General features: G+C 71.7%; 57 protein-coding genes and 1 tRNA gene (2 of these 58 running past the window's edge). 25 read left to right on the plus strand and 33 right to left on the minus strand.

The window, feature by feature from the left end:
• The 3 genes from malF to KAF39_RS01200 all read right to left on the minus strand — a co-directional run.
• Positions 1–744, minus strand: partial view of a maltose ABC transporter permease MalF gene (malF, locus tag KAF39_RS01190; RefSeq protein ID WP_210675582.1) — the 5' portion only. It extends 861 nt beyond the left edge of the window; only the first 744 of its 1,605 coding nucleotides appear in the window; it begins with the start codon at positions 742–744; its stop codon lies off the left edge, out of view.
• Positions 745–816: 72 nt separating this feature from the next.
• Positions 817–2,028, minus strand: a complete 1,212-nt coding sequence (locus tag KAF39_RS01195) for a maltose ABC transporter substrate-binding protein (RefSeq protein WP_210675583.1) — start codon at positions 2,026–2,028, stop codon at positions 817–819.
• Positions 2,029–2,366: 338 nt separating this feature from the next.
• On the minus strand, positions 2,367–2,621 hold the full coding sequence (locus KAF39_RS01200) for a hypothetical protein (protein ID WP_210675584.1): 255 nt from the start codon (positions 2,619–2,621) through the stop codon (positions 2,367–2,369).
• A gap of 70 nt (positions 2,622–2,691) precedes the next feature.
• On the opposite strand from KAF39_RS01200, the gene KAF39_RS01205 reads away from it, so the two are divergent.
• Positions 2,692–3,180, plus strand: a complete 489-nt coding sequence (locus KAF39_RS01205; RefSeq protein WP_149083467.1) for a YajQ family cyclic di-GMP-binding protein — start codon at positions 2,692–2,694, stop codon at positions 3,178–3,180.
• An 80-nt stretch (positions 3,181–3,260) separates the two neighbouring features.
• Here the strand turns inward: KAF39_RS01205 and KAF39_RS01210 are convergent, their stop codons facing one another.
• Together KAF39_RS01210 and KAF39_RS01215 are read right to left on the minus strand one after the other, a co-directional pair.
• The gene (locus KAF39_RS01210; protein ID WP_210675585.1) at positions 3,261–3,686 is read right to left on the minus strand and encodes a hypothetical protein; all 426 of its coding nucleotides are present in this window, start codon (positions 3,684–3,686) and stop codon (positions 3,261–3,263) included.
• A gap of 333 nt (positions 3,687–4,019) precedes the next feature.
• On the minus strand, positions 4,020–4,712 hold the full coding sequence (locus KAF39_RS01215) for a hypothetical protein (RefSeq protein WP_210675586.1): 693 nt from the start codon (positions 4,710–4,712) through the stop codon (positions 4,020–4,022).
• 452 nt (positions 4,713–5,164) lie between these two features.
• Between KAF39_RS01215 and KAF39_RS01220 the strand changes: the two genes are divergently transcribed.
• Positions 5,165–5,797 carry a GntR family transcriptional regulator gene (locus tag KAF39_RS01220; RefSeq protein WP_210675587.1) on the plus strand — a complete coding sequence of 211 codons (633 nt, stop codon included), beginning with the start codon at positions 5,165–5,167 and terminating at the stop codon, positions 5,795–5,797.
• On the opposite strand, the gene KAF39_RS01225 is transcribed toward KAF39_RS01220, so the two are convergent.
• The 6 genes from KAF39_RS01225 to KAF39_RS01250 form a co-directional block, all read right to left on the minus strand.
• Entirely contained in the window at positions 5,788–6,798 is a 1,011-nt protein-coding gene (locus tag KAF39_RS01225) for an alpha/beta hydrolase (RefSeq protein ID WP_210675588.1), read from the minus strand. The two genes, KAF39_RS01220 and KAF39_RS01225, sit on opposite strands and share 10 nt — an antisense overlap.
• 37 nt (positions 6,799–6,835) lie before the next feature.
• Positions 6,836–7,873, minus strand: a complete 1,038-nt coding sequence (locus KAF39_RS01230; RefSeq protein ID WP_210675589.1) for a hypothetical protein — start codon at positions 7,871–7,873, stop codon at positions 6,836–6,838.
• A gap of 62 nt (positions 7,874–7,935) precedes the next feature.
• Complete coding sequence (locus tag KAF39_RS01235) at positions 7,936–9,309, minus strand: FAD-dependent oxidoreductase (RefSeq protein ID WP_210675590.1); 1,374 nt, start codon at positions 9,307–9,309, stop codon at positions 7,936–7,938.
• A 58-nt stretch (positions 9,310–9,367) separates the two neighbouring features.
• Positions 9,368–10,429 carry a polyprenyl synthetase family protein gene (locus tag KAF39_RS01240; protein ID WP_210675591.1) on the minus strand — a complete coding sequence of 354 codons (1,062 nt, stop codon included), beginning with the start codon at positions 10,427–10,429 and terminating at the stop codon, positions 9,368–9,370.
• A gap of 43 nt (positions 10,430–10,472) precedes the next feature.
• Positions 10,473–11,132: a ubiquinone/menaquinone biosynthesis methyltransferase gene (locus tag KAF39_RS01245; protein WP_246878355.1), complete on the minus strand. Its 660-nt coding sequence runs from the start codon at positions 11,130–11,132 to the stop codon at positions 10,473–10,475.
• Positions 11,133–11,188: 56 nt separating this feature from the next.
• The gene (locus KAF39_RS01250) at positions 11,189–11,752 is read right to left on the minus strand and encodes a DUF402 domain-containing protein (RefSeq protein WP_210675593.1); all 564 of its coding nucleotides are present in this window, start codon (positions 11,750–11,752) and stop codon (positions 11,189–11,191) included.
• 55 nt (positions 11,753–11,807) lie between these two features.
• Here KAF39_RS01250 and KAF39_RS01255 point away from each other — a divergent pair, with 55 nt between their 5' ends.
• A complete protein-coding gene (locus tag KAF39_RS01255) occupies positions 11,808–13,061 on the plus strand; it encodes an isochorismate synthase MenF (RefSeq protein ID WP_210675594.1) in 1,254 nt (417 codons plus the stop codon).
• Positions 13,062–13,067: 6 nt separating this feature from the next.
• Here the strand turns inward: KAF39_RS01255 and KAF39_RS01260 are convergent, their stop codons facing one another.
• The 3 genes from KAF39_RS01260 to KAF39_RS01270 are packed head-to-tail and all read right to left on the minus strand — an operon-like array spanning position 13,068 to position 15,937.
• The gene (locus KAF39_RS01260; RefSeq protein WP_210675595.1) at positions 13,068–13,910 is read right to left on the minus strand and encodes a polyphosphate kinase 2 family protein; all 843 of its coding nucleotides are present in this window, start codon (positions 13,908–13,910) and stop codon (positions 13,068–13,070) included.
• Between the two features lie 12 nt (positions 13,911–13,922).
• Positions 13,923–15,572: a 2-succinyl-5-enolpyruvyl-6-hydroxy-3-cyclohexene-1-carboxylic-acid synthase gene (gene menD / locus KAF39_RS01265; RefSeq protein ID WP_210677898.1), complete on the minus strand. Its 1,650-nt coding sequence runs from the start codon at positions 15,570–15,572 to the stop codon at positions 13,923–13,925.
• Positions 15,573–15,586: 14 nt separating this feature from the next.
• Positions 15,587–15,937, minus strand: coding sequence for a PLD nuclease N-terminal domain-containing protein (locus tag KAF39_RS01270; RefSeq protein ID WP_210675596.1), 351 nt, complete (start codon positions 15,935–15,937; stop codon positions 15,587–15,589).
• A gap of 73 nt (positions 15,938–16,010) precedes the next feature.
• Here KAF39_RS01270 and KAF39_RS01275 point away from each other — a divergent pair, with 73 nt between their 5' ends.
• From KAF39_RS01275 to KAF39_RS01285, 3 genes are read left to right on the plus strand one after another with little or no spacing between them, the layout of a single operon-like run.
• Positions 16,011–16,436, plus strand: coding sequence for a hypothetical protein (locus KAF39_RS01275; RefSeq protein ID WP_210675597.1), 426 nt, complete (start codon positions 16,011–16,013; stop codon positions 16,434–16,436).
• 60 nt (positions 16,437–16,496) lie between these two features.
• The gene (locus KAF39_RS01280) at positions 16,497–17,150 is read left to right on the plus strand and encodes a thioredoxin domain-containing protein (protein WP_210675598.1); all 654 of its coding nucleotides are present in this window, start codon (positions 16,497–16,499) and stop codon (positions 17,148–17,150) included.
• 42 nt (positions 17,151–17,192) lie between these two features.
• The gene (locus KAF39_RS01285) at positions 17,193–19,265 is read left to right on the plus strand and encodes a bifunctional lysylphosphatidylglycerol flippase/synthetase MprF (protein ID WP_210675599.1); all 2,073 of its coding nucleotides are present in this window, start codon (positions 17,193–17,195) and stop codon (positions 19,263–19,265) included.
• A gap of 22 nt (positions 19,266–19,287) precedes the next feature.
• Here the strand turns inward: KAF39_RS01285 and KAF39_RS01290 are convergent, their stop codons facing one another.
• On the minus strand, positions 19,288–20,571 hold the full coding sequence (locus KAF39_RS01290; RefSeq protein ID WP_246878199.1) for an MFS transporter: 1,284 nt from the start codon (positions 20,569–20,571) through the stop codon (positions 19,288–19,290).
• A 70-nt stretch (positions 20,572–20,641) separates the two neighbouring features.
• Here KAF39_RS01290 and KAF39_RS01295 point away from each other — a divergent pair, with 70 nt between their 5' ends.
• Positions 20,642–21,307 (plus strand): TetR/AcrR family transcriptional regulator, encoded by a 666-nt coding sequence (locus KAF39_RS01295; RefSeq protein ID WP_210675600.1) that lies wholly within the window; start codon positions 20,642–20,644, stop codon positions 21,305–21,307.
• On the opposite strand, the gene arfB is transcribed toward KAF39_RS01295, so the two are convergent.
• Together arfB and KAF39_RS01305 are read right to left on the minus strand one after the other, a co-directional pair.
• Entirely contained in the window at positions 21,273–21,713 is a 441-nt protein-coding gene (arfB, locus tag KAF39_RS01300; protein WP_210675601.1) for an alternative ribosome rescue aminoacyl-tRNA hydrolase ArfB, read from the minus strand. The genes KAF39_RS01295 and arfB overlap by 35 nt on opposite strands.
• 38 nt (positions 21,714–21,751) lie before the next feature.
• A tRNA-Met gene (locus KAF39_RS01305) sits at positions 21,752–21,827 on the minus strand.
• Between the two features lie 221 nt (positions 21,828–22,048).
• On the opposite strand from KAF39_RS01305, the gene KAF39_RS01310 reads away from it, so the two are divergent.
• The 3 genes from KAF39_RS01310 (at position 22,049) to KAF39_RS01320 (ending at position 24,448) form a co-directional block, all read left to right on the plus strand.
• Positions 22,049–22,876 carry an SDR family oxidoreductase gene (locus KAF39_RS01310; protein WP_210677900.1) on the plus strand — a complete coding sequence of 276 codons (828 nt, stop codon included), beginning with the start codon at positions 22,049–22,051 and terminating at the stop codon, positions 22,874–22,876.
• 375 nt (positions 22,877–23,251) lie between these two features.
• Positions 23,252–24,148, plus strand: coding sequence for a hypothetical protein (locus KAF39_RS01315; RefSeq protein ID WP_210675602.1), 897 nt, complete (start codon positions 23,252–23,254; stop codon positions 24,146–24,148).
• A 9-nt stretch (positions 24,149–24,157) separates the two neighbouring features.
• Positions 24,158–24,448: a DUF4229 domain-containing protein gene (locus tag KAF39_RS01320; RefSeq protein WP_210675603.1), complete on the plus strand. Its 291-nt coding sequence runs from the start codon at positions 24,158–24,160 to the stop codon at positions 24,446–24,448.
• 214 nt (positions 24,449–24,662) lie between these two features.
• Here KAF39_RS01320 and KAF39_RS01325 read toward each other — a convergent pair whose 3' ends face one another.
• From KAF39_RS01325 to KAF39_RS01335, 3 genes are all read right to left on the minus strand, one after another.
• On the minus strand, positions 24,663–25,631 hold the full coding sequence (locus tag KAF39_RS01325; protein WP_210675604.1) for a 1,4-dihydroxy-2-naphthoate polyprenyltransferase: 969 nt from the start codon (positions 25,629–25,631) through the stop codon (positions 24,663–24,665).
• Positions 25,632–25,667: 36 nt separating this feature from the next.
• On the minus strand, positions 25,668–25,958 hold the full coding sequence (locus KAF39_RS01330; protein WP_210675605.1) for a DUF4287 domain-containing protein: 291 nt from the start codon (positions 25,956–25,958) through the stop codon (positions 25,668–25,670).
• A gap of 61 nt (positions 25,959–26,019) precedes the next feature.
• Positions 26,020–26,478, minus strand: a complete 459-nt coding sequence (locus KAF39_RS01335; protein WP_210675606.1) for an Lrp/AsnC family transcriptional regulator — start codon at positions 26,476–26,478, stop codon at positions 26,020–26,022.
• A 72-nt stretch (positions 26,479–26,550) separates the two neighbouring features.
• Between KAF39_RS01335 and KAF39_RS01340 the strand changes: the two genes are divergently transcribed.
• The gene (locus KAF39_RS01340) at positions 26,551–28,002 is read left to right on the plus strand and encodes a DUF6421 family protein (RefSeq protein WP_210675607.1); all 1,452 of its coding nucleotides are present in this window, start codon (positions 26,551–26,553) and stop codon (positions 28,000–28,002) included.
• Positions 28,003–28,104: 102 nt separating this feature from the next.
• Positions 28,105–28,764: an SDR family NAD(P)-dependent oxidoreductase gene (locus KAF39_RS01345; RefSeq protein WP_210675608.1), complete on the plus strand. Its 660-nt coding sequence runs from the start codon at positions 28,105–28,107 to the stop codon at positions 28,762–28,764.
• Positions 28,765–28,783: 19 nt separating this feature from the next.
• On the opposite strand, the gene KAF39_RS01350 is transcribed toward KAF39_RS01345, so the two are convergent.
• Positions 28,784–30,223, minus strand: coding sequence for an MFS transporter (locus tag KAF39_RS01350; protein ID WP_210675609.1), 1,440 nt, complete (start codon positions 30,221–30,223; stop codon positions 28,784–28,786).
• Positions 30,224–30,282: 59 nt separating this feature from the next.
• Here KAF39_RS01350 and KAF39_RS01355 point away from each other — a divergent pair, with 59 nt between their 5' ends.
• On the plus strand, positions 30,283–31,350 hold the full coding sequence (locus KAF39_RS01355) for a low specificity L-threonine aldolase (RefSeq protein ID WP_210675610.1): 1,068 nt from the start codon (positions 30,283–30,285) through the stop codon (positions 31,348–31,350).
• A gap of 10 nt (positions 31,351–31,360) precedes the next feature.
• On the opposite strand, the gene KAF39_RS01360 is transcribed toward KAF39_RS01355, so the two are convergent.
• The 7 genes from KAF39_RS01360 to KAF39_RS01390 form a co-directional block, all read right to left on the minus strand.
• The gene (locus KAF39_RS01360; RefSeq protein WP_210675611.1) at positions 31,361–32,083 is read right to left on the minus strand and encodes a FadR/GntR family transcriptional regulator; all 723 of its coding nucleotides are present in this window, start codon (positions 32,081–32,083) and stop codon (positions 31,361–31,363) included.
• 14 nt (positions 32,084–32,097) lie between these two features.
• Positions 32,098–33,540 carry an aldehyde dehydrogenase gene (locus KAF39_RS01365; protein ID WP_210675612.1) on the minus strand — a complete coding sequence of 481 codons (1,443 nt, stop codon included), beginning with the start codon at positions 33,538–33,540 and terminating at the stop codon, positions 32,098–32,100.
• Between the two features lies 1 nt (position 33,541).
• The gene (locus KAF39_RS01370) at positions 33,542–34,927 is read right to left on the minus strand and encodes a glutamine synthetase family protein (RefSeq protein WP_210675613.1); all 1,386 of its coding nucleotides are present in this window, start codon (positions 34,925–34,927) and stop codon (positions 33,542–33,544) included.
• Positions 34,912–35,676 carry an SDR family NAD(P)-dependent oxidoreductase gene (locus tag KAF39_RS01375; protein ID WP_210675614.1) on the minus strand — a complete coding sequence of 255 codons (765 nt, stop codon included), beginning with the start codon at positions 35,674–35,676 and terminating at the stop codon, positions 34,912–34,914. The genes KAF39_RS01370 and KAF39_RS01375 overlap by 16 nt, the downstream gene beginning before the upstream one ends.
• A 35-nt stretch (positions 35,677–35,711) precedes the next feature.
• Positions 35,712–36,494: a gamma-glutamyl-gamma-aminobutyrate hydrolase family protein gene (locus tag KAF39_RS01380; RefSeq protein WP_210675615.1), complete on the minus strand. Its 783-nt coding sequence runs from the start codon at positions 36,492–36,494 to the stop codon at positions 35,712–35,714.
• A 14-nt stretch (positions 36,495–36,508) separates the two neighbouring features.
• Positions 36,509–37,993: an APC family permease gene (locus KAF39_RS01385; protein ID WP_210675616.1), complete on the minus strand. Its 1,485-nt coding sequence runs from the start codon at positions 37,991–37,993 to the stop codon at positions 36,509–36,511.
• Positions 37,994–38,169: 176 nt separating this feature from the next.
• Entirely contained in the window at positions 38,170–38,775 is a 606-nt protein-coding gene (locus KAF39_RS01390; protein ID WP_210675617.1) for a DUF4916 domain-containing protein, read from the minus strand.
• Between the two features lie 66 nt (positions 38,776–38,841).
• Between KAF39_RS01390 and KAF39_RS01395 the strand changes: the two genes are divergently transcribed.
• Positions 38,842–39,522 carry an alpha/beta fold hydrolase gene (locus tag KAF39_RS01395; RefSeq protein ID WP_307805003.1) on the plus strand — a complete coding sequence of 227 codons (681 nt, stop codon included), beginning with the start codon at positions 38,842–38,844 and terminating at the stop codon, positions 39,520–39,522.
• Here KAF39_RS01395 and KAF39_RS01400 read toward each other — a convergent pair.
• Entirely contained in the window at positions 39,495–39,770 is a 276-nt protein-coding gene (locus KAF39_RS01400; protein ID WP_210675618.1) for a hypothetical protein, read from the minus strand. The two genes, KAF39_RS01395 and KAF39_RS01400, sit on opposite strands and share 28 nt — an antisense overlap.
• Positions 39,771–40,053: 283 nt before the next feature.
• Here KAF39_RS01400 and KAF39_RS01405 point away from each other — a divergent pair, with 283 nt between their 5' ends.
• The 5 genes from KAF39_RS01405 to KAF39_RS01425 all read left to right on the plus strand — a co-directional run bounded on the left by KAF39_RS01405 (position 40,054) and on the right by KAF39_RS01425 (position 48,566).
• On the plus strand, positions 40,054–41,736 hold the full coding sequence (locus KAF39_RS01405) for an ABC-F family ATP-binding cassette domain-containing protein (RefSeq protein ID WP_210675619.1): 1,683 nt from the start codon (positions 40,054–40,056) through the stop codon (positions 41,734–41,736).
• Positions 41,737–41,884: 148 nt separating this feature from the next.
• Positions 41,885–46,468: an ATP-dependent helicase gene (locus KAF39_RS01410; protein WP_210675620.1), complete on the plus strand. Its 4,584-nt coding sequence runs from the start codon at positions 41,885–41,887 to the stop codon at positions 46,466–46,468.
• Positions 46,469–46,515: 47 nt separating this feature from the next.
• On the plus strand, positions 46,516–47,304 hold the full coding sequence (locus KAF39_RS01415; protein ID WP_210675621.1) for an EI24 domain-containing protein: 789 nt from the start codon (positions 46,516–46,518) through the stop codon (positions 47,302–47,304).
• Positions 47,304–48,077: an Fpg/Nei family DNA glycosylase gene (locus tag KAF39_RS01420; RefSeq protein ID WP_210675622.1), complete on the plus strand. Its 774-nt coding sequence runs from the start codon at positions 47,304–47,306 to the stop codon at positions 48,075–48,077. The genes KAF39_RS01415 and KAF39_RS01420 overlap by 1 nt, the downstream gene beginning before the upstream one ends.
• 81 nt (positions 48,078–48,158) lie before the next feature.
• Positions 48,159–48,566, plus strand: a complete 408-nt coding sequence (locus tag KAF39_RS01425) for a DapH/DapD/GlmU-related protein (RefSeq protein ID WP_210675623.1) — start codon at positions 48,159–48,161, stop codon at positions 48,564–48,566.
• Between the two features lie 10 nt (positions 48,567–48,576).
• Here the strand turns inward: KAF39_RS01425 and KAF39_RS01430 are convergent, their stop codons facing one another.
• Together KAF39_RS01430 and KAF39_RS01435 are read right to left on the minus strand one after the other, a co-directional pair.
• Positions 48,577–49,236, minus strand: coding sequence for a response regulator transcription factor (locus KAF39_RS01430; RefSeq protein ID WP_210675624.1), 660 nt, complete (start codon positions 49,234–49,236; stop codon positions 48,577–48,579).
• Positions 49,229–50,458, minus strand: a complete 1,230-nt coding sequence (locus KAF39_RS01435) for an ATP-binding protein (protein ID WP_210675625.1) — start codon at positions 50,456–50,458, stop codon at positions 49,229–49,231. The genes KAF39_RS01430 and KAF39_RS01435 overlap by 8 nt, the downstream gene beginning before the upstream one ends.
• 114 nt (positions 50,459–50,572) lie before the next feature.
• Between KAF39_RS01435 and KAF39_RS01440 the strand changes: the two genes are divergently transcribed.
• The 6 genes from KAF39_RS01440 (at position 50,573) to KAF39_RS01465 (ending at position 54,510) form a co-directional block, all read left to right on the plus strand.
• A complete protein-coding gene (locus KAF39_RS01440) occupies positions 50,573–52,150 on the plus strand; it encodes a PspC domain-containing protein (protein WP_210675626.1) in 1,578 nt (525 codons plus the stop codon).
• Entirely contained in the window at positions 52,147–52,455 is a 309-nt protein-coding gene (locus tag KAF39_RS01445; protein WP_210675627.1) for a hypothetical protein, read from the plus strand. The genes KAF39_RS01440 and KAF39_RS01445 overlap by 4 nt, the downstream gene beginning before the upstream one ends.
• Before the next feature lie 10 nt (positions 52,456–52,465).
• A complete protein-coding gene (locus KAF39_RS01450) occupies positions 52,466–53,215 on the plus strand; it encodes a LysR substrate-binding domain-containing protein (RefSeq protein WP_210675628.1) in 750 nt (249 codons plus the stop codon).
• Positions 53,216–53,255: 40 nt separating this feature from the next.
• Positions 53,256–53,972 (plus strand): GMP synthase, encoded by a 717-nt coding sequence (locus KAF39_RS01455; protein ID WP_210675629.1) that lies wholly within the window; start codon positions 53,256–53,258, stop codon positions 53,970–53,972.
• An 80-nt stretch (positions 53,973–54,052) separates the two neighbouring features.
• Positions 54,053–54,277 (plus strand): hypothetical protein, encoded by a 225-nt coding sequence (locus tag KAF39_RS01460; RefSeq protein WP_210675630.1) that lies wholly within the window; start codon positions 54,053–54,055, stop codon positions 54,275–54,277.
• Entirely contained in the window at positions 54,274–54,510 is a 237-nt protein-coding gene (locus tag KAF39_RS01465) for a hypothetical protein (protein WP_210675631.1), read from the plus strand. Before KAF39_RS01460 ends, KAF39_RS01465 begins: the two co-directional genes overlap by 4 nt.
• 61 nt (positions 54,511–54,571) lie before the next feature.
• Here the strand turns inward: KAF39_RS01465 and KAF39_RS01470 are convergent, their stop codons facing one another.
• Both KAF39_RS01470 and KAF39_RS01475 read right to left on the minus strand, forming a co-directional pair.
• Entirely contained in the window at positions 54,572–55,042 is a 471-nt protein-coding gene (locus tag KAF39_RS01470) for a glutaminase (RefSeq protein WP_210675632.1), read from the minus strand.
• Positions 55,039–55,118 carry the final stretch of a cation:proton antiporter gene (locus KAF39_RS01475; protein WP_210675633.1) on the minus strand. The gene runs 1,135 nt beyond the window's last position, so only the last 80 of its 1,215 coding nucleotides appear in the window; its start codon lies beyond the right edge, outside the window; it ends in the stop codon at positions 55,039–55,041. Before KAF39_RS01475 ends, KAF39_RS01470 begins: the two co-directional genes overlap by 4 nt.

Consider the following 55,118-nt stretch of genomic DNA (forward strand, 5'->3'; position numbering starts at 1 on the left):
CGTGATCGTGTCGGCATCCGCGTCGTACGCCAGCGTCGAGACGTAGAGGTAGCCGTTCTGCCCGTCGGGTGCACGGAGGCTGCCGTCGTTGGGGTCATCGCTGAACGGGACGGAGAGCTGCTCCAGCTCCTCCGAGAGCGTGAAGACGGTGGCGAGCGGAAGCGTGGTCCACCCGTCCACGGCGACGGCCTTGCCGCCCTCGAACTCGGCATCGACCTCGGCGAGGGGCTGATCGGCGGTGCCGAGGAGCGCATCGCCGTCCTCCGGATCCGTGACGAGGAGGCCGTACGTGCCGAACTGCTCGACCACCGTGACCGGATACGTCGGGGAGTCCTCGACCCGCTCCTGCGCGGAGGCGAGCAGCGACGAGATCGCCTGCTCCTTGCTGCCGTTGTGACCGGTGCCGTAGTTCGTGAAGCCGATGTAGCCCGTGTAGAGCAGCGTGAAGACCTGGAAGAGGACGAGGAAGATGATCCCGGGCGTCAGGTACTTCGCGGCGATCCGCTTGCGGGAGAAGTAGATGTAGTTGACGACGACGGTCACGGCGACGACGAGGCCGAGGACCAGCCCCTCGTGCTGCACGAGCAGCACGAACACGGCGTAGACGGCGATCGCGTCCACGATCGCCAACAACAGGATCTTGAGCAGCATCCACCCGATCGGTCGGGAGGCCGCCTCGGCGATCTTCGCCGCCTGGCGCTGCCGAGGCGTGGGGGGCGCGGTGCGCTCTTCGGTGTCGGTCATGTCGTCCTCGTCATGGTCCTGCCGGGGCGGGTCGGTCGGCCCGCCCCGGCAGGGTCGTCATCTTGTCGGCCGTTACTTGATCGCGGCGGTCACGTCGTCGACGAGCTTCTGCCACGTCGCCTGCGGGTCCTCGCCGTTGATGATCGCGGCCTCGGCCACGCCCCAGTACTGCCAGACGGCACCCATCGCCGGGATGGCCGGCATGGGGACGGCGTCGGCGCCGACGGCCTGGAAGCCGGCGATGATCGGGTCGGACGCCGCGGTGTCGGCGGCCGCCGTCAGGGCCGGGAGGACGTTGCCGGCCTTGAACAGCTCCAGCTGGACGTCCTCCGTGCCGAGGTAGTTGACGAGGAAGTCGTTCGCGGCGACCTTGTTCTTCGACTCGGCGCTCACGAAGAAGCCCTTGACGCCGGCGAACGGCGAGGCCGTCTCGCCCGTCGGGCTCGGGATCGGGTCGATCTCGACGTTGATGCCCGCATCGGTGGCCGCGCCCACGTTCCACGGACCGGTCAGCCAGAAGGCGGCGGTGCCGTCGAGGAACTGCTGCTTGGCGATCTCGCCGTCGATGTCGGTGTTGAGCGTGCCCGCCGCGCCCTGCGCACCCAGCCAGTCGGCGAAGGCGAAGCCGCCCTCGCTGCCGAGCTGCAGGTCGGTCGGGTCGTAGCTGCCGCTGTCGTCGGTGCCGAAGACGGGAGCACCGAAGGCGGTCTGGAACGGGTACAGGTGGTAGGGGTTGCCCTCGGCGCCCTGCTCCACGACGAAGGTGCCCTTCGAGACCATGTCGTCGAAGCTCGTCGCGGGCTCCGGGACGAGGTCGGCGTTGCGCAAGACGGCGATGTTCTCGACCGCGTACGGGAGCATGTAGACGGTGCCCTCGTAGGTCGCCGCCTGGAGCGCGACGGGGAGGTAGTCCTCGGAGCTGTCGCCCAGCTCGATCGGCGCGACGACGCCGTTGGTCGACAGCTCGCCGAGCCAGTCGTGGGCGCCCATGACCACGTCGGGGCCCTTACCGGTCGGGACCTGCTGGATGAAGTCGTCCTTCATGTCGTCGACGGACTTCCCCACCAGCTTTACCGTGACGCCGGTCTTCTCCTGGTAGGCGTCCGCCGCGCCCTGCAGCGCGTCGACCCGCTCGGCGTCGACCCAGACGGTCAGCGTGCCGCCGCTGTCGCCACCGGAGGAAGAGTCGTCGCCGCCGGATCCGGTCGAGCAGCCGGCGAGTGTCAGGGCCGAAACGATGGCGATGGCGCCCGCGGCGACCATGCCCCTCTTGTTCACCTTCATTGGTGTGTGCCTCTCTCAGTGCTGAGCGCCTGCAAGACTGCAAGCGCTTACAGTATGCATCGTTTCGAGAAGCGATCACAATCCGCGAGCGCGGCGATATCAACCCGTGATCGGCCAGACGAGAGGCCCGCGACATGAAAACGCTTCCAAACTCGCCGTAATCCGGCACGTCCGAGGTAGCGGCGGGAACGCGGCACACTCCTCGGTCGGGTGTCGCCGGCACGTTCACCGTCGTCGCCCGGGGGCATCTGTTCCGGACGAGACGAGCCCGATCTCTGACGCCGTGGACGCGGCGAGCGACGGCCGACGGCGCCGCAGCCCGGGTGGTGGCGGAAGCGTCAGCGGGCGGCGTCCCCGCCGGCACGATGCGGCGCATCGCGGATGACGCGGTCGATCCAATCACGCCGCGGCACGGCGGCGATCGCCTCTCGGGAGAACCAGCCCAGTTCGAGGATCTCGTCCATGTCCGGTGCCGGGTCGCTGAGCAGCTCGCACTCGGAGGCGACCGTGACGTAGCCGACCTGGTCGCCGTTCGGGTAGGTCACCGCCATCGGGTCGCCACCGTACGCGCCGATCAGTCCCGTGATCCGCACACGCGCACCTGTCTCTTCGAGGAGGCGAAGCCCGCGGGACTTTCCGCACACCCCCGGATACAGTTGAGACATGGCTGACAGTTCCTTTGACATCGTCTCGAAAGTGGATCGCCAGGAGGCCGAGAACGCCCTGAACCAGGCACGCAAAGAGGTGGAGCAGCGCTACGACTTCAAGGGGACCGGCGCTTCGATCGCCTGGAGCGGCGAGCAGATCCTCATCACCGCGAACACCGAGGAGCGCGCCAACGCCGTCCTCGACGTGTTCCAGTCCAAGCTCATCAAGCGCGGCATCTCGCTGAAGAGCCTCGACTCCGGTGAGCCCTTCGCCAGCGGCAAGGAGTTCCGCATCGTCTCGAGCCTCAAGGACGGGATCTCCTCCGAGAACGCCAAGAAGATCGGCAAGATCATCCGCGACGAGGGCCCCAAGGGCGTGAAGAGCCAGATCCAGGGCGACGAGCTGCGCGTGCAGTCCAAGAGCCGCGACGACCTTCAGGCCGTGATCGCGCTCCTCAAGGGAAGCGACCTCGACATCGATCTGCAGTTCATCAACTACCGCTAGGACTGCGTCCCGACGGGCGCGCCGTCGAGACGCGGCAGAGCGGCTGACGTGTCGGTCCCGCCCGTTCTGTGCGCGGGTTTCTATCCGATTGCACCACTGATGAGTGCGACGTTCATCTGGCCACCTTCACGATCCTGGGGGTCAAGGTTCGTCCAGCTCGTGTGCGCGGGACCACTGATCTGGGAAGTGAGCGCACGAATCCGACGCCGGTCGTTCCTGCTCGTTCCGTCGTAGTCGAGGGCCGAGGCGTCGGTGACGCAGGCGAACAGGACTGCGGCGTCGTCGAGGTGGCGACCACGGTCCCGCTGATCGACGGTGAACGCCGCCCCCTTGGCGACGATGGCGCCGAGCTCGTCCGGGACGCCGAGGGTCACCGAAGCTCCGCCGTTGAACGTCAGTACGTACGTGTCGCGGCGACCGATGGCCTGCTGCCCAGCGGGGGCGGCGAAGGCGTCCCGCTGCTGGAGCCGGGGCCGCATCCCGGAGGGCAGGTGGTCCGCCACCATGATGTCCACCTTGCGGCTATCGGCGTGGATGAACCTGTACGCGGGCTCCCTCTCTCTCCGGCGGACAACTCGAAGCCCAGTCCTCGCAGGGCAAATGCCGCATCCGTCAGACTGCTTCGGTTGGCGCGGAAGTCAACGAGTACGTCCACATCGTCTGTCGAACGCCGCATGACGACACCGGCTCTGCGCCCGTGTACGGCGACCATGAGTCCCCCGAAGAGGGTGAGGTCCGTCACCGCCCCCGCGCGGCCGACGTCGATGACGGTCTGCCATGCGGGAAGAAGGTCATCGTCGTCCATGTGAACGGTGTGCTCTGCGCCAGCCATGGTTTCCTCAGGTCGCGCCGCGAGTGTCGACAGTGAGCCACCTCGCCCGCAGCTCCTCGAGCGCGCGCAGGCCGGCGGAGCGCTCGCGCGTATCGGTCGAGACCGAGAGATCTGCAGCGATGACGGCGAGCGGCATGGTGTCGCCGCTGTACGGGACGGGCAGCGTGTTGTCGTAGACGACGTGCTGGCCGGTGGCGCTTTCGACCATGAATCGGCTCTTCGCGTACTCGGCCGCGGTCCTGGTCGCGTATCCCACCGCGGCGCGTCGATCGTCCATGAGCCCGACACCGAGCTGGCCGGCGGCCGCCCGGCCGGTAGCGATGAGCCCTTCTGCGGCCTTGGCGGCATTGGCTGCCTGGTAGCGATGGGTGGTCGTCCGGGAGGAGACGGCGCGTGCGATCTCCTCGGGAGTCGCGCGACGGATGCGTCCGCGGAGTCTGCTGAGGGTGCTTGAGGGGATCCAGGTGGGAGTGAGGCCGGACAGTATCCACAGCAGCGCCCATGCGTTGCCCGGTTCGAGCCTGCGGCCGCTCCCCCGCCGTGAGGCGGCCTCGTACCGCGCGACGGAATCGCTATCGGCGAGCCAGGCTCCGGACGGGAGTTGACGGCCCGTGATGGCCCCGCACGCCAGGAGGTCGATGGCATAGCGGCGCGTGATCCCGAGGCGCTCTGCCAGCTCGGGTGCGGTCAGCTCCACCATTTCAGAAAACCTCCAATATTGGAACTATTCTGATACAACAAGCCCAAGGCAGCAACCGTGCAGTCGGGACGGGTGCCGAACCTCACATCTTTTCCCCGGTCAACGCATACCGAGATATCGGTGTTCTTCGCGGAGACTGGAACCGGTCGCGCTTCGGCGCGACTCCGACGCCATCCCCGGACGACACCCGATCGTCGCGGCGGATGCGCCTCGAGGACACCGCGCCGGCTCTGGGGAGGGAACGGCACCGGCCCTCGGGGCTCGCGTCGGCCCGGGCCCGCCGTCGGCACACGACGACCGGTCCCGGAAGCAGGACAAGCCTCCCCGTCCGCTCGCGCCCCCACGCGGATCGGCCCCCACGGAGGAGGCATGACGACGATGCGACCGTCGCCCTTCCTCACCCGCGAAGGAGGCGACGTCGCGGACCAAGAGAGACGACCGGGGGCTGGGCCATGGGGCAGATCGAGACGAAGAGCATCGGAGAGAGCAAGCAGCTGCTGGCGGAGGAGGTGTTCCACCACATCGCGCGGCTCATCACGGAGGGCGAGTTCGCCGAAGGCGACCGCATCCGCGACGTGGACGTGGCGGATGAACTCCACGTGTCACGGACACCCGTCAGGGAAGCACTGCAGCGGCTGGAGCGGCTGGGGCTGGTGACGATGTACCCGAGCCGATACACGGAGGTGACCGTCGTCACGCCGCAGGTGGTGTCCGAGTCCCTGGAGTTCGCCGGCTACCAGGGCGGGGTCACGGCCCGGATGGCGGTGCCGCGACTCGGCACCGCCCAGCGGAAGCACGTGCTGGACCTCATCGCCCGCCTGCAGGACGCGCTCGCCGACGGAGCCTCCACGGCCCGCGCCCGGTGGGCCGTCTTCGCGTACCTCGCCGACCACAGCGGCAACCGTCAGCACCGGATGCTGATCGACGACGTCGCCGTCGCCGTCACCCGGAACCTGCGCGGCTGGACGGTCCGTCCCGGCGACCGGGAGCGGATGCGGCAGCTGTATGCCGACTTCGCAGAGGCGGTGCGCGTCGGCGACGGCGACGAGGCCGAACGTCTCGTCCGCGCGATGTACTACGTCTGAGCGGCGCGCCAGCCGACCACCCAGCGGTGCAGGCGGCGGTAGGCGTCCTCCCGCGCCTCGTGACGCGAGAGGAACACGTCGTGCAGCGCCCCGTCGATCCGCTCGACGGTCACGGACGAGCCCAGCTTCAGCGACGCCCGGGCGATGTCGTCGACGACGAGCACCGAGTCGGCGGAGGTGAGCTCCTCCGACCAGCGGGTCGGCGGGACGAACCGCGCCGACAGCAGCACGCAGACCGGCGCCTCGATGCCCAGCCCGGCCGCGACGGCCTTGTGCCCGGAGAGGATCGCGTTGAGCCAGCCCGCATAGACGGCCATCGTCTGGACGGGACGCCACGCCGTGTCGACCTCCATCGGGTCGTCCGGGTCGGCGACCTCCTGCTGTGCCCGCGTGTAGTAGCCGAGATCGATCTGCGGTGCCGCGTCGAGAGGTCGGATCCGCGCCTGGAACTCGACCATCGGCGCGATGGCGGCGCGGACCGGCGCGAACTGGAACTCCAGCCACGGGCTGTTCAGGATGAGCGCATCGGCCGCACCCGGATGCCGCGCCGCCCACAGGCTCAGGGTCAGTCCGCCGGTGGAGTGCCCGACGAGGATCAGGCGCCGCCCGGCCTCCGCCCCGTCGTCCCCGCGTCCCATCGCGTCCAGCGCCGCAGCGATGTCCTCGTCATACGTCGACAGGTCGGTGATGTACCCCGGCGTCTGCCCTTCACGGAGACTGCGCCCGTACTTGCGGAGATCGAGGGCGAAGAAGCGGGCGCCACGCGCGGTCCAGAACCGGGCGAGCCGCTTCTGGAAGAAGTAGTCCGACCAGCCGTGGATGTAGAGCACGTCCACGCCCTCCAGTAGCCGCCGGCGGCGACGCGGACGATCCCACCACGGGATCGGAGCGGGAAGCGCGCGCACGAGAGTCGCCACCACCGGCCCCTGCTCGTCGCTGCCGAGGTCCAGCGTCAGCTGGGCGAACTCGTCACCGAGCACATCCGGGATCCACTCGGCCATGCGTCCTCCCCCTCGCGCCCAGGCTAGTCCACGGTCGTTACTGGCCGCCTGGACGGGCGACCGAGAGGTCCTCCGCGACGGTGGCGCCGATCGGCGTGAGGTCGTCGATGCCGGAGCCCTGGACCGCGGTCAGACGCAGCCAGTCCCCACCCGCCCGCAGGTCGAGCACCTGACGTCCGAGCTCGTCGACCCCCGTGAGGGCGGCCTCCGCGCCCTCGACGACGACCTCCTCCTGGTCGTCGAGCTCGAGCTCGTCGAACGCCCACGCGCCACCCGGCAACGTGGTGAGGATGACGTAGCCCTGTGCGGCGTACTCGTCACCCTCGGACGCGTAGTAACAGATGCGCGACCCGTTGCGCTCCTGGTAGACCTCGGCCGGGATCGACCACCCGCCGAACGCGTCGACGACGTGCACCTCCGCAGCGTCGATATGCTCGGCGAGCTCGTTCGCCGTGAGGAAGCGCGAGCAGTCCACCCCCGCGACCGCGCTCTCCGGTACCTCCACCTCCCGCAGCGACGCCACGGCCGACGCGGCGAGTCCGCGCAGGCCCTCCTCGAGCGTCGCGGTGTCGTCCGGGCCCTTCTCCGGGTCGACGACGGTCGCCGAGACGAGCACCTCGCCGTCGACGAGCTGGAAGAAGCAGTATCCGCCGCTCTCGCAGCGGGCCTCCTCCCCGTAGTAGCCGCCACGAGACTCCGCGCCCGTGATGGTCTCCGCGGCGCCGGGAAGGATCGTGACCTCCCAGTTGCGTTCCGTGGTGCCGGCGGAGCAGGCGATCCCGCCGGCTCGCTGGAACATGTGCTGCGCAGGCCCCGGGTACCAGCTCGGCGAGGACCACACGCCGAGGACCTCCGCCACATCACCCTCGACCTCACCGACGGCGCTCGTCATCGCTGCGGCGACATCCGCGCAGTCCACGTCGAACGCCGGGGTCGGGGCGCCGGGACCGGTCGTCGGCGCGGGGGTCACATCAGCGGTCGGCGTCCCCGTCGGCGCGACCTCCGGCTCGGGCGCGCAGCCGGCGAGCACGAGGACGGCAGCGGCGCCGATGGCCAGGAGTACACGGGGTCGCATGGCCTCAGCCTAGGGCCGGGAGGCGCGGGTGCCGGGGAGCACGCCCCGGCACCGGCGCGAGTTCACTCGCCGCGGGAGACGCGCACCATCTCGTCGCGCGGGACGACCTTGACACGTGCCCGCTCCTGCGGGGCGCCGAGAGCGATCTCGTGCTCGTCCAGGCGGTGCCAGCCGTCGAGGTCGGTCCAGGCCACGCCCCGGTCCGCGAGCAACGCGGGGATCGCGTCCTCCGACGGGTCCTCCGGCTGCCACCAGGATCCCTGGTCGTTGATGAGGTGCCGGACGGTCTCCATCGCGTCGGACTTCGTGTGGCCGATGAGGCCGACCGGTCCGCGTTTGATCCAGCCGGTGGCGTAGACGCCGGGGACGCGGTCGTTGGAGTCCTTCGCGAGCACCTGGCCCTCGTGGTTCGGGATGACGCCGTGCTTCTTGTCGAAGGGGACGCCGGGCAGCGGCGAGCCGAAGTAGCCGATGGCACGGTACAGGGCCTGCACCGGCACCTCGCGCATCTCCCCCGTGCCGACCGCCCCGCCCTGGCCGTCCGGCTGCGTGCGCTCGTACACGAACGCCGCGACGCGGCCGCTGTCGTCCGTGCGGACCTCGACCGGCCGCGCCCAGAAGTGCAGGTGCAGACGGCGGGAAGCGGTGCCGCCCGCGTTGTTGACGGAGTCGCGCTTGCGCCACGACTGCAGGATGCGGTCGATGACCATGACCTGCTTGTTGCTCGCGACGGCGGCCTTCGACGCCTCGTCGTAGTCGAAGTCCTCGTCGTAGACCACCATGTCGACGTCGCGCAGCTCGCCGAGCTCACGCAGCTCCAGCGGCGTGAACTTGACCTGCGCGGGACCGCGACGGCCGAAGACGTGCACATCGGTGACGGCGCTGGCCTTCAGACCCTCGTAGACGTTCTCCGGAACCTCGGTGACAAGGAGGTCCTCCGCGTGCTTGGCGAGCATGCGGGACACGTCGAGCGCGACGTTGCCGTTGCCGAGGACCGCGACCGACGCGGCGTCCAGCGGCCACTCGCGCGGCACGTCCGGATGCCCGTCGAACCAGCTGACGTAGTCGGCGGCACCGTAGGAGCCGATCGCGTCGATTCCCGGGATGTCCAGCGTCGTGTCGCGGATCGCTCCGGTCGCGAAGATGACCGCGTTGTAGTGCTTCTTGAGGTCGTCGAGGGTGATGTCCTCCCCGAAGCGGACATTGCCGAACAGCCGGATGTCGCCGCGGTCGAGCACGTCGCGGAGGGCGGTGATGATGCCCTTGATGCGGGGGTGATCGGGAGCGACGCCGTAGCGGACGAGGCCGTAAGGGGCGGGGAGCTGCTCGAAGAGGTCGATCGACACGTCGAACTTGCGCTCCGCCTTCAGCAGGATGTCCGCGGCGTAGATGCCTGCGGGGCCTGCACCGACGATGGCCAGTCTCAGCTTGGTCATGGAGGTCCTTTCGTGTGCCGTCGCGGCGGACACCCGGGCACGAGGCCCGTTCGCGGTGTCAGCTGGAGCGCTCGGCGAGGGTCTCGGCGAATCGGGTGAGCGCTTCGCGCACGGTGCCGCGCGGAAGGGCCGCGAGCGCGTCGATCGCCTCCTGCGTCCAGGCGTGCGCGAGCTCGAGGGTCTTCTGGGTGACGGGGTGGTCGCGCAGCTCGTCCAGCGGGCCGTCGAGGATCGCCGCGTCGGCGCCGTCCGCGATGAGAGCCACACCGTCGTCGATGCGGGCGGCGAGGTCGGCGGCCGCCGCATCGTCCTCCGCCTTGAGCAGGAGGTAGGGCATGGTCGGCACGCCCGCGCGCAGGTCGGTGCCGGGGACCTTGCCGGTCTCCTCCGGCTTGGCGGACAGATCGATCACGTCGTCGAGGAGCTGGAAGGCGACGCCGATCTTCTCGCCGTAGACGCGCAGCGGCTCCTCGAACTCCGCCGGGGCGTTCGAGAAGATCACGCCGCCCTGGGTGGCCGCCGCGATGAGCGAGCCCGTCTTGTCGGCGAGCACCTGGATGTAGAACGCGATCGGGTCGTCCTCGGGCTGCGGGCCGAGGGTCTCGTGCATCTGACCGAGGACGAGGCGCTCGAACGTGTCGGCCTGGAGGCGGATCGCCCGCTCGCCGAGGCGCGACATGAGCTGGCTGGCGCGGGAGAAGAGGATGTCGCCGGTGAGGATGGCGATGTTGTTGCCCCACACCGTCTGAGCGGCGGGGACCCCGCGGCGACGGTCGGCACCGTCCATGACGTCGTCGTGGTAGAGCGATCCGAGGTGGGTGATCTCCAGCGCCTTCGCGACGTCGATCACCTCCCGCGTGTTGCCGTCGCCGAGCTGCGCCGCGAGCAGGGTGAGCACCGGCCGGATGCGCTTGCCCCCGGCCTCGTACAGATACCGGCTGGCGGCGTCGGCGAGAGGGTCGGCGACGCGCACGTCGTCCGCGAGCCCGGTCTCGACCAGTTCCAGTCCGTCCTCGATGGTGCGGGCGATGCGACGCGCGGCGGGACCGACGAAAACGCGATCGCTGAAGCCGAGACGGCTCGCGAGTCGCGAACCCGGGGCGCTGGGGCTCGAAGTCACGCTCCCAGCCTACCCGCGTCGGGTGACGCCGTTCGCGCCGGAGTCACGCCGGCTTGCGGGCCCGGTGCAGGGCCACGATGCCGAAGGTGAGGTTGCGGTAGGCGACGTCCTGCCAGCCGGCCTCCCGGATCCAGGCGGACAGCCGCTTCTGGTCCGGCCAGTCGCGGATCGACTCGTTCAGGTAGTCGTAGGCGTCGCCGTTCGTCCCGGCGACGCGGGCCACGCGCGGGAGGACCTGCGCGTTGTAGAACCGGTAGACCCCGCGGAACAGCTTGCCCGGCGGGGTGGAGAACTCGTTGATGACCAGGCGGCCGCCCGGCTTGGTCACCCGGTACAGCTCGCGCAGCGCCTTCTTCGGGTCGTTCACGTTCCGCAGCGCGTACGACATCGTCACCGCGTCGAACTCGCCGTCTCCGAACGGGAGGGCCGTGGCGTCCGCCTGCACGAACGAGAGGTTGCGCATCGCGCCGTGCCGACGCTCGCCTTCCGCGAGCATGCCCGGCGAGAAGTCCGCCGCGACCACCTGGGCGCCGCTCCGGGCGAGGGAGGCGGACGACGATGCCGTGCCCGCACCGAGGTCGAGGATGCGCTCCCCGGGCTTCGGAGCGACGGCGCGCGTGGTCGCGGCCCGCCACAGCGCGTCGTTGCCGAACGTCATCGCGGTGTTCGTGCGGTCGTACCCGGCGGCGACCTGGTCGAACATGCCGCTGACGCGGGCGGGGTCCTTGCCGAGATCGGCGCGGTTCTTGTCGTTCGCGGTCACGCGTCCAGTCTAGGCGCGAGCTCCAGCGCCTCCAGCCGGTCCAGCCACGGATCGGCGGTGGCGTCATCGAACGGCGCCGTGCGTTCCCTCACCCGCGTCTCGAGGTCGAGCGCCAACTCCTCCAGATGCCGCATGACGGCGGCCGGGTAGCCGTAGCGCTCGCTGTGCTCGGCCCACTCGTCACGATCGTCGACCCAGGTGCCGCGCTCGCCCTCCACCCGGACGACGTCGAGGTCCATGTCGATCCCGGTCGCGAGCAGCGGATCGTCCGACCAGCGCACGTCCCATCCGAGATCGATGTAGACGCGCATCCCGCGCGGATGTCGCCGGTTGACGGTGAGGGCGAAGTCGGCGCTCGGCGGCACGAGCGTGACGTTCGGGGTGGCCGCGTGGAACTCCGCTCCCGGACGCACGCTGTGCCAGCCGGTCGGCTGCCCCACCCAGTCGCCCCAGCGGTCGGCTCCCAGGTACACGCACTCGTGGCGCCAGTGCGGCGACCCGTCCCACTTACGCCACTGGAAGATCATCTCGGCACCGGCTGCGGGACGCGCATCGCTCATCCGCCCACCCTACGTCCGCGGGCTCCGACGACGCCCCGCGGAATAGGCTGGAGGGGTGCAGCACACCCCCCTGGTCGTGGAGACCCGAGAGATCGACCCGGTCGACGACCTCCTCTCCTTCGCGGACCCCGCCCACCCTCTCGCCTGGTTCCGTCGCGGCGACGGGATCGTGGCCGTGGGCGAGCCTCTCGCCGAGCTCCGCCCGGCGGCGGAGACCGGACGGCCGCGCGGCGAGGCCCTCGCCGCTCTCTGGCACGACCTCACCGCCGCGGCCGAGGTCACGGACCCCGTGCGCCTCCCCGGCACCGGCCTGGTCGCGTTCGGAGCGTTCACCTTCGACGAGGACTCGCGCGCGGACAGCGTGCTCGTCGTCCCCGCCCGGATCCTCGGACGACACGGCGACCGGTTCTGGGAGACCCGCATCCGCCGCTCCGACGACGAGCGTGCCCCGGGCGCCGTCGAGCCCGCCGCGTACGGACCGCACTGGGCCGGCACCGTCGGCCCGGGGGCACAGAGCCCGCAGGGCTACCAGGACGCCGTGCGCGGAGCGCTCGCCCGCATCGCGGACGACGAGGTCAGCAAGGTCGTCCTCGCCCGTGACCTCCAGGGGACGATCCCGGCCGGCTCCGACCTGCGGCGCCTCGTCCGGGCGCTGGCCACCGGGTACCCCGACACCTGGGTCTTCGCGGTCGACGGACTCATCGGCGCCAGCCCGGAGACCCTCGTCACGGTGCAGGACCGGACGGTGACCGCACGCGTGCTCGCCGGCACGATCGGGCGCGGGGCCGACGCCGACGCCGACACCGCGGCCTCCGCGCACCTCGCCTCCAGCACCAAGGACCTCGACGAGCACCAGTACGCCGTGCAGAGCGTGCTCGCATCCCTGCGCCCGTACACCAGGGCTCTGGCGGCGAGCGAGCAGCCGTTCCTGCTCAAGCTGCCGAACCTCTTCCACCTGGCGACCGATGTGGAGGGCGAGCTCGAGAACGGCCGCTCTGCCCTCGACCTCGTGCGCGCCCTGCACCCGACCGCGGCCGTCGCCGGGACGCCGACACCGGCGGCCATCGCCGCCATCCGGGAGCTCGAGCCGTTCGACCGCGGCCGCTACGCCGGGCCCGTCGGCTGGGTCGACGCGGACGGCAACGGCGAGTGGGCCATCGCCCTCCGCTGCGCGCAGTTCACCGCCGCCGAGGACACGATCACGGTCACCGCCTACGCGGGGGCCGGGATCGTCGCCGGATCGGATCCGGAGAGCGAGCTCCTGGAGACCCGCGTGAAGTTCCGTCCGCTCGTCGACGCGCTGGCCTGACCCCGGTCAGCTCGCGGCGAGGCGCTTCTTCTCGGCCTCGACGTCGAAGTCGGCGGCCGGCCACTGCGGATCGATGTCCTCGAGGGCGGCGAGCAGCAGCTCCTGCACGGCCAGCCGCGCGTACCACTTCGCATTCGCCGGGACGACGTACCAGGGCGCCGCCTCGGTCGAGGTGCGATCGAAGACGGTCTGGTACGCCTCCATGTACTGCGGCCACAGCAACCGCTCGTCGACGTCGCCCGGGTTGTACTTCCAGTGCTTGTCCGGGCGCTCCAGGCGTTCCATCAGGCGCGCCTTCTGCTCCTCCGGCGAGATGTGCAGCATGACCTTGACGATGCGGACGCCGGAGGCGGCGACGCGCTCCTCGAAGGCGTTGATGGCGTCGTACCGGCGTTCGATCTCCGCGGCGTCGGCGAACGCGCGCACCCGGCCGATGAGCACGTCCTCGTAGTGCGACCGGTCGAAGACGCCGATGAAGCCGGGCTCCGGGAGCCGCTTCTCCACGCGCCACAGGAAGTCGTGCCGGCGCTCCTCCTCCGTCGGCGCCTTGAACGCCGCCAGCGCGACCCCCTGCGGGTCGACGCCGCCGACCACGTGCCGGACGATTCCGCCCTTGCCCGCGGAGTCCATCGCCTGCAGCACGAGCAGCACCGCATCCTGCGCGGCGCCCACCCGACTCTGGGCGAACAGCCGCTCCTGCAGATCGTTCAGCCGCTCCAGGCCCGCGGCGAGGTCGTCCGTACCCCGCGACTTGCCGTGGTCGTAGCCGGGCTTGCTGTCGGGGTCGACATCGGCGAGGCGGAATCCGGGCCCCACCCGCAGGTGCTGCGTCCAGGTGTGCGCGTTCATACGCACATCCTGTCACCGCGGCAGCGGCACCTCGATGATCTGACGACCGCCGCGCGGCGTCGTCAGTGCCTGGTCGAGGGCGGTCCGCGTGGTGACCCGCTGATACTCCCAGCCGTAGGCCAGCGCGAGATGCTCGATCCGCACGCCGTGCGGGGTGTAGAACATGCGGTCCAGGTGCGCGGACGGCGCGGTGCCCGCCACCTCCAGGCCGTCGAAGATCGTGCCGCCCCCGTCGTTGCCGACGATCACCTGGAGTCGCGGCTCGGTCTCGTCGCTCGGGAACAGCAGGGCGCCGACGTCGTGGAGGAAGGCGAGATCGCCGAGCAGCACGCGGGTCACGCCGGGCGCCCCGGCGGCCTGGCTCGCGACGGCGATGCCCGTGGCAGTGGCGATCGTGCCGTCGATCCCGGCGAGGCCACGATTGGCGTGCACGGGGACCTTCTTGCCGCCGAGCACCTCGTCGGCGACGCGGACGAGCCGCGACGACCCGAAGACCAGACGGTCGTGCGGCCACGTGGCCCGCCAGACGGCGTCCACGAGGCGCTCGCGGTCGAGGGGACGACGGACGGCGTCGAGCTCCGCGCGCACCGCGTCGCGGCGGGCGGCGAAGTCGGTGGACGAGAGCCCCTCGGTGTCGGGGGCGTTCTCGCTGAGATCCACGGCCTCGTCGGCGGACCCGCGCATCCACGCGCCGAGCCACTCCCGATCCGCGGCGCCCGAAGCGACCGTGACGACCGCGACGGCGCGCGTGCGGTGGTTCAGGTTGACCTCCTCGCCGCCCTTCCGGACCGCGATCACCTCCACGTCCGTGCGGGACAGCAGGCGCGCGGCCTCACGACTGAGCGTGGGGTGTCCGAGCACGACCACGCGCTCGATGCGCCCGCCCAGGTCATCACGCGCGAGCAGCCGGCGGTAGCCGTGCACCACCTGGCGTCCGAACCGCGCACCGCTGACGATCTCGGCGATGAGCGGCCAGCCGCCCGCGTGAGCGATCTCCTCCGCGTCCCCTCCGGCATCCGCCCCCGCGAGGACCACCGTGCGCGGGCCGCGCTCCAGCACGAACGCCTCCGGCTCCGGCGGGCTCGGCGCCTCCCCCGGCGACAGCGTGCGCACGGGCATCGCGCCCGACAGCGGCTCGCGGGACGGCAGGTTCAGGTGCACCGGACCCTGGACGCCGGGAAGCCCGGACTCGGGTTCCGCCGCTCCGAGCGCGAGGGCGACCACACGGGCGGCGAGACCCGCCCACTCACCGTCTCCCGGGACGGGCGCGTCGATCTGCGCCCGCACCCAGGGGTGGAAGAGCCCCTCCTGGAGGGTGGCCTGATTCGCCCCGACTCCGCGCAGCTCGGGAGGCCGATCCGCGGTGAGCAGCAGCAGCGGCACGCCGGAGTGGAAGGCCTCCATCGTCGCCGGGAGGAGGTTCGCGACGGCCGTGCCGCTGGTGCACACGACCGCGACGGGCACCCGCGTCTCCCGGGCGATGCCCACGGCGGTGAACCCGGCGACCCGCTCGTCGATGCGCACGTGCACGCGCAGCGCGCCCTCTTCGGCGAAGGCCGCCGCGGCGAGCGCGAGAGCCTGCGAGCGCGATCCCGGGGACAGCACGACATCCCGGACGCCGTGGGCGACGAGGTCGGCGAGCAGGGAGGCCGCGGCCTCCATCGCCGGCGACGACGTCACGGGCGCGGATCCGCGGAGGGCGGCTCGTCGGTCTCCTCGTCGAGCCGCGCGAGCTCCTCCTCGAGGCGACGGATCCGGGCGTCCTGCTCCGCCTTGCTGATGCTGCGGAGGAACGCGGGATCGTCGTCCGGGGCCACGACGCGCGGCACACCTTGGTCGTTCGCCCGGCGGCGGCCGATGACGAACCAGAGGATGCCGCCGATGACGGGGATGAGGATGACGATGGCGATCCATGCCCCCTTGGGCACGCCGCGGTGACGCGTCGGCGGCTGCACGGCGCAGTCGACGATGCTGTACACCCAGAACACGGCGGCGAGGAAGCCGCCGATGATCAGTAGTCTCGCCACCCCTCCAGTCTAGGCATGTCGTCGGCGGTCCGGCCCTGGCCGGCGAAGGGCCCGTTGCTAGACTGCGCGCGACATGTCACCCCTCGCCCCCGTCCCGACGCCGCGCGTGCGGGCCGAGCCGATTATCCTGACCCGGATCGTGATCGCCGTCGGCCTCGCACTGCTCCTCGTCGTCGGCGCGTGGTCCGCATCCCACGGCTCGGCGGACGCGCATGCGACCCTGTGCCTCGCCCCCGGCGCCACCTCGTCGGCCGTGGCGGAGACGACCGCGGCTCCGGTCGTCGAGCACGGCGCGGGCGACCTGCTCACGGATGCGGCGACCTGCGCGGCGGCCGCTCTGTGCGCCGTCGCCCTCGTCCTCCTCCTGCGGCACCTGGGCACCCGCCGCGGCGTCCGCCTTCGCCGCCTCCTCCCCCGGACGCTCGCGCCTCTCCGCGCGGGCCCCCGCCCGCGCGTCCGCCCGCTGTCCCTCGCGCAGCTCTCGATCTCCCGCACCTGATCCGACGCCGGCCCCGGCCGCTCCGCGGCATCCCCGTCGTACCCCGTGTTTGGAGACCCCATGAAGACCCCCGTCAAAGCGCCCCTCATCGCCCTCGCCGTCGCCATCGTGCTGCTCGTCGTCGGCATCATCTACGCCCTCAGCCAGCGGCCGGCGCAGCCCGACCCCGACGCCGGGGAGAAGCTGCCCACCGTCCGCACCGACTCCCACGTCCTCGACGACGGAGGGCCGGACGCCGTCACCGTCGTCGAGTTCCTCGACTTCGAGTGCGAGGCCTGCGGCGCCTTCGCCCCCATCGTCGAGGACCTGCGTGCCACATACGACGGCGACATCCGCTACGTCGTCCGGTACTTCCCGTTGCCCGGTCACGTGAACTCGACGCCGGCCGCCCTGGCCGCCGAGGCGGCCGCCGCGCAGGGCCGGTTCGAGGACATGTTCCACCGACTGTTCGCGACGCAGGCGCAGTGGGGCGAGCAGCCGACCGAGACACCCGCGGTGTTCCGCGCCTTCGCCGAGGAGCTCGGACTGGACATGGCCGCGTACGATGCTGCGATCGCGGACCCCGCGACCCTCGCGCGCGTGCAGCAGGACAAACGCGACGGCGAGCGGCTGGGCGTCGCCAGCACGCCGACGTTCTTCGTCGACGGCGAGATGGTCGAGATCCGCGAGTGGGACGACCTGGAGCAGGCGATCGCGAAGGCCGTGGGCGAGTGACCCGGGGTCGCCGTCCGACGGCCCCGCCTCTACGCTGAGCGCATGACCTCGGAGCGCCCCTCGCCGACCCGTCTCGTGCTCGGGGCGCTCCGGACCACCCCGGCGACGCTGATCATGATCGGCCTCGTCCTGCTCACGGGAGTGATCTGGCAGGGCCTGTGGCGACCGTTCCAGGACACCGACCTCTTCCCTCTCGTCGCCTACGGATTGCCGAGCCTCGCCGAGGGGCGATGGTGGACACCGGTCACCGGGACGTTCTTCGTCAACCAGCCCTGGGTGTACTTCTTCACGATCGCCGGGTTCTGGGGCATGGGCTTCCTGGAGCATCGCCGCGGAACCCGGGTCGCGGTCGCGTACTTCGCCGTCGGGCAGCTGTTCGCCGTCTTCGCCACCGCCCTGTTCCTGCTCCTCGTGTCACAGGTGCCGTGGGCATGGGCGCAGACCCAGGCCCACGCCCTCGACGTGGGCGCGTCGGGCGGGACCATGGCCTGCATCGCCGCCGCGGTCGGTCTGTTCCGCCCGCCGTGGCGCGTGCGCGGGTGGCTCGTGCTGCTCGGCTTCGTGTTCGTCGCGATGATGTTCTGGGGCGAGCTGGCCGACCTCGAGCACCTGTTCGCCGTGCTGCTGATCCTGTTCGTCGACCGCAGCCTCCGGGTGCGGCGCACGACCGTCCGCGAGCAGCGGCTGATCGCCGTCATGGCGGTGCTGGTGCTCGTCGCCATCGAGGTCATCACGGTCTTCGTCCCCACCGACGGCCCGTTCGGTCCCACCGATCCCGTCTCCGGCGGATACATCGACACGGCCATCGACGTCGCGGTGATCCTGCTCATCGCGAACGGCCTGCGCCGCGGGCGGCGCTGGGCGTGGATCGTGGCCGTCATCCTCGGCCCCCTCAACGTGCTGGCCGCCACCCTGGTCCTCGTCCTCATCATCGTCACGAGCGAAGCGCAGCTGGAGCTCCTGATCGATGCGGAGACCGAGCTCACGCTCGCGATGGGCGTGCTGTGGGCTCTGGTGCTCGTCTACCTCATCGCGGTGCGCCGCGCCTTCCGCGCGCGGCGGTCGACGAAGCTGGGGCGGCAGCCCGCTCCGACCGTGGACGAGCTCCGCCGCGACCTGCGGGCGCACGGCGGCGGCACCCTCTCCTGGATGACCACCTGGGACGGCAACAGCTACGCCCGCGTCGACGGCGGGATCGTCGCGTATCAGCGCCGCAACGGGGTCGCTCTCGCGCTCGCCGACCCGATCGGCCCGGCGGAGTCCCGGGCGGCCGCGGTCCGCGACTTCATCCGCACGGCCGAGGAGGCCGGCCTCGTGCCCTGCTTCTTCAGCGCGGACGAGGCGACCAGGGCGGCCGTCCCGGAGACCTGGCGCAGCCTCGTCGTCGCCGACGACACGATCGTCGATCTCCCGGGCCTCACCTTCACCGGTAAGCGCTGGCAGCCGGTGCGCACGTCACTCAACCGGGCGGGACGGGAGCACATGACCTTCCGGCTCACGCACCTGACGGAGGAGACCTGGGGCGTGCAGCAGCAGATCAGGGCGATCTCCGAGGCGTGGGTCGGCGACAAGGACCTGCCGGAGATGCGCTTCACCCTCGGCACCCTGGAGGAGGCGGAGGACCTCGAGGTCCGCCTGGCTCTCGCGATCGCCCCGAACGGCGATGTCGACGGATTCCTGTCGTGGCTGCCCGTGTACGGGGAGGGCGGGGTGGTCCGGGGCTGGACCCTCGACCTGATGCGGCGCCGCGAGGGCGGTTTCGGGCCGGTGATGGAGTACCTGATCGGCGCCTCCGCGCAGCGGTTCTCGGACGAGGGCGCGCAGATCATGTCGCTCTCGGGGGCGCCCCTGGCCCACGACTACCCGCAGGACGCGGGAGTGATCGCGGTGCTGAGCGACCGGCTCGCGGATGCGCTGGAACCCGTCTACGGCTTCCGTTCGCTGCACCGGTTCAAGGAGAAGTTCCACCCCCGCTACGAGACCATGTACCTCCTCTTCCGCGACGAGAGCGACCTCACCCGCATCGGCGGCGCCCTCACGCGGGCCTTCCTCCCCGATGCCACGCTGCGGCAGTTCGCCGGCGCGGGCCTGGAGCTGGTCCGCGGCGAGCACTGACCCCGCCGGCACGCCCGGGCCGTCACCTGGGGGTCTCCGCGAGTGCGGGGGCGGCGCCCGCCTCCCTCGCGTCCGCGGGACGCTTCGCCGTGTTCGCGATGTGCGCCCGGGCGACGACCAGGACGGCGACGAGCATGATGCCGACTCCCAGCCAGTAGGGGGCGGCGTGGCTGACGACGGTGTACAGCGCCGCGGCGATCAGCGGGGCGACGGTGTTCATCGCCGCGGTGAGGGACTGGGTGGCACCGCCGAGCCATCCCTGCTCGTCGTCGCCGACCGCGTTGGACATCGCGCCGTCCATCGCGGCCTGCGCCGCCCCTTGACCGGCCGCGAGCAGGAGCGCCCCGACGATGAACAGCCAGGGCTGGGCGAGCAGCGATGCGACGATCGCGAGGCCGGCGAGGCCGATCGCCTGCGCGACGATGGCGCTCACGATCACGCCGCGCTCGCCCATCCTCCGCAGGAGGAAGCCGAGCAGCACGCCCTGGATGAGGATGTCGATGATGCCGACGCCCGCCGTGAGCAGTCCGATCTGCGTGGGCCCCCATTGGATGCTGTCGAGGGCGAGCACGCTGAAGTTGTTCACGAAGAACCCGAACGGCAGAGCGAGCAGCCCGAACGCGATCATCAGCCCGCGCAGCTCCGGGCGGCGGAAGGCGGTCCGGAAGACGCCGAAGGGCTGGACGTCGCGCAGCGCGATCCGGGCGATCCGGTTCTCGGGTCGCAGGCTCTCGGGCAGGAGGACGATGCTGAGGATCGCGATCGTCAGGCCGACGGCGGCGGTGAGGAACACCGGCAGGCGCAGATCGATCGCGGCGAGGAGACCGCCGATGGCGGGCCCGATCATGGTGCCGATGCCCGTGAGCGCGCCGAGGAGCCCGAAGCGCTGCGCACGCTTCTCCGGGGGCGTGATGTCGGCGAGGTAGGCGAACAGGGCGGGGAGGTCTCCGGCGGTCAGCCCCTGGATGACGCGGGCGAGCACGAGCACCCAGAGCGCCCCGCCCACTCCGAACAGCGTCATGGAGAAGGCCGCACCGAACGCCGCGACGATGATGACCGGGCGTCGTCCGAACCGGTCCGAGAGCCGGCCGAGGAGCGGGGCGGCGAGGAACGCGCACAGGCCGTTGACCGCTTCGAGCACGCCGACCCACAGCGCGAGGTCGTGCTCGTGGGTGACGTACTGCAGCACGACGAACGGCAGCACGGGAAGGACGACGGTCATGCCGATGACCGTGAGCATCGTCAGGACGACGAGCATGACCCAGGCGCGGCCGGCGCCGCGGACGGGGAGGTGAGGTGAAGTCATACCGAAAGTGTAGCGATACCAGTTTTGGTGTCAATACACTTTCTGGTCGGGTGCGCGATAGGGTGGCCGCATGACGACGCCCCCGCCCCTGGGCCGCCGCGAGCGCAAGAAGGCCGCGACCCGCAAGAACATCTCCGACGTGGCCACGCGGATGTTCCTGGAACGCGGATTCGACAACGTCAGCATCCGCGAGGTCGCCGACGCCGCCGACGTCTCCCCCACGACGGTCTTCGCCCACTTCCCCCAGAAGGAAGCCCTCGTGTTCGACGAGGACGACGAGCAGCGCGACCGCCTCGTCGCGGCCGTCCGCGAGCGCCAGGCCGGCGTCACGATCAATCGCGCGATCCACGACTTCTACGCCGCGGAGGTCGGCGCCAACCTCGACGAGCACGGCGATGACGTCGCCCGCGTCTTCCTGCGCTTCCTCACCGAGACCCCGGCGCTCCGGGAGTACGCATCGAAGATGTGGCTGCGGCACGAGGATGCGCTCGCGGACGCCATCGCCGAGGAGCTCGACCTCGCCGCCCCGACGCCCGAGATCCGCGTGTACGCCCGGTTCGTCCTGCAGATGCAGATCCTCGTCACCGAGAGCGAGGATCAGCAGAAGGTGCTCGAAGCAGGATCCGCCCTGCTGGAGCACGGCTGGGCACCGATCGAGGACCGCCTCACCGCGCCCCGGGACGCGGTCCCGGACGCCGACGTCAGTCCTCCCGGGGGCGCCGTCGCAGGCTCTTGACGTCCGTGCGGCGATGCTTCGCCGTCAGCCGACGCTCCTTCGATCCTCTGCTCGGCTTCGTCGCGCGCCGCGGCGCCACCGGCGGGCGCACGCCCTCCGCGATCAGCGCCGCCAGCCGCTCCCTCGCCGCCTCGCGGTTGCGCAGCTGCGCCCGATGCTCGGACGAGGCGACCGTCAGCACGCCGTCGACCAGCCGCCCGCGGAGCCGATCGAGGAGTCGGTCGCGCTGCGTCGGCGAGAGAGCCGCGGACCGCGCCGCGTCCCAGACGAGCTCGACCCGGGAATCGGTGGTGTTCACCCCCTGACCGCCGGGCCCCGAGGATCGCGAGAACCGCCACGACAGCTCGGACTCCGGGATCGTCAGACCCGCGGAGACCCGGAGTCCGGAGCGCGGGGCGGAAGGCATGCCTCCATCATCCGGGATGAGCGGCCGAGGAGGCTGAGTGGACGCGACGGCGGGAGTCGAACCCGCAGCGCCTCCGGATATGAGCCGGGGCCCGGGACCGCCCGGATCGCCGCGATGGGGATGACGTTACCCGGCCGTGACCATCCCCACCAGGGCCGTTGCCTGGGATGACACCGTGAGTCCTCGGATGACAGCGGGGGGCTAGCGCCGCCGTCGCGCGCCGTCAACCGGTTCGACCGCGGAGCGCGTCCGCCGTACCGTCGCTCGGACCGATGACGCCCGAGCAGGAGGCCGACATGTCCGAATCTCAGCACAACGACAAGACCCCGACCCCGATGGCCGAGACCGGCGAGCCGCAGGCCCGCCTGGAGGCCGAGGCCCGCCGCGCGATCGTGACCGGAGCCGACTCCGGCATCGGCCGCGCGACCGCCGTGGCCCTCGCCGCCGCCGGAATCGACGTCGGCATCACCTGGCACAGCGACGAAGCCGGCGCCCAGGCAACCGCCGACGAGGTGCGCAGCCACGGCGCCCGCGCGGTCGTCGCGCAGCTCGACGCGTCCGACATCCCGGCCTGCGGCGACGTGGTCGACGCGCTGATCGCAGAGCTCGGCGGCGTCGACGTCTTCGTCAACAACGCCGGGGCCGGGCTTCAGACCCCGTTCCTCGACGTCACTCTCGACGAGTGGAACCGGGTGCTCGACACCGACCTCACCGGTGCCTTCGTCTGCCTGCAGCGCGCCGCACGGTCGATGGTCGCAGCCGGCCGCGGCGGCCGTCTCATCTCCGTCACCAGCGTGCACGAGCACCAGCCGATGGTGGGGGCGAGCGCCTATGACACCGCCAAGCACGGGCTCGGCGGGCTCATGAAGAACCTCGCGCTCGAGCTGGGCCGGTACGGGATCAGCGCGGTCAGCGTCGCTCCGGGCGAGATCGCGACTCCGATGACCGGTCAGACCGACACCGACCCGCACGCCGAGGACCGGCCCGGCATCCCGCTCGGACGCCCCGGCGACGCCCGCGAGGTCGCGGCACTGATCGCGTTCCTCGCCTCCCCGGAGGCCGCCTACATCACCGGCGCCTCGGTCGTGATCGACGGGGGGATGCTCCAGATGGGCCCGCAGGCGGGCGCGGCGATCGAGAGCCACGACTGGCGCACGGTCTGAGAGCGGGCGGTCCGGGCTACCGCCGGATCGAACCCCTGGTGCGGGGCAGGGTGACGTCGCGAGGCGCACGCTGAGGTGTGGCCCGCACCCGAACGAGCCACACCCCCAGTGCGGTGCACTGCCGGATGCGAGCACCCGGTCATAACCGCCACCGTGCGGTGACGGCCACCCCGCGGCGGTACTGGCCCCCACCAGCGGACCGCGAGGCGTCGTCGAGAGCGACTCCATGAAGATCAACACTCAACACGTAACACGATACAACCGTCTGTCGGATCGCGCGAATCGACCTAGGTCAATCCGTGAAAATTCGCGCCGCCCTCTCCCATCGGCGACGATGGACGCATGCGGTGGCCGTGGAGAACGATGTGGCGCCCGGTGCGGCGACGCCGTCGCGGCGGCGGGGGCATCGAGCTGCGCTGGCTGACCGCGCGCTCCTGGACCGAACGCTGGTACCCCCAGGGGATCGACGTGGGCACGCATCGCGGACGACGCGCGCTCGCCGTGAGCTGGTTCCGCCAGGACAGCGGCGGCCGACACCTCGCCTCCCGCGTCACCCTCGTCGACCGCGAACGCGCCCGCCGCATCGACATCGTGCTGGCCGTCGCCGACGACACCGGCACCCTGCAGCCCGCCCGGATCCACGCGGGCGGACTGGCCTGGTTCGGCGACCGCCTGTTCGCCGCCGCGACGGGCCAGGGCATCTGGGAGTTCGACCTCGGCACGCTCCGCCGGGTGCACGGCACCGACGCACAACGGGTCGTCGGCGGGCACCGGCGACGGGATCGGCGGACGATCGTCGTCGCCGTCCGCACCCGACGGCACCCCGTCCCCCTCCGCTGCTCCTTCGTCGGACGCGTGTTCGACGCGGACGGCACCGCCCTCCCCCGGGTCCTCATCGGCGAGTATCGCGGCACCGACAGCGGCCTGATCGGCGAGTTCACGGTCCCCGAGGGGACGGACGACGTCTTCCTCGAGCACGCGCGCTTCCGTCCGGGCATCCGGCACATGCAGGGCGTCGTGCGCTGGGGCGACCGCCTCTTCGTGTCGCAGTCCGACCACCTCCGCCCCGGTGTGCTGTGGAGCGGGAACCACGACCGGCTCACCCGCCACCCCGTCGCGCTGCCGATCGGGTGCGAGGATCTCGCGCTCGATCCCGATGACGCGCTCCTGTGGACCCTCGGCGAGCACCCCTGGCGTCGTGTGGTGCGCGGCATCCCCTTCGCGGCGGTCGGGCTCCGGCGCCCCGACGGGCGCACAGCCCCGCGAACGTAGACTGAAGGGGTGAAGAAGCCCGCCCCCCTCCTCGTCTACACCGTGCTGCGCCTGCTGGCATTCCTCGTGCCGCTGGCCATCCTGTGGTTCTTCTTCCCGATCTTCCGCGAGTTCTGGTGGCTGGCCGCGATCTTCGCCGCCCTCATCGGCGCGAGCATCTCGATGCTCTTCCTCCGCACGCCGCTCTCCGACGCCTCCGCCCGCCTGCACGAGCGCCGGCAGGGCAAGGCCTCCGGCCCGCAGGCCGACGCGGAAGCCGAGGACGAGCTCGTCGACCGCACCCCCGACGACCGCCCCTGACGCAGGACCTCCGCGCACGACTACGGAGATCCGCCACGACGCGCCCTCCCGCCGGTCGCTGCCGCCGCGTGTCGCCGGCCTCCTCCGAAGTCGTGCCGGGTCGAGGTGGATCCGATTGTTGGATCGAGTCGTGAAACTCTCGGCGGAACCATAGGTTCAACCGACATCTCGGCCCACCAGTCCCGGGGCCGCCCGGCGCATGACGGGGAGCGGGTCAGCCGGCGAAGGCCCAGAACAGGGCCCCGGCGTAGAGCAGTGAGGTCAGGGAGGTGAGCGCGAGGGCGATCACCAGTTCCCTCGGCTGCCGGTAGGTCCAGACGATGGCGATCGCGGGAAGCCCGGCGAGGAGCGCGAGCAGCGCGAGCCAGGCGATCGGGAACAGCAACGCGAGGAACACGGCGATGCCGAACGGCACGAGCACGAAGAGCGTGAAGAGGACCTGGGTGGCGCGGCGGCCGATCAGCACCGTCAGCGTGCGCTTGCCGACCTCGCGATCCTGATCGATGTCGCGGAGGTTGTTGGCCAGCAGCACCGCGCAGGCGAACAGCCCGGCCGCGATCGCTCCCAGCCAAGCCTGCTGCGGGAGCAGGAAGACCTGCACCCAGGTGGTGCCGAGGGTGGCGACGAGCCCGAAGAACACGAAGACGAAGACCTCGCCGAGGCCGTAGTACCCGTACGGCCGCTTGCCGCCGGTGTAGAACCACGCGGCGACGATGCAGGCGGCGCCGACCGCGAGCATCCACCACTGCCCGGTCCTCACGACGATCGCGATACCGACCACCGCGGCGAGCGCGAAGAAGACGAGGCCGATGACGAGCACCGTCCGCGGCTTCACCCGTCCGGACGCCGTGAGCCGTGCGGGGCCGACCCGATGGGCGTCGGTGCCGCGGATGCCGTCGCTGTAGTCGTTGGTGAAGTTCACGCCGATCTGCAGCAGGACCGCCACGGCGAGGCACGCGAGGGCGATCACCCAATGGAACTCGGGCCCCGTGCTGCGCGCGGCGCCGGTGCCGATGACGACGGGGGCGATCGCGAGGGGCAGCGTGCGCAGACGAGCGGCGCCGATCCAGTCGGCGGCGGTCACCGGCCCGGCCTCGACGACCGGCCGCTTAGCCGGGTTGCCGCTGGTGCGCGGCGGGGTGCGACGACCGGACTTCTTCTTGCGCTGGGAGGATGCTGCCACCCACGGAAGCCTAGTCGTCGCGGCGATGCGACGAGCTCAGCGGTGCGGGTTGCTGTCCTTGCCGTCGAGCCAGAGCTCGTCGGTCTTGTCGGCATGCGTCCCCGTGGTGCCGACGTGCTTGTCGCTGATCTTCGGCCCCTTCAGGATGACGTGGACCATCGCCTGCGCGTGGCCGTGGCCGAGGCCGTACTCCTCCTTCAGCCAGTTCAGGACCACGGTGGACTTCGTGCTCTCGTCGAACCCCTGCTCGTGAGCGAGGGCGATGAACTGCCGCGGCGTGAGGCCGGTCTGGGTCTCGACCTTGTCGAGGTACGCCTGGAAGGACATGCTTCTCTCCGTTCTCCGTCCCCGCGAGGACCGTCGGGATGATGATCCCACGCGGGCCGGTCTAATCGGCGGTGGCGACGGGGATGATCGGGCGGTGCTCGTAGTAGGTCTGCAGCACCACGGTCGTGCGGGTGCTCACGTTCGCCGCGAGGCGCACATCGCGGACGAGCTGCTCCAGATCGCGCGGCGTCGGCACCCGGACGAAGAGCATGTAGCTCGCGTCGCCGGCGATGGAGTGGCACGCCTCGATGGCGTCGAGGTGCTCCAGGAGCTCCGGGGCGTTGTCGGGCTGGGCCGGATCGAGCGGGGTGATCTCGATGAAGGCGGAGAGCGGGGTGCCCACCTGCTCGGGGTCGAGCACCGCCCGGTAACCGGCGATCACCCCGCGCGTCTCGAGCCTCCGCAGGCGGGACTGCACCGCCGACACGGAGAGCCCCACGGCGTCGGAGAGCTGCGACAGCGTCGCCCGCCCGTCGCGGGAGATGGTCGCCAGGATCGCACGGTCGACAGAATCATCCATGGCTGTAAGATTATCGTCAGGATTCCGTTATTGCCGGAATCTTTCCGTCTTTCACTGCGATCGGAGGTTCCGATGTCCCTCGTTTCCGCCAACAGTTCCGCTGTCCAGGCCGTCGTCGGCGAACCCGAGGTCGTCGAGGACGCGTCGATCGCGGAGAACTCCGCCGCCTGGGCGCAGCTCAAGCGGGCCGCGATCGCCCTCCGCGAGCTGCAGATCAAGGACGGCTCGATCCCTGGCGCTTCGACAAGCTCAGCGACCCAGGACCAGGCGACGGCGCTCGTCGGGGAGATCACCGCCGCGATCCGGGCCCTCGCCCCCGCCTTCCCGCACGACGCGGACTACCTCGCGGCCTCCGTCGCCGACTTCGAGCGCTGGGCGTCCGAGGGCTTCGGCGTGCCCGACTTCCTCGACTCGCTCGTGGCGTTCCAGCCGCAGCAGCACCGCATCGACGGCATCCGACACCTCGTGGTCTTCCCGATGTACACGCAGAACGGCTCCAGCGACCGCCTGGTCGAGGCGCTCATCGTCGAGACCATCTGGCCGGAGTTCATCGCGGCGCTCGAGGCCGGCGACTACGGCAACAAGCTCTTCGTCTCGCTGCGCCTCGTGGACTTCACCCCCGGGTACGACACGAACTCCGCGGTGCTCTTCCCGGAGACCGTCGCCATGCGCGAGATCCCGACCTTCACGTGGGGAGCGATCTTCCAGGACCGCGAGGCCGCCCGTTACCGCCGCGTGGTCCGTGCGGCCGCCGGCATCACCAACCTCGACCTCCCGGAGCGTGCGGCGGCGATGCTCGAGGATCAGGAGATCGCCGAGAAGACGTTCGTGATGTGGGACATCATCCACGACCGCACCCACATGCGCGGGGACCTGCCCTTCGACCCGTTCATGATCAAGCAGCGGATGCCGTTCTTCCTCTACTCGCTGGAGGAGATGCGCTGCGACATGACGGCGTTCCGCGAATCGGTGAAGATCGAGCGGGCGCTCGACGCCCGAGTCGCCGCGGGCGAGGAGCTCACGGAGACCGAGCGCGAGATGCACGAGTACGCGCACCTCGTGCAGTACGCCGTCATCTTCGACCGCATCTTCCGCTTCGCCATCACCGGCACCCGCGTGCGCAACTACGACGCGGTGGGCGGCCAGCTCCTGTTCGCGTGGCTGCACCAGCGCGGCGTCCTGCACTGGACCGACACGGCCCTCGCCTTCGACTGGGAGAACGTTCCGGACGCGGTGGTCGCCCTCGGCGACGCGATCGACGACCTGTACTGGCACTCGATCGACCGCCCGAAGGTCGCGCACTGGCTCGCCGCCTACGAGCTGGTCCGCGGCACGCTGACTCCGCATCCTGCGTCGCAGTGGGCGCGCGGTCTGCCGGACGAGATCCTCGCCGGAGCGCCGAAGGGATACACCGACGCCGTGCTGGACGACGAGTTCCCGCTGTCGATGTTCTTCGAGACGCTGGACAAGAAGATGAAGCCGGTCATCGAGTCGACGGTCGGCATCCGCGGTACGGACGACTGATCCGCACCGCTCCGCTGTGACGCTGGGGCGCACCCCCTCTGCGGCCGGAGACCCGGATCCCGGGTCCGGCCGCAGAGGCATCTCCGACCGAGAGGACACCGCATGACGACGCCGACGAGCCAGGGAGCCCGGGACCGCGTGGTCGTGCTGGCCGGGGCAACGAGCGCCGCGGGCCTCGCCGCGACCCGTGCCCTGCGCGATGCCGGCGCCCGGGTGATCGTCACGGGACGCTCCGCCGAACGCCTGTGCCCTCTCGCTGACGCCGGCGCGGAGACCGTCGTCGCCGACGCCACCTCCCCCGCCGAGATGACCGCGCTCGCCGGTCGGCTCGACACGGTCGACGCGGTGGTGCCGCTCGTGGGCGGCTGGCGGGGTGGCGGCGGCCTCGCCGGGCAGAGGGACGACGACTTCGCGGCACTGCTGCCGGCGCTGGAGGCCGTGCGGGCGACGAGCCGTGCCTTCGACGCCCGGCTCCGCGCCTCCCCCGCCGGACGGTTCGCGATCGTCTCGTCCACCGCTGTCGCCCGACCCCTCGCCGGCGGAGCGAACTACGCAGCGGTCAAGGCGGCGAGCGAGGCCTGGACCCGTGCCGTCGCCCAGGGCTTCTCCAAGGCGGCGCGCGAGGCCGACGAACCGCTGCGCGCCGCTGCCGTCGTGTTCCGCGCCAAGGCGCTCGATCCCGACGCCCTCGCCGCGCGTCTCGTCGGACTCTGGGACGCCGACGCCGCAGACCTCAACGACCGGGTGCTCGACCTGGGCTGAGCCTCGACCCGCGCACGCATCAGCGGGACTCGGGCGGTATTCCCGGGACGATCGGCGGGGCGTCGCGGTGCCTGGTCGGGCTGTCGCTCGCTCCCTCCCCGGCGTCGGCGGCCGGTTCGTCGCCCTCCGTCTCTTCGGGAGCAGGATCCGGGGCGGTGGCGTACAGCGCGGTGAGCGTGCGGTACGACCGGGTGAAGAACGCGAGGGTCGCGGCCACGACCATGATCAGCCCCGCGAAGAGGCAGATCAACGCGATGCCCCGCGCCTCGCCCTCGCCGAGCAGCCACCCCCACTGCCGCTGCCCCCGCGCGCTGTCCATGTACGGGATCACGAAGAACTCGGCGATCGGGGCGATCAGGAACGCCGTGATCGGGGCGGCCGCCGCCTCCATCGCCGCCGCCGTGCCGAACACCCGTCCCTGCCGCGCGAACGGCACCACCTTCTGGATCACGGTCTGCTCGGCGGCCTCGACGGGCGGCACGAGCGCCATGTACAGCCACATGCCCAGCACATACAGCGGCCACCATTCGCGCAGCATGAAGATCGCCCCGAGGACGCCCATCGCGATCACGACGAGCAGCATCGTGCGCACCGGCTTGCGGCCCAGGCCGAACTTGGCCACGAGACCGCCGCCGATGAGGAATCCGGTCGACGCGAAGGCCAGGGCGAACCCCCACATCTGCGCGTTGAACAGGGTGAGTCCGTACGGGTCCATGAGCGCCATGTAGACGCCGCCGATGAGGTTGTTGAACGTCGAGAAGACGATGAGCGCGAACAGGCCGGGGGCCTGGCGGATCGCCCGGACGCTGCCCCGGAAGTCGACGGCGCTCTTCGCCTCGGGGTCGACCTCGGGCTCCGTCTCCGGGATCCGGATGAACAGGAGATGCGCGAACGTGAGCGCCATCGCCGCGATCGCGATCGCCAGCGTCCAGCCCATGCCGAGGAACCCGATCGAGAGACCCGAGAAGACGCTCGTGACGAGGAAGGCGATGCCCTGCACCGTGCCGACGAGGCCGTTCGCGTTGGCCCGTCTCTCCTCCGGCACGAGCAGCGTGACCGTGGTGGACAGCGCGATGTTGCGGAGTTGCTCGATGACCCCGCCGAACAGGATGACCCCCGAGAACAGCCAGAACCACGGCCCGCCGAGGTCGAGCAGCGACGCCTCGGGCTGCCACAGGTAGAGCACGCCCGCGACGAGGAACGCCGCCGCCGAGATGACGCTCGACAGGAGCATGACCCGATGCTTGCGGTGCCTGTCGACGATCGTGCCGAACATCATCGCGAAGAACGCGACGAACAGCATGTACGCACCGCCGATGATGCCAGTGGCCAACACCGACCGGGTCTCGATGTAGACCCAGAACGTGAGGGCGAACCACAGGAAGCTCGTCGTGACGTTGGCGATCAGCGTGTTGACGAGGACGTTCGCGAAAGCGGTCTTGGCCGCGCTGCGCTCCATGGGATGAGGGTAGAGCGGGGCACGGACATCCGGTAGGGGAAGGCGATTAGGCTTGTCCGGTGAGCATCCCGCACGACCCCGCCATCCGGGGCTTCGCCAGTGACAACTACTCCGGCATCCACCCCGAGGTCCTGGCGGCCCTCGCGGCCGCGAACGGGGGCCACCAGGTCGCCTACGGCGAGGACGCCTACACCGCCCGCCTCCAGGAGGTGTTCCAGGCGCACTTCGGCGACACCGCCGCCGCGTACCCCGTGTTCAACGGCACCGGGGCGAACGTCACCGGCCTGCAGTCGATGCTGCCGCGCTGGGGGGCCGTGATCGCGGCCTCGACCGCGCACATCAACGTCGACGAGGGCGGGGCGCCCGAGAAGATCGGCGGCTTCAAGCTCCTCACCGTCCCCACGGAGGACGGCAAGCTCACGCCCGAGCTCATCGACCGCGAAGCCTGGGGCTGGGGCGATGAGCACCGGGCGCAGCCGCTCGTGGTCTCGATCACGCAGTCCACCGAGCTCGGCACCCTCTACACCGCGGACGAGATCCGCACGATCGCCGACCACGCCCACGCGCGCGGCATGAAGCTGCACGTCGACGGTGCGCGGCTGTCGAACGCGGCCGCCGCCCTCGACCTCCCGCTGCGGGCGTTCACGACGGACGTCGGGGTTGACGTGCTCACCTTCGGCGGCACGAAGAACGGCGCCATGCTCGGCGAAGCGATCGTCGTGCTGAACCCGGACGCCGCCGTCGGCCTCAACTACGCCCGCAAGTTCAACATGCAGCTGTCGTCGAAGATGCGGTTCGTCTCGGCCCAGCTCATCGCCCTGCTCGACGGCGACCTGTGGCTCCGAAACGCTCGGCACGCCAACGCCATGGCGGCGCGCCTCCGCGCGCGGATCGAGGCCGGTGTGGCCGACGGTTCGATCGCCGGGGTGGAGTTCACGCAGCCGACGCAGGCGAACGGCGTGTTCGCGACCCTCCCCGAGGGCGTGGCCGATCAGCTGCGCGACGTGTTCCGCTTCTACGACTGGGACGCGTCGCGGCGCGAGGTGCGCTGGATGTGCGGCTTCGACACCGAGGAGTCCGACGTCGACGCCTTCGTCGACGCCCTCGCCCGCCTCACGCGCCCCTGAAACGAGCGGGTCAGGGCTCGACGACGCGGGTGAACTCCTCGCGCGTCGTACGCAGATGCGCACGCATCGCGGCGTCGGCGGCCGCCGCATCGCCCCGGCGGACCGCTTCGAGGATCTCTTCGTGCGCGTGCCAGCTCGACTCCTTGACGAAATCGAAGCTCATGAGGTCGACGGGCTCGAACATCCGCACCCGCGCCTCCTCCACCGCTTCCCGGACGAAGGAGTTGCCGGACGCCTCGGCGAGCGCGAGATGGAAATCGGTGTCGGCGATGCGCGACTCCGCCTTGGTCTCCGCCGCCGCCAGATCCCGTTGCGCGCGCGCCATGACGTCGAGATGGGCCGCCGTCCGGCGGGCCGCGGCGAGCGCCGCTCCCCCGGACTCGACGATCTCGCGGAACTCGGTGAGGTCGCCGATCTCGGTGGAGCGCTGCCGCACCTCCTCGCGGATCAGCCGAGGGTCGAGGGCGGCGTCCTGCACGATGGCGCCGCCCGATGCACCCCGGGTGATCGCGATCTGACCGCTGCCCTCGAGGATGCGCAGCGCCTGCCGCAGGGTCTCGCGCGACACCCCCAGCTGCTCGGCCAGGCGGCGCTCCGGAGGCAGCCGGTCGCCGGGCCGGATGCGGCCGAGCGCCATCTCCCGACGGAGGTACCCGGCCACCGCCTGGTACCCGGAGACGGGCTGGAGCGCGGCACGCGAGAAGTCGTGCGGCGCGTCGTCACGCTCGCCCATCCATGCTCCTCCGGTCAGAGGGGAAGGCCGGGGCGATCCCGCCCCACCACTTGCTTCCCCACGAAGAAGTCAAGCACATCGTCGTCGCCGTGCCCGCCCAGTCCGCTCGCGCCGAAGAAGCTCTGCGCGGACTCCTGCGACATGTCGAGCACGCTCGTGCCGTTGATCTTGACCTCCCCGGCGACCAGCCGCGCGCCGAGGGCGGCCGCCCGCTCCTCGTCGGCGCCGAACACGTAGCCTGCGAGACCCACCTGACCGGTGTTCGCGATCCGCACGGCCTCCTCCTCGTCGTCGTAGCCGCCGACGAGGAGCATCGGGCCGAACACCTCGTCGGCGAGACCGGGGCCGTCGAGCACCGCCACGGTGGGAGCGAAGTACCAGCCGGTCTCCGGCACCCGCGAGACGCGGAGCAGCTCCGCCCCGGCGGTCGCGAGGCGGTCCCGCTGCTCCTCCAGCTCGGTGCGTCGGGCGGCGAACGCCACCGGTCCCACCTCGGTCGTGTCGTCGAGACTGGATCCGAGCGTGCGGCGCGCGAACTCCGCGATCAGCAGGTGCGCGAGTTCCGCACGGCGTCCACGGTCGACGAGCACCCGGCGCGGCGCCTCGCACCACTGGCCGGACAGTTTCAGCACGCCGTCGGCGAGCGCCCGCGCGGCCTGCGCGAGATCGGCGTCCGGGAGCACGACGGCGGCGTTGTTCGATCCGAGCTCCAGCTGCAGCCGCGCGAACCGCGGCGCGGCGGTCGCGGCGATCGCCCGGCCCGTCGGCGTGGAGCCGGTCATCGAGATCGCCGCGATGCGTTCGTCCGCGACGAGGGCCCGGCCCACGCCCCCGCTGCCCTGCACGAGGTTCACCACCCCGTCCGGGATGCCCGCCTCGCGAACGCCCTCCAGGAGCAGCTGCGCGCTCCAGGGCGAGAACGACGACGGCTTGAGCACCACCGTCGCGCCCGCGGCCAGCGCGAACGCGGTCTTCTTCACGGCCATCGCACTCGGCGCGTTCCACGGCAGGATGAGGGCCGTCGGCCCCCAGGGCACGCGGTGCAGGTGCACCCCGCCCTGATCCGCCGGGAGCGCCCGCACGTCGCCCACCGCCACCGCCCGGCGGCCGGCATCGCGCAGGGTGGCTCCGTTCGCCCCGCCGAACAGCCGGGTGACCGCGATCGGCACGCCGCTGTTGAGAGCGTCGAGCCGCGCGACCGCCTCGGCCCGGTCGTCCAGCCAGGCGGCGAGCGCATCGAGGGCCGCAGCGCGGTCCTCCGGCGGCAGCCCGCGCCACCGGGCGTCGGCGTGCGCCTCCTGCGCGGCGGAGACCGCGCGGTCGACCTGGTCGAGGCTGCTGGATGCGGACGGCTGCAGCGCCTCGCCGGTGTTGGGGTCGTGCAGCCAGGTGCCGTCGGCGTCCGGGCTCTCCTCGGCGACGCCGCCGATCCAGGTGCGCAGGGCGGGGAAGGTCATGTCAGATCCGATCGAAGTAGCGGTGCAGGTCCCAGTCGGTCACGCGGGACATGAACGTGGTCCACTCGTGCTCCAGCAGGATGCGCTGATGGGCGATGAGCTCGGGCTCCAGCAGCTCCTGCACGAGCGGGCTGCGGGCGAACAGCGCCGCCGCCTGGTACGGGTCGGCGGGCATCGCCCCGTCCCCCGGGAGGTCGTAGGCGCTGCCGCGGACCGGCTCGCCGAGCACCCGCTCCTTCTCGATCCCGTCGCGAGCGGAGGCAAGCACACCGGTCAGCGCGAAGTACGGGTTGGTGTCGGCGCCGGGGAGCCGGAACTCGAAGCGCAGCGCCGCCGCGGAGTGCCCGACCACGCGCACGGTCGTCGTGCGGTTGTCGAAGCCCCACGTGCGGCCGCTGCCCGCCACGTCCGTCGAGTTGCTGCGGCGGTAGGAGTTGACGGTCGGGGCGTACCAGGCCATCAGGGCCGGCGCGTGCTCCAACGCCCCCGCGATGGCGGCGCGCATGCGGCCGCTCAGGCGGTCCTCGGCCTGCTCGTCCCAGAACAGCGCGGTGCCCTCGTCGTCCACGAACGACACGTGGATGTGGCACGACGAGCCCGGCTGATCGTTGAGGGGTCGTGCCATGAAGGTCGCCGACATGCCCGCCCTGGCCGCGGTGTCCCGCACCGCGAGCTTGTACAGCGCGTGCCGGTCGGCCATCTCCAGCGGGTCACCGTACTCGAACGTCATCTCCCACTGTCCGAGGCCCCACTCGCTCTGGGCGGCCTCGACGAGGATCCCGCTCGCGCGCAGATCGGAACGGAGCTTCTGGAAGAACGGCTCGTACAGGTTGCCCTCGTGGATCATGAAATCCGACGGGGTGAGAGTCGTCGGGTCCAGGTCGCGGAATCCGGAGCGACGCAGCTCCCGCGGGTCGTTGCGGAAGAGGTAGAACTCCAGCTCCGTGCCGGCGAGCGGGGTGAGCCCGAGGCCGCGGAGCCGCGCGAGCTCCTGCTTCAGGATCACCCGCGGCGACAGCGGCATCGGCTCGTGCGTGTGCACGTCGACGGGGTCGGCGAGACAGATCGCGACTCCGTCGAGCCAGGCCGCGGGGCGCAGCGTGTCCAGGTCGGGGATCAGCGTCACGTCGGGCACGCCGTTGTGCATGCCGCACAGCGCGAACCGGTTCTGGTCGATGAGCTCGAGACCCTGGTCGATGTCCCAGGCCCACGCGCAGGTGCAGATGTCCACGCCGTTCGCGACGACGCGGCCGAAGCCCTCGACGGGGATGCGGCGACCGACCAGCCGCCCCTGCAGGTCGGGGGTGGCCACGATCACGGTCCGGATCCCCGCGGCCTCCAGCTCGTCCGGGGCGAGGCGCACGTCGTCGATCATCGCGTCAGCCACCCTCCGTCGACGGGGAGCTGGATGCCGTCGATCCAGGACGCCTCGTCGCTCAGCAACCAGGAGACGGCCGCCGCGATGTCGGCCGGGAGGCCCACGCGCGGCACCAGCAGGCGCTGCTTCATGAACTCCAGGGCCTCCGCGCTGGTGACGCTCTCATAGTCGAAGAAGTCGGTCGCGATCGGGCCGGGAGCGACGCAGTTGACGCGGATGTCCTTCGCCGCGAGCTCGACCGCGAGTGCCTTGGTGAGCATCGGGACGCCGCCCTTGCTCGCGTTGTAGTGCGGTTGCGCGGTACCGGTGCTGGTGACGACGACCAGGGCCTCGACCGTGGAGAGGTTGACGATGGCGCCGCCGCCGGACTCCGCGATGAGGGGGGCGACCTCCTGCGCGACGAGGAACTGCCCCTTGAGGTTGATGTCGAAGACGAAGTCCCACGCCTCCTCGGTCAGCGTCTCGAACGAGTGCTCGGTCACCACCCCGGCGTTGTTCACCAGCAGGTGCAGGGCTCCCCACGCCTCCCGCGCGGTCGCGACGGCGGCACGGATCTGCTCCCGCGAGCGCACGTCGACGACGGCGGACAGCGCGGTGCCCCCGGCCTCCTCGATGAGCCGGACGGTCTCGGCCGCCCCGTCCGCCGAGACGTCCGTGACGAGGATGCGCGCGCCCTCGCTCGCGAGGCGGAGGGCGGTCTCCCGGCCGATCCCCGAGCCCGCCCCGGTGATGAAGGCGTTCTTGCCTGTGTGTCGCATGTCGTTCTCCTTGTCGTCCGTCAGGGGGTGGGCGCTCAGACGGCGCCCTGCGAGATGGCGGTGTCCGCGGGCGCGGAGTCCGCGGTGCGGGCGGCGGCCCGGCCGACCAGCCAGTCGAAGACCGGATCACCGCCGAACGTCTCGGGGTGCCACTGCACACCGACGGCCGGAAGGCCTTCCAGCTCGATCGCCTCGACCACGCCGTCCGAGGCCCAACCGGTCACGACGACCCCGTCGCCGGGCACGTCGACGGCCTGATGGTGGAACGAGTTCACGCGGGTGCTCTCGCCATAGAGGCCGTGGACCACGCTGCCGGCGGCCGTGCGCACCTCGTGCACGCGGTGCGCCCGCGGGTAGGCGTAGGACCCGTGGGACTCGCCCTCGCCGGCTGCGAGGTGCTGGTGCAGCGTCCCGCCGCGGACCACGTTGAGCAGCTGAGCGCCCCGGCAGACCCCGAGCAGCGGGACCGCGCGGGCCAGGGCCGCGAGGATGAGCCCCGACTCGAACTCGTCGCGCGCCGGATCGACGAGCGGTGTGAACGGTCCCGGCGTCTGCCCGTACCGGCGCGGGTCCACGTCGTCCCCGCCGACGATGACGACACCGTCGAGACGATCGACGAGCTCATCGGGGGCGGCGTCCATGGGCAGGTGCACCGGCAGGCCGCCGGCGCGCAGCACCGAGGTCGCGTACTCGCTGAGGTACGCCTCCAACGGGGCGTCGGCGAAGCCGGTGGGGGCTCCGATCGCGGCGCCGCTCGTGCGTCGTCCGGAGATGCCGATGAGGGGGCGGGGTGGGGCGGAGAGGCTGATGATGTCCATCCTTCGTCTCGGGGTCAGGCGTTCTCGTCGAAGCGGCGCATGATCTGCGCGTACGCCTCGGGGGTCTTCGCCCGCATCACGGCGGCCTGGACCAGGCCGATGACCGGGGCGATCACGACCACGGCGACGAGCGTGATGCTGATCGGCCCCCAGGCGGGGTTGCCGTCGGCATCGACGTCGCTCACCAGGAGCGGGAAGTTCGCGGCGATGAGCAGGGCGGACACCGCGAGTCCGACGAAGCCGAGACCGGGCGCGATGACGGTGTGCCACGGACTGCGGAGCTCCCGGGTGCGGGCGAAGTAGACGATCACGGCGAGGCAGGTGACCGCCATGAGGATGACGATCGCGAGCGTGCCGATGCCGGCGAACCAGGAGAAGATGTTCTCCGGTGCGAACCCGAGGACGGCGAGCAGGGCGATCGCCAGGCCCGACGTCGTCACCTGCACGAGCGAGGCGACGTGCGGCGAACCGTGACGGGTGTGCACGGTGCCCAGCCGGTCGGGGAGCACGCGGGCGTTCGCCATCGCATGGTGGTAGCGGGTGAGCACGTTGTGCAGCGAGAGGACCGCCGCGAACATGCTGCCGAGGAACAGCAGGGCGACCGCGATGGAGCCGACCGGTCCGAGATACTGCTCGGTGACCCGGGTGATGAGCGTCGTCGGATCGGCCGCGGCCTCCTCGATGATCGCCCCCTCCCCGACGCCGACGACGACCGCCCAGGCCGCGAAGGCGTAGAACACGCCGATCACGATCGCGGACGCGTAGGTGGCCCGCGGGATGGTCCGCTCCGGCTGGCGCACCTCGTCGCGGTACACGACCGTCGACTCGAACCCGATGAAGCTCGCGATCGCGAACATCAGCCCGAGCGCGGGAGCCCCGGAGAGCACGTTCTGCAGGAGGAACGAACCGAAGGTCACCCCCGCGGCGCCGCCGGTGACGAGGATCACGGCCCCGAGGAGCACGACGATGCCGATCTCAGCCAGCAGCACCACGACGAGGACGCGCGAGCTGAGTTCGATCTGCCGGTAGCCGAGCGCCCCGACGAGGGCGACGGAGGCGAGGGTCAGCAGCCACCACGGGATCTCGGGCCCGCCGAGGAGCGCGATGCTGGAGCTGATGGTCGCACCGAGGTAGGAGAACACCGCGATCTGCACCGTCGTGTAGCAGACCAGGGCGAGGTAGGCCGTGGCCAGGCCCGGGGTACGGCCCAGTCCGTGGGTCGCGAAGACGAAGAACGACCCGGCGCGCGGGAGGTACCGGCTCATCGCGGTGAGCCCGACGGAGAACAGCAGCAGGATCACCGTGGCCACGAGGAACATGACCGGGAATCCGATGCCGTTGCCCACCAGGAAGCCGATCGGCACCAGGCCGCCGACCACCGTGAGCGGGGCGGCGGCCGCGATCACCATGAAGGTGACGGCGACCGCGCCGAGGTTGCCGCGGAGCGTGCGCTCGCGGTGCTGTCCTGCGGACGGCGACGTCGTTGTCGAAGCATCCATGTCGAAGCATCCTTTGCCGATTGGACTAATGGTCTAAGTTCTAGCCCATTAGTCCGGATCCGCACAAGGGTTTCTCCCAATCACGTCCCCGAAACCCCGACACGTCACCCCCGCCCCGCCCTGCACGCGCGGATGAACCGGGTCCTCGGCGGGACCCCGGGGCTCGGGAAGCGGCGTCAGCGGAGGAGGCCGAGGCTCGCGAGCGCATGCCGGATGAGCGTGCCGCGGCCGCCCTCCATCTCGGCCGCGACGGCATCGGACGCCGCCGCCTCCGGGGAGAACCACGTCACCTCGAGGGCGTCCTGCCGCGGCTCGCAGGTTCCCGTCACCGGCACCACGAAGGCGAGGGACACCGCATGCTGGCGATCGTCGTGATACGCACTCACGCCCGGGATCGGGAAGTACTCGGCCACCGTGAACGGCAGCGGCTGCGGCGGCAGGAGCGGGAACGCCATGGGACCGAGATCGTTCTCGACATGACGGAACAACGCGTCGCGGATCGTCTCCCCGAACCGCACACGGCCCGACACGATCGTGCGCGTGATCTCGCCCAGCGGCGTGGACCGCAGCAGGACGCCGATCTCCGTGACCTGACCGGAGCCGTCCGTGCGCACGGGGATCGCCTCGACGTACAGCATGGGCAGATGACGACGCGCCTCTTCGAGCTCGACGTCGCTCAGCCAGCCGGGGTTCGCGTCCGGCGCCGGCGGGTTCGCATCGCGGAACGAACCGAGACCCTCGTCGTCGGGCTCCGGCTCCGGATCGGGTGTGCGCACCGCCATGTCTCCTTTCTACCAGCCGTCCTCCCCGATGGGCAGCACCGCCGCGAGCCCTGGCAGGATGACGGTGTGACCGAGAACCTGACGATCGACGACGCCATGACGCGGTGGTCCCCCACCGACCGCGCCGGTCTCCCGCTGCTCGTGCTGCTGCACGGCTATGGTGCGGACGAACACGACCTCTTCGGGCTCGTCCCGTATCTGCCCTCCGGCATCGCCGTGGCCTCCGTCGCCGCCCCCCTCGCCCCGCCGTGGCCCACACCCGGTCGCTCCTGGTACCCGATCGAAGGGCTCGACGGGCGCAGTTCCGCCGCCGTCACCGCCGCCGCGGAGGCGCTCCTGCGCTGGCTCGACGACGCCGCGGCGGACGCCCCGTCGGTGGCGCTCCTCGGATTCTCGCAGGGCGCTGCGGTGTCCCTGCAGGCGCTCCGGCTCGCTCCGGAGCGTCTCGGCGCGGTGGTCGCCCTGAGCGGATACGCGGCACCGGACGCCCTCCCCGGCGACGCACGCCTCGCGGAGGTGCGCCCGCCGGTCTTCTGGGGTCGCGGGACGCACGACGACGTCATCCCCCTGCCGCTGATCGACCACACGGCGCAGTGGCTCCCCGCGCACGCGTCCCTGTCCGGTCGTGTCTACAGCGGACTCACCCACAGCATCTCCGAGGAGGAGCTGGGCGACGTGCACCGGTTCCTCACGACCTGGCTCGAAGGGCTCGGCGAGGATCAGGCGGAGGAGCCGCGCCCGTCCTGAGCGTCGTCACCGGGGTGCGGGTCGTCGGTGCCATCGGCGTCCTCCGATCCGTCCGCGGTGCCACCCCCGGAGCCGCGGAAGGCCACGGACAGCGGGATGCCGATCGAGATCCCGATGGCCAGACCGAGGACCCAGTTGTTCAGCGCCATCCCCATCGAGACGCCGATGGCCACGCCGAGCGCGAGACCGACGCCGAGGCCCGTCCGTGCGCGCATCTCCTCGGGACTGGGGGTGCCGTGGTCTGCCATGCCTCCACGGTAGGAGCCCTCGGCCGGCGCCGCATCCCCCGCGCGGCGGACCCGCGACACGCCCGGGAGTTGCGCGGCGCGACACGCCCGGGTATCGTCGGGGCGTCCTGTCCGCCGTGTCTGGAAGTCCTTTGATCTGATCCGTCGCCTCCGCGCCTCTCATCCCGCGCGCTGACCCGACGATCGCCGACTCCCCGGCAGACCCTCTCCTCCGCTTCCCGTGACTCCACGGACCGGCAGGGGCTCGGTGTCAGTGCACCCTCGCACTCGACAGGAGACACCCATGTCACAGCCCTCTTCCTCGCACGCCGCGGTCGTCCTCGACCGCCTCTCCTTCACCTGGCCGGACGGCACGGTCGCGCTCGACGGCGTGTCCGGGGCCTTCGGCGCCGGGCGCACGGGACTGGTCGGCCGCAACGGCGCCGGCAAGTCCACCCTCCTCCGGCTCATCGCCGGGGAGCTCACCCCGACCTCCGGCTCTCTCAGCACCTCGGGCGAGGTCGCCTTCCTCCCCCAGCAGCTCACGCTCGACGTGGACCGCCGGGTGGCCGACCTCCTCGGGGTGGCCCCGGCCCTCGACGCCGTGCGGGCCATCACCGCGGGCGATGTCGACCCCGCGCACTTCGACGCGGTCGGCGACGACTGGGACGTCGAGGCGCGGGCGGAGGCCTCCCTCGCGGAGGCCGGGCTCGCCCCCGACTTCCTCGACCGTACGGTCGGGGAGCTGTCGGGCGGAGAGGCCGTGCTCGTCGCGATCGCCGGGATCCGGCTGCGACGCGCACCGATCACGCTCCTCGACGAGCCCACGAACAACCTCGACCGCGACGCCAGGGCGGCCCTCGCGTCGATGGTGCAGAGCTGGAAGGGCACGCTCATCGTCGTGAGCCACGACCTCGCGCTCCTCGAGCTGATGGACGACACCGCCGAGCTGTACGGCCGCAGCCTCTCCGTGTTCGGAGGACCCTACTCGGAATGGCGCGCCTGGCTGGATGCCGAGCAGGACGCCGCGAAGCAGGCCGAGGTCACCGCCGCGCAGGCGCTCCGCAAGGAGAAGCGGCAGCGGATCGAGGCGGAGGTCAAGCTCGCCCACCGGGCTCGGACCGCCAGGAAAGCCGAAGTCGAGAAGCGCGTCCCCAAGATCATCGCGCACGGCCGGAAGATGGCCGCCGAGGTCACCGCCGGCAAGCTGCGCACCGAGGTCGGTGGGAAGGAGGAGGCCGCCCGCGCCGCGCACGATGCGGCGGGACGACGGGTCCGCTCCGATGCCTCCATGAAGATCGAGCTGCCGGATCCCGAGGTGTCGCGGAGCCGCCGGATCGCCGAGCTCGGCGGGCCGGAGCGCTCATGGGTGATCCAGGGACCGGAGCGCGTCGCCCTCATCGGCCGCAACGGCGCCGGCAAGACGACGCTCCTGGAGCGGCTGGTCTCCGGACCCGTTCACAACTCAGGAGAAGAGGGTGCGGCCCGCCCGGATCAGACCCCCGCGGCGGAAAACGGCACCGATCTCCTGAGTTGTGAACGGCCGGAGCTCCGGGCCGAGGCGCTCACCGAGCGGATCGGCTACCTGCCGCAGCGGGTGGACGGTCTCGACGAGGACCGGTCCGTCGTCGAGAACATCGCGGCCGCGGCTCCCCAGGTGCCCGAGAAGGAGCTCCGCAACAGGCTCGCGCGATTCCTCATCCGGGGCGGCACGGCCGACCGCCCGGTGTCGGCGCTGTCCGGCGGAGAGAGGTTCCGGGTGGCCCTGGCCCGGCTGCTCCTCACCGACCCGGCTCCACACCTCGTCGTCCTCGACGAGCCGACCAACAACCTCGACCTCGACACGGTCGACCAGCTCGTCGAGGCGCTGCGGGCGTATCGCGGGGCCGTGCTCGTGGTGAGTCACGACGACGCCTTCCTCGCCCGGCTCGACCTCGACCTCACCCTCGAGATCGATGCGGAGGGGCATCTGCAGGAGGTGGGGTGACGTCACCACCCGTTCCGCCTGCACGACCTCGCTCCGCCCGCACGACCGGAACCGCGGTTCGGTCGTGCGGGCGGAGCGGGGTCGTGCGGGGGGCCGGTGGGTGTCAAGGTCCGGGCCGGATGTCGGTGGGGTCGGGAATGATGGAGGCATGAGCGACGTGCTCGACCGCTTCACCCCGGCCACGCAGGACTGGTTCCGGGGTGCCTTCACCGCACCCACGCCGGCGCAGGCGGGCGCGTGGGAGGCGATCTCCGCCGGCAAGCACGCGCTCGTCGTCGCCCCGACGGGTTCCGGCAAGACCCTGTCGGCGTTCCTCTGGGCGATCGACAGCGTGTTCCGCGAGCGCGCCGACCTCCCGGAGGAGCCGAAGAAGGACGGGTCCCGCACGCGGATCCTCTACATCTCCCCGCTGAAGGCCCTCGGCGTGGACGTGGAGCGCAACCTGCGCTCACCCCTCATCGGCATCGGCCAGTCCGCGCGCCGACTCGGTCTCACCGCCCCCGGCATCACGGTGGGTGTCCGCTCGGGCGACACCACGTCGAGCGACCGCCGCAAGCTCGTGTCCGATCCGCCCGACATCCTCATCACCACGCCCGAGTCGCTGTACCTCATGCTCACGAGCCGGGCCGGCGACACCCTGCGCGACGTGCACACGGTCATCATCGACGAGGTGCACGCGGTCGCCGCCACCAAGCGCGGCGCGCACCTCGCGGTGAGCCTGGAGCGCCTCGATGCGCTCCGCCGGTCCCACGGCGCGGAGACCGCTGCGCAGCGCATCGGCCTCTCGGCGACCGTGCGCCCGATCGACGAGGTGGCGCGGTTCCTCGGTGGCGCCGACCCGGTCGAGATCGTGGCTCCCCCGGCATCGAAGACCTTCGAGCTCGGCGTGGTCGTGCCGATGGACGACATGACCAACCCCCCACCCCCTCCCGGGGCACCACCGGAGGCTCCCGGAATCGATGCGGAGTATACCGAGGTCACCGGATCGGTGTGGCCGCATGTCGAGGAGGCGATCGTCGACCGCATCCTCCAGAACAACTCGACCATCGTCTTCGCGAACTCCCGCCGCCTCGCCGAACGGCTGACCGGACGGCTGAACGAGATCTACGCGGAGCGGACCGGGGTCGCACTTCCGGAACCGGCCGTGCCCGCTGCGATGATGGCGCAGGCAGGCTCGACCGCCGGGGCCGACCCGGTGCTCGCCAAGGCCCACCACGGATCGGTGTCGAAGGAGCAGCGCGCGCAGGTCGAGGAGGAGCTGAAGTCGGGGGTGCTCCGCTGCGTGGTCGCCACGAGCAGCCTGGAGCTCGGCATCGACATGGGCGCCGTCGACCTCGTGATCCAGGTGGAGGCGCCGCCGTCCGCCGCCTCCGGGCTCCAGCGCGTCGGTCGCGCCGGACACCAGGTCGGCGAGATCAGCCGTGCGGCCCTGTTCCCCAAGCATCGGGGCGACGTGCTGCACACGGCGATCGTGACGGAGCGGATGCTGGCGGGGAAGATCGAGGCGATCCAGGTGCCGCGCAACCCGCTCGACATCCTCGCCCAGCAGACCGTCGCGGCCAGCGCCCTCGGCGCCATCAGCGTGGAGGAGTGGTTCGAGACGGTGCGCCGCTCGGCCCCCTTCCAGTCCCTCCCCCGCTCGGCGTACGAGGCCACGCTCGATCTGCTGGCCGGGCGCTTCCCCTCCGACGAGTTCGCCGAGCTGCGCCCGCGGCTCGTCTGGGATCGCGACGCCGGCACGCTCACGGGCCGCCCCGGCGCGCAGCGGATCGCGGTGACCAGCGGCGGCACCATCCCGGACCGCGGCCTCTTCGGGGTCTTCGTGGCGGGCGAGTCCACGGGCGCCCGGGTGGGAGAGCTCGATGAGGAGATGGTCTACGAGTCCCGCGTCGGCGACGTGTTCACCCTGGGCACCACGAGCTGGCGCATCGCCGAGATCACCCACGACCGGGTCAACGTCATCCCCGCCTACGGGCAGCCGGGAAAGGTGCCGTTCTGGCACGGCGACGGCATCGGTCGCCCGTTCGAGCTGGGCGAGGCGCTCGGGGCGTTCTCCCGCGAGGTGTCCGCCGCGAAGCCGGAGAAGGCGGAGCAGCGGCTCATCGCGGCCGGGCTCGACGAGCAGGCGCGCGCCAACCTCCTCGCGCATCTCTCCGAGCAGCGGGAGGCCACGGGCACCCTGCCGACCGATCGCACGCTGACGGTGGAGCGCGGACACGACGAGGTCGGCGACTGGCGCGTCATCCTGCATTCCCCGTACGGCATGAAGGTGCATGCGCCGTGGGCGCTCGCGATCAATGCGCGGGTGCGAGAGCGTCTCGGCGTCGAGGGTTCCGCGGTGGCGAGCGACGACGGCATCATCGTCCGCATCCCCGATGCCGAGTCGGAGCCACCCGGTGCGGAGCTCTTCGTCTTCGATCCGGATGAGCTGGAGCAGCTGGTCACGCAGGAGGTCGGGGGCTCGGCACTGTTCGCCTCGCGGTTCCGGGAGTGCGCCGCGCGGGCGCTGCTCATGCCCCGGACGAACCCCAACCGCCGCACGCCGCTGTGGCAGCAGCGCCAGCGCTCGGCCCAGCTGCTCGAGGTCGCGCGCCGGCATCCGACCTTCCCCGTGATCCTGGAGACCCTCCGCGAGGTGCTGCAGGACGTCTACGACCTGCCGTCGCTGCGAAAGCTCGCGACGAGCATCGCCGACCGCCGCATCCGCCTCGTCGAGACACAGCCGGGGCAGCCCTCGCCCTTCGCGCGCGACCTCCTGTTCGGCTACGTCGGGGCGTTCATGTACGAGGGCGACTCGCCGTTGGCCGAGCGCCGCGCGGCCGCGCTGTCCGTCGATCCGGCGCTGCTGGGCGAACTGCTGGGCACGGTCGAGCTGCGCGAGCTCCTCGACCCCGATGTCATCGCCCAGTTCGAGCGGGAGGCCCAGCGGCTCGATCCGGAACGTCGGGCGCGCGGCCTGGAGGGCGTCGCCGACCTGCTCCGGCTGCTCGGCCCGCTCGATGCCGACGAGGTGGCGGCACGCCTCGATCCGGACTCGCTCGGCGGGGCGACCGCGGCGACGCTGCTCGACGACCTCGTGACCGCGCGACGAGCGATCCCGGTCACGATCGCCGGGGTGGCGAGGGTCGCGGCGATCGAGGACGCCGGGCGTCTGCGCGACGCGCTCGGGGCGGCCCTGCCGACCGGAATCCCCGTGGCCTTCCTCGAGCCCCTGGCGGACCCCCTCGGCGACCTCGTGGCCCGTCACGCCCGCACCCACGGCCCCTTCACGACCGCCGCTGTCGCGGAGCGGTTCGGACTCGGCACGGCCGTCGCCCGGCACACCCTGCAGCGCCTGGAGACGAGCGGACGCCTCACGAGCGGGTACTTCCTGCCCACGGCGGCGGGCAGCGGCGACGACATCGAATGGTGCGACACCGAGGTGCTGCGCCGGCTGCGCATGCGGTCGCTCGCGGCGATCCGCGGATCCGTCGAGCCGGTGTCACCGGAGGCCTACGCGCGCTTCCTGCCGGACTGGCAGCATCTCGGCCGCCCCCCGGAGGGCATCGACGGCGTGCTGACCGTGATCGAGCAGTTCGCCGGCGTACCCATCCCTGCCAGCGCCTGGGAGTCGCTGGTCCTGCCGTCGCGGGTGCGCGACTACTCGCCGTCGATGCTGGACGAGCTCACCGCCGCCGGCGAGGTGATCTGGTCCGGGCACGGCACGCTCCCCGGACGCGACGGGTGGGTCTCCTTGCACCCGGCCGACCTCGCCCCGTTCACCCTGCCCGATCCGGACGCGGAGATCGCCGCGGAGTCTCTGGAGGCCCGCCTGCTCGCGGCCCTCGCGGCGGGCGGCGCCTACTTCGCCGCGCAGCTCAAGGAGATGACCGGGGCCGAGAACGAGCAGTCGGTGCTGGAGGCCCTGTGGTCGCTGACCTGGTCGGGTCACGTGACGAACGACACGTTCGCGCCGATCCGCTCGCTGCTGACCGGGGGCTCGCAGGCCCACAAGGTCAAGCGCCGCGCGCCGCGCGCGCGCACCTATCGCGGCATGTCCCTCACGCGGACGGCCCCGCGCCCGACCTCCATCGGCGGTCGGTGGTCGCTGCTCCCCGAGGTCGAGACCGATCCGGCGCGGCGCGCGACCGTCACCGCCGGACTGCTCCTCGACCGCTACGGAGTGGTCACCCGCGGTGCCGTGCAGTCGGAGGGCGTCCCCGGTGGTTTCGCCCAGGCGTACCGCGTGCTGGCCGGGTTCGAGGAGGCCGGGCACTGCCGCCGCGGCTACGTGATCGAGAAGCTCGGCGCCGCGCAGTTCGCGGCCTCGGCCACGGTCGACCGTCTCCGCACGTACGCCGGTCTCGCCGATCCGCCACCGCGGAAGGCCGTCACCCTGGCGGCCACCGACCCCGCCAACCCCTACGGCGCGGCGCTGGGCTGGCCGAAGCTCGAGGGCGTCTCGCATCGCCCCGGGCGCAAGGCCGGCGGGCTCGTGGTGCTCGTCGACGGCGCCCTCGTCCTGTCGCTCGAGCGCGGCGGACGGACGGTGCTGTGCTTCACGGACGACGAGGAGGTGCTCCAGGCCGCTGCCGCCGACCTCGCGACCACGGCCAGGGAACGTCGTCTCGATACCCTCACCGTCGAGAAGGTGAACGGCGAGGGCGTCTACGGCACGATCCTCGGGCGGGCGCTGCAGGAGGCGGGGTTCGTGCAGACCCCGCGCGGCTTCACCCTCCGCAAGGCCGTCTGACGCCGGCATCACCCCGACCACCACCGACCCACCCCTACCCTGGAGCCATGATCCGAGAGTTCACCGCCGGCATCCGCACCCTGTTCCGCGGGTTCGGCGTATGGCGCACCCGCCCGGGGCTGATGGCGCTCGGGCTGGTTCCCGCGATCATCGCGCTCGTGCTCCTCGCCGCGGCTCTCGTACCGCTGATCCTGTCGATGCCGTCGCTCTCAGCCTGGCTCACGCCCTTCGCCGACGGGTGGACGGAGCCGTGGCGCGGGTTCCTGCGCACCGCGGTGGGCCTCGTGGTGGTCGCCGCGGCACTCGCGCTGGCCAGCTCGGTGTTCAGCGCCCTCACCCTCACGATCGGCGACCCGTTCTACCAGCGCATCTGGCACGCCGTGGAGCGTGATCTCGGCAATCCGCCTCCCGCGGATGGCGGCAGCTTCTGGACCACCGTCGGCGAGGGGCTCCGCCTGGTCGTGCTGGGCATCCTGATCGCGCTCCTCGTGCTGCTGATCGGCCTCGTCCCCGGCATCGGCGGCTTCCTCGGCGCGGTCTCCGGTGTCGTGCTCACCGGGCGCCTGCTCGCTCGCGAGCTGACCGGCCGTGCGTTCGATGCCCGCGATCTCAGCCCGGCCGACCGCGCCGCACTGTTCGCCGGCAGCCGCGCCCGGGTGCTGGGCTTCGGGGTGGCCACGCAGCTGTGCTTCCTCATTCCCGGCGGCGCGGTCGTGGTGATGCCCGCCGCGGTCGCCGGAAGCACGATGCTGGCGCGCGACATGCAGGCGCGCACCCCGCTCGCCGCCGTCGCGGCCGCGCCCGGACCGCACGGTCCCCTTCGCGGGACGGCCTGATGCCTGAGGGCGATACCGTCTTCCGCACCGCGCGCCGCCTCGACGAGGCGCTCGCGGGCGGCGACGTCACGCGGTTCGACCTGCGTGTGCCGCGTTTCGCCACCCTCGATCTGACGGGACAGCGCGTGCACGGCGCGGTGCCCCGCGGGAAGCACCTCCTGCTGCGGATCGGCGAGAGCACGCTGCATTCGCATCTGCGCATGGACGGCGCCTGGTTCGTGTATCGGCCCGGGGAGAAGTGGCGGCATCCGGCGTTCAAGGTGCGCGCGATCGTCGGCACGGCGGAGCAGGAGGCGGTGGGGGTCGACATCGCGGAGGTGGAGGTGGTACCCACCCGCGACGAGGACGACCTCGTCGGCTACCTCGGCCCCGATCCGCTCGCCGCCGACTGGGACCCGATGGAGGCGGCGCGGCGTCTGGGCGCCGACACCCGCCCCATCCACGTCGCCCTCCTGGACCAGCGCAACGTCGCGGGATTCGGCAACGAGTACGCCGCAGAACTCCTGTTCCTCCGTGGAATCCTGCCGACCACGCCGACACCGGAGGTCGACGTCGCGGCTCTGCTCGACCTGGGCGTGCGCACCATCCGCGCGAATCGCGACCGCCGCAACCGCACCTTCACGGGCGTCGATCGCCCGGGGCAGGCCACGTGGGTCTATGGACGCGCGGGACGCCCCTGCCGGCGCTGTGGAACGCTCATCCGGCGCGGCGAGCTGGGGGCGGATCCCACCCGCGAACGGATCACCTTCTGGTGTCCGCGCTGCCAGCGCTGACCGGTATCCATCCGAGGGAATGAATCTCCCCCTTCCGTGGTTGTTGATATATCCGGAGAACTCCGGAGCACGGGAGGAATCGTGGGCAAGAACTACGTCGACATTGAGAACGACCACGGAGCGACGCTGCGGTACCGCAAGCACGCCAACGGCCGTGGCCTCGTCGCGCATGGCGCCAAGGTGCACCCGAAGGCGCACATCGAGGCGGGCGCCTACATCGAACCGGGAGCGCGCGTCGGAGCCGGCGCGATCATCGCCCGCGGCGCGTGGATCGACGAGGATGCCGTGGTCGGCGAGGGCGCGTACATCGACGCTCACGCGCACGTCGGACAGGGTGCCGCGGTGGGCGACCACGCACACGTCGGCGTCCGCACCGACATCGGCGCGGGAGCCCGCATCGCGCGGGGCGCGCGGATCGGCGACGACGAGACGGTCGCGGCCGGACTCACCGTCGCCACCGACCAGAAGGGCCTCTGGCTGGCCGCCTGACCGGGCGTGCTCAGAGCAGACGGCGCTCCGAGGCCCAGGCCGTCAGTTCGTGCCGGGAGGAGAGCTGCAGCTTGCGCAGCACCGACGACACGTGCGTCTCCACGGTCTTGATCGAGATGAAAAGCGCGGCCGCAACCTCCTTGTAGGCGTAGCCGCGGGCGATCAGCCGCATGACCTCCTGTTCGCGGGAGGAGAGCCGGTCGAGTTCGTCCGTCGCGGTGGCGGTCTCGCCGGCGACGGCACCGAAGGCGTCGAGCACGAAGCCGGCGAGCCGCGGCGAGAAGACCGCGTCGCCCTCGGCGACCGCGCGCACGGCGTCGCTCACCTCGCCTCCGGATGAGCCCTTGGTGATGTAGCCGCGCGCACCGGCGCGGATGACCCGGACGACGTCGGCCGCCGCGTCCGACACGCTCAGGGCGAGGAAGCGCGTGGCCGTCGCTGCCGAGCCGCGGATGACGGCCTCACCACCGGCCGCGTCGTCGCCCGGCCCTCCGGGGAGGTGCACGTCGAGCAGCACCACATCGGGTGCGGTCTCCGCGATCACGGCGATCGCCGCCGGGACGTCTGCCGCTTCGCCGACCACCTCGACACTCGCGTCGAGGTCTGCCCGCAGGCCCGAGCGGAAGATCGAGTGGTCGTCGACGATCACGACGCGGAGGCGGTCAGCCACGGGGCTCCTGACGGACGGCGCCCCGCTCCGGGGACGGGGTGGTCGTGGGCAGGCACAGATGCACCTCGGTGCCGGCGTCGTCGCTGCGGACGGAACCCGTGCCGCCGGCGCGGCGCAGGCGGCCGATGATCGACTCCCGCACACCGAGGCGATCGCCGGGCACGTCGGCGAGCCGGAACCCGGGACCGCGATCCCGGATGAACACGTCGACCCCGTCGATGCGCCCCTCGATGTACACCGAGATCTCGCCGCCGGCGTGCCGCGCGGCGTTCAGCATCGCCTCGCGCGCCGCGGCGGCCAGCTCGCCGCTCGCCCGTTCCGCCGACAGCCCGGCCGAGACCACGTCGATCCGGACCGGGTGGTCGATCTCCAGCGCCGCCGCGTAGTCGCGCAGGTCGGTCGGCAGGTCGCTGTCCGCCGGCGCATCCCCGTCGTAGAGCCACGCGCGCAGCTCCCGTTCCTGCGCCCGGGCGAGGCGGGCCGCCTCGCTCGACGCCCCGGCCCGATTCTGGATGAGGGCGAGCGTCTGCAGCACGGAGTCGTGCAGGTGGGCGGCCATGACGCTGCGCTGCTCTTCGCGGATGCGACGCACCCGCTCGCCGGCGAGTTCCCGCCATCGCGGGATGAGGGCCGAGGCCACCACCGCGACCAGCCCGGCCAGCGGGAGCAGCACGAGCACGACGCCGGAGCGCGCGATGGGCCACGACAGCAGCAGCACGAACACGAGGCCGAGGAGCAGCACGGCGACGATGCGCACGGTGGTGGTGTGCCGGGGCCCGCGTGCGGTGTCGGTGCGGTCGACGAGCGTCGCCCACAGCCCGGACGCGGTCGCGCACACGGCTGTGCCCCCGACGACCACGGCCGCCGCCCCCGGAGGGATCGAGCCGGTCAGCCAGTCGCTGCCGCCGCGCCAGCCCACGACGACGAGGGCGCCGATGGCCGCAGGGATGAGCAGGAGCCAGGCGACCGGAAGCCGTCGCGTGGGTGCCGTCGTCCCCTCCGCCCACGGCATGAACGTCCAGCACCAGGCGTAGAGGAGCAGGCCGGCGCCGCCGCACAGCGTGAGGGAGAGGAAGAACGCCCGCACGAGGCCGACGCGCACGCCGAGATGTCGTGCGAGTCCCGCGCTCACGCCCGTCGCGAGGCTGTCGCGGTCGCGGGTCAGTGCCGGCCGCGCGGTCGCCGGCAGGGAACCGGGGGGCGCGGGGACGGCGGAGGGCATACCGTCATCCAACCATCCGCGTCGCGATGGGGGGACCTCCCAGGGCGGGAATCAGGGTGCGCTCAGGGGATCCCCCCATGGCATCGCTGCGCCGCCGACCGGGAGGATCGACTCATGACGATTCCGACCGCCCCGCCCCCGCCCGCCGAGCCCGCCGCGCCGACGCCGGGCGCTCCTCGCGCCCCCCGCGGGGCCGAGCGCTTCCTGCTGTGGGTCGCCGGTCTGGGCGTCGTGCGCACGGACGGGTGGCTGGGCGGCGTGGCCGCCGGCATCGCGATCCGGCTGCGCATCGACCCGCTGATCGTCCGGGGCATCCTCGTCGTGGCGGCCCTGTTCGGCCTCCCCGCCCTGTTCCTGTACGCGCTCGCCTGGGCCGTGCTGCCCGATGTCGATGGCCGGGTGCATCTGCGCGACCTGCTGCAGCGCCGGTACGACCCGGTGCAGCTCGGCATCCTGGCGATGGCGGTGATCGGCCTCTTCCCGACGGCCCCGCTCACCGGGCGCCTCTTCGGTCTCGGCTACGACGGCTGGTCGGCGCTGTCGACGTTCACCTGGGTGGTGGGCCTCATCCTCGCCGCCGCTCTGCTCTTCCTCATCGTGCGTGCCGCGCGCCGCACCCCGGGCGCTTCCGCGCCGGATCTGCCGGGGGCTTCCGCAGATCCGGCGGCCCCGGCCGCGTCCGCCCCCCTCGCGGGTTCGGGTCCCGCCACGGGGGCGGACGCCACTCCTCCGGCGCCGACGACGCCGGAGACGGCTCCGACGGTTCCCGTCGCGCCGCTCGCCGCGAACGTCGCCACCGACGTCCTCGCCATCCCCGTGCCTCCCGCGCCGCTGCCGCCCGGCACGCAGGACCCGGTGGCCCTCGAGGCCTGGCGGGTGCAGCACGCGGCCTGGAAGGAGCAGGACCAGGCGTGGCGCCGTCAGCAGCAGGATGCGGAGCGCGCCGCCCGCGATCAGCTGCGCCGGGAGCGGCAGGCCGAGGCGGCCGAGTTCGCCGCCGCGGCCGCGGAGCGCCGGCGCCTGCGTCGTGCCTCGAACCCGCGCGCCGGCTTCGCGTTCGTGATCGCCGCCCTCGGACTCGCGATCGTCGTCGGCGCCGGGGTGGGGCTCGCGGTGGGCGAGGGCCTGGGGGGCGCGCTCGGGCTGCTGTCCGGCGCGCTCGTGCTGGCACTGTCGATGATCCTGGCCGGCGCACTCCGTCGGCGCAGCGGCGCCCTCGCGTTCGCCACGGTCGTGACGCTCGCCGCCGGACTCGTCACCGGGTTCCTGTCGACCATGCCCGGCGTCACCCTGGGGTACGCCTCGCTCACCAACAATCAGGAGGCGCAGGTCCGGCAGCCGTTCGGCGACCTGTACCTCGAGCTCTACCCGCACGACGGCGGTCCCCGCCCGATCGAGATCGAGAAGGGCTCGGGGCGGACCGAGATCTTGGTCGACGCCGGGGTCCAGCTGCAGTTGCGCGGCACCGTCGGCGACGACGTGGAGGTGAGCTGGATCCAGATCGATCCGGACGACCCGACGGTCATGAACACCGGCACCTACACCCCCACGCCGCGCGGCGACGAGAACGTGCTCAGCGAGAACATCTCCGTCGGCACCGGTTCTCCGAGAACCATCCAGCCCGTGACGATCGAGCAGGCGAGCGGCGTGATCGTCGTGACCCTGCAGGACCCCGAGGAGGGCCAGGAATGAGCACCGACACCATGACCGCACCCCGCGTGCGCTGGGCATCCATCATCTGGGGCGTCACGTTCGCCGCGATCGCCGCGGGATTCCTGTGGTTCCTCACGGACGGCGGCCGTCGCGACGCGCTGGCCGAGGCGATCGGGACGATGACCCCGGCCACCCTCCTCACGATCGTGCTCCTCACCGCGGGAGCGCTGCTGCTCGTGGGCGGGCTGGCCGGACTGCTCCGGCATGCCCAGCGGCGCTCATCCACCGACGCCCCGGCCGATCCCGTCGACGCCCCGGCCGATCCCGTCGACGCCGCCGAGTAGCCTGGACCCCATGGCACACCAGGGACGACGACCCGCGAAGGGCTCCGGCAAGGGCTCCCCCGCCCGCCGGGGCCGCACCACGGGCGGCGGCTCTCGCCAGGCGGCCGCGGCACCCCGCCGCACGCCCCGCGCCGAGAAGGTGGTGTTCGACGCCCCGGCCCCTGCGCCGGAGGAGCCGCGCACCTTCCGCCTCGGCGCCGTACCCGGGGCGACGCCCGGAAAGTGGATCGACACCTGGAAGCGGCGTCTGCCCCACGTGAGCCTCGAGCTCGTCCCCGTCGAGGTCGCCGCCCAGCGCGACGCCCTGGACGATCTCGACGCCGCCCTCGTGCGGCTGCCGCTCACCGACGACGCCCTGCACGTGATCGCGCTCTACGACGAGGTCCCGGTGGTGGTCGCGTCGACCGACTCCCACCTCCTCGCCGCCGATGAGCTGACGGCGGCCGACCTCGACGGCGAAGTGGTACTCCCGCTCTCCGACGATGTGCTCGGACCGCTGGACCTTCCGGGCACCGCCCCTGCCCGCGTCGGACCGCTGTCCACGGCCGACGCGATCGCCACCGCGGCGACCGGGGTGGGCGTAGTCATCGTGCCCATGTCGCTCGCCCGTCTGCACCACCGGAAGGACGTGGATCACCGCATCCTGGCCGACGGTCCGGTCTCGACGGTCGCCCTCGCCTGGCCCCGTGCCCGCACGACGCCGGATGTGGAGACGTTCGTCGGGATCGTCCGTGGCCGCACCGCGAACTCGTCCCGCTGAGCGGGCGGGAGCCGGTCCGCCCCCTCGTTAGAATCGCCTGATGGCCTCGCTTCTCTACGTCTGCGTGCGACCCGAGACCGGGGCGGCGGATGCCGAGCACGCCTCGTTCCGGCGGGCGCTCGGAGTCGACGTGGTCGATCGTCTCGACCTGCTCCACGAGCCGCTGACCGCGGCCCACCTGGATCGATACCGCGGGGTCGTCATCGGCGGCTCCCCGTTCAACGTCACGGATGTCGAGAAGACCCCGGTGCAGCGACGCGTGGAAGCCGACCTGGAGACGCTCGCCCGCGCGGCCGCGGAGCAGCGGATCGCCGCGTTCTTCACCTGCTTCAGCATCGGGGTGCTCACCCGGCTCCTCGGCGGCGAGGTCGTGACGACCATGCCGGAGCCGGCGAGCGCGACGGTCATCGATACGACGCCCGACGGCGCGGTCGATCCCGTGTTCGGCCCCTCCGGCCCCGCGCTCACGGTGTTCACCGCGCACAAGGAGAGTGCCGCGGCGACCCCGCCCGGGGCCGTCCTGCTCGCCACCAACGCGACGTGCCCCGTGCAGGCCTACCGCGTGGGCACCCACCTGTACGCCGCCCAGTTCCACCCCGAGCCGACGCCGCGCGACTTCGCCGACCGCATGACGTTCTACCGCACCACGGGCTACTTCGATCCCGACCGGTTCGACGCGGTGCAGCAGCAGGTGCTCGCGGCCTCCGTCACCGAGGGCGCCGCCCTGCTCCGCCGCTTCGCCGAGCTCTTCGGCTGAGCCATACCCGGGTCGCAGAGGCTGCCGTCGACGGCAGAATGCGGGGATGTCCTCGAAGGGCATGAAGTATGCACCCCGTGGTGAGTGAAGATGGAACGGTGACATATCCGGGCGACGCACAGGTGCCGTCCGTAAACGTGTCGGCCGAGGAAGACGCCACTCGCATCAGTACTGTGATCACCGACGTAAGCCAGACGGAGGTGTTCGACTACGACTTCGGCGCGGGTGCCGCGGTCGAAGTCCAGGGCGACGGTAGCACGCTGTACTGGTGGGTGGACGCTGACTCTGGAGGGCCGTGCCGATGAAAGATCCCTGGTTCCACACGGTGACACGACCGGTGGGGCATCTCATCGCCACCATCGCGGTCTTCATCGTGCTCGCCGCAGCGGTCGCACTGTCAGTGATGCATCCACAGTGGATGGGCGCGCTCGGGATCATCGGGGCCGCGCCGGCGGTGGCCTGGTATCTGTACATGATGCGGGAGTACAAGAAGAACCGTGCGCACTGGTTGCGTCACAACGCTCCGCCGACGGACTAGCCAGGAATGGCATCGCCGGCTGGGCGGGCTGGTGTTCGGGTCCCGGGAGCGTCGGCTGAGATCAGGACGGCGCGTCGCCGCGGAGCAGCGGGATGCGCTCGCGCAGGTAGGCCTCCAGCGGCATGAACCCGCCCGCCTGACTCCAGCGCACGGACGGCACGCCGTCGACGAGCGCGAGAGGACCGGAGGTACCGCCGGCGTCGACCGCGTCGACGTCGATCACACTCCAGCCGACGTGCACGACATCGCCCTCTCCGAAGCCGCCGCGGAGGGCCAGCGCGCGACGCTCGGCCCGTGCCCGCGCCGACTCGGCGGTGTATCCCCGCCGTCCGGGGTCGGCGGCACGCAGCACCTCCGCCGTCGCCAGCGCATGTGTGTCCGTGAGCAGGAGCACGCCCAGGTGCCAGGCCTCGCCGACACGGACGATCCGACGCCCGCGCCAGCGCGAGTCCTTCTCCTCGCCGAGCCCCTCCTGGGGAGCGCCGGCGAGCTCCTGCACGGCGCGCGTCAGCAACGCGGAAGCGGTGGTCACAGTTCCCCCAGCGTGGTCTGGTCGGCGAGGCGCGGACCGGCGACCTGCGCGCGATCGCCGTGAAGGGTCATCCCGA

The organism is Microbacterium sp. BLY, from assembly GCF_017939615.1.
GTDB lineage: Bacteria > Actinomycetota > Actinomycetes > Actinomycetales > Microbacteriaceae > Microbacterium.

Coding starts and splice junctions, on each gene's coding strand:
- KAF39_RS01220 (WP_210675587.1), top strand. CDS start 5,165: ATGGGGCAGATCGAGACGAAGAGCATCGGAGAGAGCAAGCAGCTGCTG.
- KAF39_RS01205 (WP_149083467.1), top strand. CDS start 2,692: ATGGCTGACAGTTCCTTTGACATCGTCTCGAAAGTGGATCGCCAGGAG.
- KAF39_RS01410 (WP_210675620.1), top strand. CDS start 41,885: ATGAGCGACGTGCTCGACCGCTTCACCCCGGCCACGCAGGACTGGTTC.
- KAF39_RS01390 (WP_210675617.1), bottom strand. CDS start 38,775: ATGGCGGTGCGCACACCCGATCCGGAGCCGGAGCCCGACGACGAGGGT.
- KAF39_RS01195 (WP_210675583.1), bottom strand. CDS start 2,028: ATGAAGGTGAACAAGAGGGGCATGGTCGCCGCGGGCGCCATCGCCATC.
- KAF39_RS01215 (WP_210675586.1), bottom strand. CDS start 4,712: ATGGTGGAGCTGACCGCACCCGAGCTGGCAGAGCGCCTCGGGATCACG.
- KAF39_RS01385 (WP_210675616.1), bottom strand. CDS start 37,993: ATGGATGCTTCGACAACGACGTCGCCGTCCGCAGGACAGCACCGCGAG.
- KAF39_RS01360 (WP_210675611.1), bottom strand. CDS start 32,083: ATGGGCGAGCGTGACGACGCGCCGCACGACTTCTCGCGTGCCGCGCTC.
- KAF39_RS01230 (WP_210675589.1), bottom strand. CDS start 7,873: ATGCGACCCCGTGTACTCCTGGCCATCGGCGCCGCTGCCGTCCTCGTG.
- KAF39_RS01465 (WP_210675631.1), top strand. CDS start 54,274: ATGAAAGATCCCTGGTTCCACACGGTGACACGACCGGTGGGGCATCTC.
- KAF39_RS01225 (WP_210675588.1), bottom strand. CDS start 6,798: ATGGCCGAGTGGATCCCGGATGTGCTCGGTGACGAGTTCGCCCAGCTG.
- KAF39_RS01335 (WP_210675606.1), bottom strand. CDS start 26,478: ATGGATGATTCTGTCGACCGTGCGATCCTGGCGACCATCTCCCGCGAC.
- KAF39_RS01345 (WP_210675608.1), top strand. CDS start 28,105: ATGACGACGCCGACGAGCCAGGGAGCCCGGGACCGCGTGGTCGTGCTG.
- menD (WP_210677898.1), bottom strand. CDS start 15,572: ATGGAGGCCGCGGCCTCCCTGCTCGCCGACCTCGTCGCCCACGGCGTC.
- KAF39_RS01290 (WP_246878199.1), bottom strand. CDS start 20,571: ATGACTTCACCTCACCTCCCCGTCCGCGGCGCCGGCCGCGCCTGGGTC.
- KAF39_RS01440 (WP_210675626.1), top strand. CDS start 50,573: ATGACGATTCCGACCGCCCCGCCCCCGCCCGCCGAGCCCGCCGCGCCG.
- KAF39_RS01250 (WP_210675593.1), bottom strand. CDS start 11,752: ATGAGCGATGCGCGTCCCGCAGCCGGTGCCGAGATGATCTTCCAGTGG.
- KAF39_RS01375 (WP_210675614.1), bottom strand. CDS start 35,676: ATGCGACACACAGGCAAGAACGCCTTCATCACCGGGGCGGGCTCGGGG.
- KAF39_RS01280 (WP_210675598.1), top strand. CDS start 16,497: ATGAAGACCCCCGTCAAAGCGCCCCTCATCGCCCTCGCCGTCGCCATC.
- KAF39_RS01245 (WP_246878355.1), bottom strand. CDS start 11,132: ATGTTCGACCAGGTCGCCGCCGGGTACGACCGCACGAACACCGCGATG.
- KAF39_RS01365 (WP_210675612.1), bottom strand. CDS start 33,540: ATGACCTTCCCCGCCCTGCGCACCTGGATCGGCGGCGTCGCCGAGGAG.
- KAF39_RS01210 (WP_210675585.1), bottom strand. CDS start 3,686: ATGGTGGCGGACCACCTGCCCTCCGGGATGCGGCCCCGGCTCCAGCAG.
- KAF39_RS01415 (WP_210675621.1), top strand. CDS start 46,516: ATGATCCGAGAGTTCACCGCCGGCATCCGCACCCTGTTCCGCGGGTTC.
- KAF39_RS01455 (WP_210675629.1), top strand. CDS start 53,256: ATGGCCTCGCTTCTCTACGTCTGCGTGCGACCCGAGACCGGGGCGGCG.
- KAF39_RS01260 (WP_210675595.1), bottom strand. CDS start 13,910: ATGAACGCGCACACCTGGACGCAGCACCTGCGGGTGGGGCCCGGATTC.
- KAF39_RS01420 (WP_210675622.1), top strand. CDS start 47,304: ATGCCTGAGGGCGATACCGTCTTCCGCACCGCGCGCCGCCTCGACGAG.
- KAF39_RS01435 (WP_210675625.1), bottom strand. CDS start 50,458: ATGCCCTCCGCCGTCCCCGCGCCCCCCGGTTCCCTGCCGGCGACCGCG.
- KAF39_RS01400 (WP_210675618.1), bottom strand. CDS start 39,770: ATGGCAGACCACGGCACCCCCAGTCCCGAGGAGATGCGCGCACGGACG.
- KAF39_RS01275 (WP_210675597.1), top strand. CDS start 16,011: ATGTCACCCCTCGCCCCCGTCCCGACGCCGCGCGTGCGGGCCGAGCCG.
- KAF39_RS01405 (WP_210675619.1), top strand. CDS start 40,054: ATGTCACAGCCCTCTTCCTCGCACGCCGCGGTCGTCCTCGACCGCCTC.
- KAF39_RS01445 (WP_210675627.1), top strand. CDS start 52,147: ATGAGCACCGACACCATGACCGCACCCCGCGTGCGCTGGGCATCCATC.
- KAF39_RS01310 (WP_210677900.1), top strand. CDS start 22,049: ATGGCCGAGACCGGCGAGCCGCAGGCCCGCCTGGAGGCCGAGGCCCGC.
- KAF39_RS01340 (WP_210675607.1), top strand. CDS start 26,551: ATGTCCCTCGTTTCCGCCAACAGTTCCGCTGTCCAGGCCGTCGTCGGC.
- arfB (WP_210675601.1), bottom strand. CDS start 21,713: ATGCCTTCCGCCCCGCGCTCCGGACTCCGGGTCTCCGCGGGTCTGACG.
- KAF39_RS01350 (WP_210675609.1), bottom strand. CDS start 30,223: ATGGAGCGCAGCGCGGCCAAGACCGCTTTCGCGAACGTCCTCGTCAAC.
- KAF39_RS01285 (WP_210675599.1), top strand. CDS start 17,193: ATGACCTCGGAGCGCCCCTCGCCGACCCGTCTCGTGCTCGGGGCGCTC.
- KAF39_RS01295 (WP_210675600.1), top strand. CDS start 20,642: ATGACGACGCCCCCGCCCCTGGGCCGCCGCGAGCGCAAGAAGGCCGCG.
- KAF39_RS01330 (WP_210675605.1), bottom strand. CDS start 25,958: ATGTCCTTCCAGGCGTACCTCGACAAGGTCGAGACCCAGACCGGCCTC.
- KAF39_RS01235 (WP_210675590.1), bottom strand. CDS start 9,309: ATGACCAAGCTGAGACTGGCCATCGTCGGTGCAGGCCCCGCAGGCATC.
- KAF39_RS01380 (WP_210675615.1), bottom strand. CDS start 36,494: ATGGACATCATCAGCCTCTCCGCCCCACCCCGCCCCCTCATCGGCATC.
- KAF39_RS01450 (WP_210675628.1), top strand. CDS start 52,466: ATGGCACACCAGGGACGACGACCCGCGAAGGGCTCCGGCAAGGGCTCC.